General features: G+C 68.0%; 38 protein-coding genes and 2 pseudogenes. 26 read left to right on the top strand and 14 right to left on the bottom strand.

The genetic code is table 11. From position 1 onward, the window contains the following. Together A5694_RS13500 and A5694_RS13495 are read left to right on the top strand one after the other, a co-directional pair. Positions 1–222: pseudogene (locus A5694_RS13500) on the top strand (MBL fold metallo-hydrolase); the annotation flags it as partial. A 236-nt stretch (positions 223–458) separates the two neighbouring features. Further along, complete coding sequence (locus A5694_RS13495; RefSeq protein ID WP_064922341.1) at positions 459–887, top strand: CBS domain-containing protein; 429 nt, start codon at positions 459–461, stop codon at positions 885–887. Positions 888–962: 75 nt separating this feature from the next. Here the strand turns inward: A5694_RS13495 and A5694_RS13490 are convergent, their stop codons facing one another. Further along, positions 963–1,577 (bottom strand): type II toxin-antitoxin system PemK/MazF family toxin, encoded by a 615-nt coding sequence (locus A5694_RS13490; protein WP_064922347.1) that lies wholly within the window; start codon positions 1,575–1,577, stop codon positions 963–965. A 468-nt stretch (positions 1,578–2,045) separates the two neighbouring features. Between A5694_RS13490 and A5694_RS13485 the strand changes: the two genes are divergently transcribed. The 4 genes from A5694_RS13485 (at position 2,046) to A5694_RS13465 (ending at position 6,225) form a co-directional block, all read left to right on the top strand. Further along, positions 2,046–2,594, top strand: coding sequence for a hypothetical protein (locus tag A5694_RS13485; protein ID WP_064922340.1), 549 nt, complete (start codon positions 2,046–2,048; stop codon positions 2,592–2,594). Positions 2,595–2,920: 326 nt separating this feature from the next. Beyond that, positions 2,921–3,484: a hypothetical protein gene (locus tag A5694_RS13480; protein WP_064922339.1), complete on the top strand. Its 564-nt coding sequence runs from the start codon at positions 2,921–2,923 to the stop codon at positions 3,482–3,484. Between the two features lie 108 nt (positions 3,485–3,592). After that, positions 3,593–5,461, top strand: a complete 1,869-nt coding sequence (gene lepA / locus A5694_RS13470; protein ID WP_082952656.1) for a translation elongation factor 4 — start codon at positions 3,593–3,595, stop codon at positions 5,459–5,461. Further along, complete coding sequence (locus A5694_RS13465; protein WP_064922336.1) at positions 5,461–6,225, top strand: sensor domain-containing protein; 765 nt, start codon at positions 5,461–5,463, stop codon at positions 6,223–6,225. Before lepA ends, A5694_RS13465 begins: the two co-directional genes overlap by 1 nt. A gap of 84 nt (positions 6,226–6,309) precedes the next feature. Here A5694_RS13465 and A5694_RS13460 read toward each other — a convergent pair whose 3' ends face one another. After that, the gene (locus tag A5694_RS13460; protein WP_109535685.1) at positions 6,310–8,271 is read right to left on the bottom strand and encodes a glycoside hydrolase family 15 protein; all 1,962 of its coding nucleotides are present in this window, start codon (positions 8,269–8,271) and stop codon (positions 6,310–6,312) included. A gap of 267 nt (positions 8,272–8,538) precedes the next feature. Here A5694_RS13460 and A5694_RS13455 point away from each other — a divergent pair, with 267 nt between their 5' ends. The 6 genes from A5694_RS13455 to A5694_RS13435 all read left to right on the top strand — a co-directional run bounded on the left by A5694_RS13455 (position 8,539) and on the right by A5694_RS13435 (position 12,865). Next, complete coding sequence (locus A5694_RS13455) at positions 8,539–8,733, top strand: hypothetical protein (RefSeq protein ID WP_064922345.1); 195 nt, start codon at positions 8,539–8,541, stop codon at positions 8,731–8,733. Between the two features lie 212 nt (positions 8,734–8,945). Then, the gene (locus A5694_RS25280; protein ID WP_419179703.1) at positions 8,946–9,038 is read left to right on the top strand and encodes an Ms4533A family Cys-rich leader peptide; all 93 of its coding nucleotides are present in this window, start codon (positions 8,946–8,948) and stop codon (positions 9,036–9,038) included. Positions 9,039–9,151: 113 nt separating this feature from the next. Then, positions 9,152–10,168 carry an extracellular solute-binding protein gene (locus tag A5694_RS13450; RefSeq protein ID WP_064922335.1) on the top strand — a complete coding sequence of 339 codons (1,017 nt, stop codon included), beginning with the start codon at positions 9,152–9,154 and terminating at the stop codon, positions 10,166–10,168. Continuing rightward, positions 10,165–11,025, top strand: a complete 861-nt coding sequence (gene cysT / locus A5694_RS13445; RefSeq protein WP_064922334.1) for a sulfate ABC transporter permease subunit CysT — start codon at positions 10,165–10,167, stop codon at positions 11,023–11,025. The genes A5694_RS13450 and cysT overlap by 4 nt, the downstream gene beginning before the upstream one ends. Beyond that, entirely contained in the window at positions 11,022–11,837 is an 816-nt protein-coding gene (cysW, locus tag A5694_RS13440) for a sulfate ABC transporter permease subunit CysW (RefSeq protein ID WP_064922333.1), read from the top strand. The genes cysT and cysW overlap by 4 nt, the downstream gene beginning before the upstream one ends. Then, the gene (locus A5694_RS13435) at positions 11,834–12,865 is read left to right on the top strand and encodes a sulfate/molybdate ABC transporter ATP-binding protein (protein ID WP_064922332.1); all 1,032 of its coding nucleotides are present in this window, start codon (positions 11,834–11,836) and stop codon (positions 12,863–12,865) included. Before cysW ends, A5694_RS13435 begins: the two co-directional genes overlap by 4 nt. Before the next feature lie 64 nt (positions 12,866–12,929). Here A5694_RS13435 and A5694_RS13430 read toward each other — a convergent pair whose 3' ends face one another. The 4 genes from A5694_RS13430 to A5694_RS25275 form a co-directional block, all read right to left on the bottom strand. Further along, positions 12,930–13,640: a sirohydrochlorin chelatase gene (locus A5694_RS13430; protein ID WP_064922331.1), complete on the bottom strand. Its 711-nt coding sequence runs from the start codon at positions 13,638–13,640 to the stop codon at positions 12,930–12,932. Between the two features lie 82 nt (positions 13,641–13,722). Beyond that, a complete protein-coding gene (locus A5694_RS13425; protein WP_064922330.1) occupies positions 13,723–14,454 on the bottom strand; it encodes a phosphoadenylyl-sulfate reductase in 732 nt (243 codons plus the stop codon). Next, positions 14,451–16,130 (bottom strand): nitrite/sulfite reductase, encoded by a 1,680-nt coding sequence (locus tag A5694_RS13420; RefSeq protein WP_064922329.1) that lies wholly within the window; start codon positions 16,128–16,130, stop codon positions 14,451–14,453. The genes A5694_RS13425 and A5694_RS13420 overlap by 4 nt, the downstream gene beginning before the upstream one ends. Positions 16,131–16,241: 111 nt before the next feature. Then, positions 16,242–16,412, bottom strand: a complete 171-nt coding sequence (locus tag A5694_RS25275; protein ID WP_419179704.1) for an Ms4527A family Cys-rich leader peptide — start codon at positions 16,410–16,412, stop codon at positions 16,242–16,244. A 127-nt stretch (positions 16,413–16,539) separates the two neighbouring features. On the opposite strand from A5694_RS25275, the gene A5694_RS13415 reads away from it, so the two are divergent. From A5694_RS13415 to hemW, 3 genes are read left to right on the top strand one after another with little or no spacing between them, the layout of a single operon-like run. Next, the gene (locus A5694_RS13415) at positions 16,540–17,079 is read left to right on the top strand and encodes a hypothetical protein (protein ID WP_234786524.1); all 540 of its coding nucleotides are present in this window, start codon (positions 16,540–16,542) and stop codon (positions 17,077–17,079) included. Next, a complete protein-coding gene (locus A5694_RS13410; protein WP_064922328.1) occupies positions 17,076–17,483 on the top strand; it encodes a transglycosylase family protein in 408 nt (135 codons plus the stop codon). Before A5694_RS13415 ends, A5694_RS13410 begins: the two co-directional genes overlap by 4 nt. Before the next feature lie 46 nt (positions 17,484–17,529). Further along, positions 17,530–18,699 (top strand): radical SAM family heme chaperone HemW, encoded by a 1,170-nt coding sequence (gene hemW, locus A5694_RS13405; protein ID WP_064922343.1) that lies wholly within the window; start codon positions 17,530–17,532, stop codon positions 18,697–18,699. Between the two features lie 98 nt (positions 18,700–18,797). Here hemW and A5694_RS13400 read toward each other — a convergent pair whose 3' ends face one another. Then, on the bottom strand, positions 18,798–19,100 hold the full coding sequence (locus A5694_RS13400) for a hypothetical protein (protein WP_064922327.1): 303 nt from the start codon (positions 19,098–19,100) through the stop codon (positions 18,798–18,800). A 561-nt stretch (positions 19,101–19,661) separates the two neighbouring features. Here A5694_RS13400 and A5694_RS13395 point away from each other — a divergent pair. The 4 genes from A5694_RS13395 (at position 19,662) to A5694_RS13380 (ending at position 22,841) form a co-directional block, all read left to right on the top strand. Then, positions 19,662–20,600, top strand: a complete 939-nt coding sequence (locus A5694_RS13395) for a Rieske 2Fe-2S domain-containing protein (RefSeq protein ID WP_428844275.1) — start codon at positions 19,662–19,664, stop codon at positions 20,598–20,600. Then, positions 20,597–21,085, top strand: coding sequence for a hemerythrin domain-containing protein (locus A5694_RS13390; RefSeq protein ID WP_064922325.1), 489 nt, complete (start codon positions 20,597–20,599; stop codon positions 21,083–21,085). The genes A5694_RS13395 and A5694_RS13390 overlap by 4 nt, the downstream gene beginning before the upstream one ends. 68 nt (positions 21,086–21,153) lie before the next feature. Beyond that, positions 21,154–22,500, top strand: a complete 1,347-nt coding sequence (locus A5694_RS13385; protein WP_064922324.1) for a salicylate synthase — start codon at positions 21,154–21,156, stop codon at positions 22,498–22,500. 71 nt (positions 22,501–22,571) lie between these two features. Further along, positions 22,572–22,841, top strand: coding sequence for a metal-sensitive transcriptional regulator (locus A5694_RS13380; protein ID WP_064922323.1), 270 nt, complete (start codon positions 22,572–22,574; stop codon positions 22,839–22,841). An 8-nt stretch (positions 22,842–22,849) separates the two neighbouring features. Here A5694_RS13380 and A5694_RS13375 read toward each other — a convergent pair whose 3' ends face one another. The 5 genes from A5694_RS13375 to A5694_RS13355 all read right to left on the bottom strand — a co-directional run bounded on the left by A5694_RS13375 (position 22,850) and on the right by A5694_RS13355 (position 28,070). Beyond that, a complete protein-coding gene (locus tag A5694_RS13375; RefSeq protein ID WP_064922322.1) occupies positions 22,850–23,749 on the bottom strand; it encodes a MerR family transcriptional regulator in 900 nt (299 codons plus the stop codon). Then, positions 23,746–25,233, bottom strand: a complete 1,488-nt coding sequence (locus A5694_RS13370) for a flavin-containing monooxygenase (protein ID WP_109535683.1) — start codon at positions 25,231–25,233, stop codon at positions 23,746–23,748. The genes A5694_RS13375 and A5694_RS13370 overlap by 4 nt, the downstream gene beginning before the upstream one ends. Beyond that, positions 25,217–26,137 (bottom strand): hypothetical protein, encoded by a 921-nt coding sequence (locus tag A5694_RS13365; RefSeq protein WP_064922320.1) that lies wholly within the window; start codon positions 26,135–26,137, stop codon positions 25,217–25,219. Before A5694_RS13365 ends, A5694_RS13370 begins: the two co-directional genes overlap by 17 nt. An 11-nt stretch (positions 26,138–26,148) precedes the next feature. Beyond that, positions 26,149–27,006 (bottom strand): SDR family NAD(P)-dependent oxidoreductase, encoded by an 858-nt coding sequence (locus tag A5694_RS13360; RefSeq protein WP_064922319.1) that lies wholly within the window; start codon positions 27,004–27,006, stop codon positions 26,149–26,151. A gap of 119 nt (positions 27,007–27,125) precedes the next feature. Beyond that, positions 27,126–28,070 carry a hypothetical protein gene (locus tag A5694_RS13355; protein ID WP_064922318.1) on the bottom strand — a complete coding sequence of 315 codons (945 nt, stop codon included), beginning with the start codon at positions 28,068–28,070 and terminating at the stop codon, positions 27,126–27,128. 169 nt (positions 28,071–28,239) lie between these two features. Here A5694_RS13355 and A5694_RS13350 point away from each other — a divergent pair. From A5694_RS13350 to mbtN, 3 genes and pseudogenes are all read left to right on the top strand, one after another. Further along, positions 28,240–28,503: pseudogene (locus A5694_RS13350) on the top strand (acyl carrier protein); the annotation flags it as partial. After that, positions 28,500–30,086 carry a long-chain-fatty acid--ACP ligase MbtM gene (mbtM, locus tag A5694_RS13345; RefSeq protein WP_064922316.1) on the top strand — a complete coding sequence of 529 codons (1,587 nt, stop codon included), beginning with the start codon at positions 28,500–28,502 and terminating at the stop codon, positions 30,084–30,086. The pseudogene A5694_RS13350 and the gene mbtM, both read left to right, overlap by 4 nt. Next, the gene (gene mbtN / locus A5694_RS13340; RefSeq protein WP_064922315.1) at positions 30,083–31,243 is read left to right on the top strand and encodes a mycobactin biosynthesis acyl-ACP dehydrogenase MbtN; all 1,161 of its coding nucleotides are present in this window, start codon (positions 30,083–30,085) and stop codon (positions 31,241–31,243) included. The genes mbtM and mbtN overlap by 4 nt, the downstream gene beginning before the upstream one ends. Here mbtN and A5694_RS13335 read toward each other — a convergent pair. Further along, positions 31,207–31,833, bottom strand: coding sequence for a GNAT family N-acetyltransferase (locus A5694_RS13335; RefSeq protein ID WP_064922314.1), 627 nt, complete (start codon positions 31,831–31,833; stop codon positions 31,207–31,209). The two genes, mbtN and A5694_RS13335, sit on opposite strands and share 37 nt — an antisense overlap. A gap of 127 nt (positions 31,834–31,960) precedes the next feature. On the opposite strand from A5694_RS13335, the gene A5694_RS13330 reads away from it, so the two are divergent. From A5694_RS13330 to A5694_RS13320, 3 genes are read left to right on the top strand one after another with little or no spacing between them, the layout of a single operon-like run. After that, positions 31,961–34,534 (top strand): ABC transporter ATP-binding protein/permease, encoded by a 2,574-nt coding sequence (locus tag A5694_RS13330; RefSeq protein WP_064922313.1) that lies wholly within the window; start codon positions 31,961–31,963, stop codon positions 34,532–34,534. Next, positions 34,531–36,270 (top strand): ABC transporter ATP-binding protein, encoded by a 1,740-nt coding sequence (locus A5694_RS13325; RefSeq protein ID WP_064922342.1) that lies wholly within the window; start codon positions 34,531–34,533, stop codon positions 36,268–36,270. Before A5694_RS13330 ends, A5694_RS13325 begins: the two co-directional genes overlap by 4 nt. Continuing rightward, positions 36,267–36,863, top strand: coding sequence for a DUF3060 domain-containing protein (locus A5694_RS13320; RefSeq protein WP_064922312.1), 597 nt, complete (start codon positions 36,267–36,269; stop codon positions 36,861–36,863). Before A5694_RS13325 ends, A5694_RS13320 begins: the two co-directional genes overlap by 4 nt. A gap of 15 nt (positions 36,864–36,878) precedes the next feature. Here A5694_RS13320 and A5694_RS13315 read toward each other — a convergent pair whose 3' ends face one another. Then, entirely contained in the window at positions 36,879–38,417 is a 1,539-nt protein-coding gene (locus tag A5694_RS13315; protein WP_082952655.1) for a (2,3-dihydroxybenzoyl)adenylate synthase, read from the bottom strand. An 83-nt stretch (positions 38,418–38,500) separates the two neighbouring features. Between A5694_RS13315 and A5694_RS13310 the strand changes: the two genes are divergently transcribed. Further along, entirely contained in the window at positions 38,501–41,926 is a 3,426-nt protein-coding gene (locus A5694_RS13310) for a non-ribosomal peptide synthetase (protein ID WP_064922310.1), read from the top strand. The last annotated feature ends 379 nt before the right edge of the window (positions 41,927–42,305 follow it).

Raw genomic sequence — 42,305 nt, 5'->3', positions numbered from 1 at the left:
GACCCCGACCGCGCCGGACCGTCAACCCTGATCCGGGCCGGCGGTCAGGCGCTGCTGATCGACTGCGGGCGCGGGGTGTTGCAGCGCCTGGCCGCCGCCGGGGCGTCGGCCAACACGCTGTCGGCGCTGCTGCTCACCCACTTGCACAGTGACCACATCGCCGACCTCGGTGACCTGCTGATCACCCGGTGGGTCACCACGTTTACACCCGACCCCGCGCCCGCAGTCGATCAGCAGCGCCTGACCGCCGGCCCGGATCAGGGTTGACGGTCCGGCGCGGTCGGGGTCGGGGATCGGGCTTCCGGTGCCCAGCAGGGTGATCTCGATCGTCATGACGTCACATATGCCACAGATCGCCGCTCCGCGGTGGACGATCGGCCAAGTTTCAAGATCGCCTCCCCGCGTCCGGAAAATGGCCTAGCCTGGTGTGAAGCAGATCACTGCGGCGGGAGGCGTCAATGCGCATCGCGGATGTATTGCGGAACAAGGGCGCGGCGGTGGTGACCATCCATCCGGATGCCACCGTCATGGAGTTGCTGGCGGGTTTGGCCGAGCACAACATCGGCGCCATGGTGGTGATGGGACCCGACGGTCTGGAGGGGGTGGCCTCCGAGCGGGATGTGGTACGCCAGTTGCACGTCCACGGTGCCAGCCTGCTGGCGCGGCCGGTGTCGGCGATCATGACCCGATTGGTGGCGACCTGCACCAAATCCGACACCGCCGACGAGGTCAGCATGCTGATGACCGAGCACAGGGCGCGCCACATCCCGGTGCTCGAAGACGGCCGGCTGGCCGGGATCGTGAGCATCGGCGACGTGGTGAAGTCGCGGATGGAGGAGCTGCAGGCCGAGCGCGCGCAGCTGCGCTCCTACATCAGCCAGGGGTAGCGGCGAACGCCACGCCGGAGCCGCCGGTCGTGGCGGGGTGCTGCCTGGGTTAGCGGTCGCCGCCCGCGGTAGGGCTCAACTCCACGCGTAGTCGCTGCGCAGCCGGGCGGCCACCACCTCGAACACCGTGCGTTCCAGGATGGCGCCTTCGCGCCGGATCGACTCCTCGGGGACGTCGAGCACGCGGTCCAGCCGTACCCAGCTGAGCCGGCGGCCTTCATCCCAGCTGCCCGCGCCGATCCCCAGCCAGTTGGCGTCTTCGGCGTGACGCGGCTGGCTGGACAACATCAGTCCCAGCAGCATGCTGCGGTCCCGTCCGACAACCAACACCGGCCGGTCCTTGCCCTGATCCGGATCGTCCTCGTAGGCCACCCAGGTCCAGACGATCTCGCCCGGGTCGGCGCGGCCGTTGAGGTCAGGGGCGTAGACCAGGCGGCGGGCACGGTGCGCGGTGGGGACGCTGCTGTTGGTGACCGGTCGGCCCGCCGGGATCGCCGGGGAGGCAACGGACCCTGCGCTGCTGAGGACCTCCAGGCCGATCTTGATGCCCTGCTCGATGCCGCGTTGGATGCGCTGCTGCACCAGCGGCGCCTGCTCGAGTTGGCGGATGAACCGTGGGGCTTCGTTGAACACCAAGTTCTCCGCGAAACGCTGCACCGTCTGCCACGGGGTCTTCCGTGGGGAAGCCATGATCGCAGCATAGGCGAAGTGTGCTTCGACGCGGACGTGCTGCGTCGTCAGCAGCACTACGGCCGCCAAATTTTATTGACGTAAACGTCAACACTGCGCACCGGGAATCTGTACGAAAACTGATGTGCCACTTGTATTGTCCCCAGAACGGCATCGGCGTACGGTCGGAGAATATTCGTTAATACGGGGGGGGCTTCTAAACGGAGGGGCGTAGCGGCTCGCGAGAGTTAGTCCGCCGCGATCATGCCCTGACAAGGGGAGGGGCCATGGTTGTTTCATCCAGCGTGCGACGTGTCGCTCTCCTGCGTGCGCCCACGGCTTAGCAGGAGGTATATGGGTTGCGCAATTATCCCGGGTTCTGCCCGCAACGATATTGGTGAAAACGACGCGGCCCCTTGGCTTTCCGTCGCGAAGGGGTAATTCTCCGGCCGCAAGAGACAAGCAGTAGACATCTGAAAGGCATTGAGCATGAACACGCGCAAACTCGGTGTGGTCGGCGGCTTCACCGCCGGTGCGGCATTCGCATTGGCGCCCCTGGCAGCTGCCGACACCGACCCGTTGGCCCCCGTCGTGGCCAGCGAGGTGCAGTCGATGAATTTTCTGTTCGTAACCGACACCGTCCTAGGGGGTGTCCCCGGGAGCGCGCTCACCGAGGGGCCGCAGGGCTTCGCGATCATTAAGCCGGAGGCCGTATCGACGGTTCAGGACAATGGCTCGACGATGTTCGATCACCTGGTCTACGGACTCAACCCGTCGCTCGCCGGGCTCGCCTCCGACCCGGGCGCCTACAGCGTCTTCAACGGCGCGGTGGTCGCCTACGACGACGGCCTCAACTCGCTGATGTACGCGCTGGCGAACAACGGTGCTGTGCTCGATTGGGACAGCGGTGACCTGTTCGGCGGGGCCAGCGCGATGGAGATTGCCAACGGGGCCGCCAGCGGATGGGAAGAGTCCGGGTTGTACTTCCAGGCCAGCCTGGCCGACTTGTTGGGCTACCTCGGCGTCTTCGTGCCCTAGCCGTCCCTGAGAACCGAATGCCGGGGAGCGCACTTCCGGGGATTCGCCTTGCCGCCCGGCACGTCCCGGCGTTAACTTAGTGTTTTGGTGGGTGCGTCGCTCTTGCTGCGGGTTTGCAGCTGCATGTGAGCCGATCGTCCGGCCCCAAGGCGTGACCCAGGCTGCTTTTCGACGTGCCGATGATCCAACACACAGCACTTCCTGTAAGTGTCGGAGTTGCCCTTAACAAGGCGAGCTGTTAGGTTTTCATCAGCTTTCAGCGACGTGCTGGGGGACATCCGACGGCCGGCCTGGCTGGCGGAGGACATCGGGAAAGGCTATTGAGCATGAGCATTCGCAAGATCGGGGTAATCGGCAGCTTCGCGGCCGGTGCAGCCCTCGCATTGGCCCCGCTGGCGGCCGCCGACGACGACACGACCGAGTTCAACTGGAGCGGCATCGTCAACAGCCAGCACCAGTCGATGAACTGGCTCTTCAACACCGGTGCTGCCCTTACGGGCGCCAAGGAAGACGTCCTCCCGCCCACCGAAACCTACCCGTTCGCGACCATCACCCACGACAACTTGCTGGAGCAGGCGGCGTTCGGCCAGCTGATCTATGGCGTGAACTGGGAAGACGAGATGTCGTCAGGCGCCTCCGGCTCCTACAACCTGCTCAACGGCGCGCTGATGGAGTTCAACAACGGCAGCAACACCCTCCTGTGGGCGCTGATGAACGACGGCGAAAACCTCGACTGGGACAGCGGTGCGCTGTTCGGCGGGAGCGCCGCGGAGGCCATCGCCGCTGCTGCTGCCGAATCCGGCGACGGCTGGGGGCAGGCCAGTGACTACTTCGAGCTCGGTTTCAACGACATCCTGGGCTACTTCGGCATGGACTCGATCGACGCCTAAATCGTCGTAGGAACGCAAACCCCCGGAGGCTGCGCCCTCCGGGGGTTTCGTTTTGTTGCCCCGGCCTCGCTACCCTGACTAGACAGCAAGCCACCCGCTCACCAGGAGATTCCCATCAGCAGCTTCGCCGACCAGACCTTCACCGCGCCGGCGCAGATACGGAACTTCTGCATCATCGCCCACATCGACCACGGCAAGTCCACCCTGGCCGACCGGATGTTGCAGCTGACCGGCGTCGTCGACGACCGGTCGATGCGCGCCCAGTACCTGGACCGGATGGACATCGAGCGCGAGCGCGGCATCACCATCAAGGCGCAGAACGTCCGGTTGCCGTGGGAAACCAACGGCCAAAAACATGTCCTGCACCTGATCGACACCCCCGGCCACGTCGACTTCACCTACGAGGTGTCCCGGGCGCTGGAGGCCTGCGAGGGCGCCATCCTGCTGGTCGACGCCGCCCAGGGCATCGAAGCCCAGACCCTGGCCAACTTGTACCTGGCGCTGGACCGCGACCTGACCATCATCCCGGTGCTCAACAAGATCGACCTGCCCGCCGCGGATCCGGAGCGCTACGCCGCCGAGCTGGCTCACATCATCGGCTGCGAACCCGAGGATGTGCTGAAGGTCTCCGGCAAGACCGGCGAAGGCGTGGCCGAGCTGCTCGACGAAGTCGTCAGGCAGGTGCCGCCGCCCACCGGCGACGCCGACGCGCCCACCCGGGCGATGATCTTCGACTCCGTCTACGACATCTACCGCGGCGTGGTCACCTACGTCCGCGTCGTCGACGGCCGGATCACCCCGCGCGAGAAGATCGCGATGATGTCCACCGGCGCCACCCACGAGCTGCTCGAAGTCGGCATCGTCTCACCGGAGCCGAAAGCCACCCAGGGTCTCGGGGTCGGCGAGGTCGGCTACCTGATCACCGGGGTGAAGGATGTGCGCCAATCCAAGGTCGGCGACACCGTCACCACCGCGCGGGCCGGCGCCACCGAGGCGCTCACCGGCTATCGCGAACCCAAGCCCATGGTCTACTCCGGGCTGTATCCGGTGGACGGATCCGATTACCCGAATCTGCGTGATGCCCTGGACAAGCTGCAGCTCAACGACGCCGCGCTGACCTACGAACCGGAGACGTCGGTGGCGCTGGGCTTCGGCTTCCGGTGCGGCTTTTTGGGTCTGCTGCACATGGAGATCACCCGCGAACGCCTGGAACGCGAATTCGACCTGGACCTGATCTCCACCTCGCCCAACGTCGTCTACCGGGTGATCAAAGAAGGAAAAGGCGGCGAGGCCGACGAAATCATCGTCACCAACCCGTCGGACTGGCCGGAAGGCAAGGTCCGCAACGTCTTTGAACCCGTCGTCAAGACCACCATCATCGCGCCCAGCGAGTTCGTCGGCGCCATCATGGAGCTGTGCCAGTCCCGGCGCGGCGAGCTCGGTGGGATGGACTACCTCTCGCCGGAACGGGTCGAGCTGCGCTACACGATGCCGTTGGGCGAGATCATCTTCGACTTCTTCGACTCGCTGAAATCGCGCACCCGCGGCTACGCCAGCCTGGACTACGAGGAAGCCGGCGAGCAGGAGGCCGATCTGGTCAAGGTCGACATCCTGCTGCAAGGCGAGGCGGTGGACGCCTTCAGTGCGATCGTGCACAAGGACTCGGCGTCGGCCTACGGCAACAAGATGACGACCAAGCTCAAGGAGCTGATCCCGCGCCAGCAGTTCGAGGTGCCGGTGCAGGCCGCGATCGGCTCGAAAATCATTGCCCGGGAAAACATTCGGGCCATCCGCAAGGACGTGCTGTCCAAGTGCTACGGCGGTGACATCACCCGTAAGCGCAAGCTGCTGGAAAAGCAGAAGGAAGGCAAGAAGCGGATGAAGACCATTGGCCGCGTCGATGTGCCGCAGGAGGCGTTCGTTGCGGCACTGTCCACCGATAGCGGCGCTGCCGCCGGGGAGAAGGCTAAAAAGTAGTGGCCGCCCGGGCCGGAAGAACCGCTGCCGCAGCGGCGGCGCTCGTGCTGTTGGTCAGCGGGTGCACCACGGTGGTCTCCGGAACCGTCAGGCCGGCACCGGGACTGGCGCCCACCCCGGTCACCGGAATGGCAGTCCGGCAGGTGCTGCTCGACGACGCCGAGCTGTCGAAGCTGGCCGGTCAGCCCTTCCGCAGCGACCCCAACCTGCCGCCGCGGTTCGGTGGCATCGATGATCTGCCCGATGCCTGGGACGAGGCGGCCCCGGAAGACTGTGTCGGCGCCGCGGTGGGCGGACAGAAGAGCGTCTACGGCGCGGCCGGCGTACAAGATGTCGCCCACGAATTCTGGGACAGCACCTCCGCCGCCGACGACTCGCCGCTGACCGGAGTGGGTGAGGCGGTGATCGCACTGGCCACCGCTTCCGACGCCGACGCGCTGTTCGCGAAGTTCTCGCAGCAGTGGGGCCACTGCGACGGGGTCACGGTGGTCCGAAACGGTGAGGGCAGCGACGCCAGCGGCGAGATCACCGACGTCTCCATCACCGACACGGTGCTCACCGCCACCGTGCGGACCACCGTGGACGGTGAGGTGGGCTTGCGGGTGACGCGGGCGCTGGCGGCGCGGGTGAACTGCCTCGTCGACGTCGACGTGTTCTGGTTCGTCGGCGAGGACGACCACGCCGACGCCCCACCGCCGGGGGACACCACCGCCGCCGACCTGGCGCGGGCGATGCTGGACAAGATCCGCGGCCTCAGCGGTTAATTCCTGGCCGAACGTGAAGATGGCTTCACGGTGGACAGCGAACGTGAAGTCACCTTCACGCTGGGCCGCGCCGGTGATGGCCCGTCAGTTGGGGGCGTTCGCCGGCTGGAACCCCCCGGTGGAGTCGGCCTCCTCCTCGGCGCGGATCACGTGCACGACGGCGTTGATCAGCGCCAGGTGGGTGAACGCCTGCGGGAAGTTGCCCAGGTGCCGGCCGGTGCGGGGCTCGATCTCCTCGGCGTAGAGGTGCAGCGGGCTGGCGAAGGAGAGCAGCCGCTCACACAGATGCTTGGCCTGGCTGACCTCGCCGATCTCCACCAGCGCCGAGACCAACCAGAACGAGCAGATGGTGAAGGTGCCCTCGGTGCCCGACAGTCCGTCGTCGGTCTCCTCGGTGCGGTAGCGCAGCACCAGACCGTCCTCGGTGAGTTCCTCGGCGATCGCCATCACGGTGGCGCGCACCCGCGGATCGTCGGCCGGCAGGAACCGGGTGAGCACCACCAGCAGCAGCGAGGCGTCCAGCGCATCGCTGCCGTAGCTCTGGGTCAGCACGCCGCGGGAATCCACCCCATTGGCCAGCACGTCGGCCTTGATCTCCTCGGCGATCGCCCGCCACTGCCGGGCATACGACACTTCGCCCTGCAGCTCGGCCAGCTTCGAGCCGCGATCCAGCGCCACCCAACACATCACCTTCGATGAGGTGAAGTGCTGCGGTTCACCGCGGACTTCCCAGATGCCGCGATCAGGCTCGCGCCAGTGCTCGATCGCCTCTTCCACCTGACGCTTGAGCACCGGCCACAGGGTTTCGGGGATCTGCTCGCGGGACTTGGCGTGCAGGTAGACCGAGTCCAGCATGGTGCCCCAGATGTCGTGCTGACGCTGGTTGTAGGCGCCGTTGCCGATCCGCACCGGGCGGGCGTTGTCGTAGCCGGACAGGTGCTCGAGTTCCTCTTCGGCCAGTTCGTGTTCGCCGCCCACGCCGTACATCACCTGCAGTGGACGCTGCTGGCCGTTGTTGGCGCCGGACACGTCGGCGATGAACGAGAAGAAGTCGTCGGCCTCGCGGTCCAGCCCGAGCGTGTAGAGGCCCCACAGTGCGAACGTCGAATCCCGCACCCAGGCGTAGCGGTAATCCCAGTTGCGTTCGCCCTGCGGAGTTTCCGGCAGCGACGTGGTCGCTGCGGCCAGCAGCGCGCCGGTCGGCGAATAGGTCAGCCCCTTGAGCGTCAGCGCGCTGCGCTGCAGATAGACCCGCCACGGATGGTCGGGGAAGTTGCCGATGTTGATCCACTGTCGCCAACACTCGGTGGTATTCCACATTTTGTCGGCGGCTTCGGCGTAGGTCTGCGGCGCGGGGTGTTTGGACCAGCTCAACGCCACGAAGACGTCGTCGCCCTCGGTCAGCCGGGTGCGGGCTCGCGCCTCGCGGCCTTCCAGGCCCAGCCGCAGATTCGTCGTCAACCGCAGTGTCGGGTGGGCGTCCGGGTCTTGGCGGGCTCGCGCGATCGCTTCGCCGTAGGCGTTGGACGAGTATTCCCAGGTGGCGCTGGTGCGGTGATAGTCGAACGCCGGCTCGCAGCTCATGGTCAACTCGACGGTGCCGCTGACGCAGCGCACAGTGCGCAGCAGGATGTGCTCGGCGTCCCAGTCGGTGGGCGTGCGCCGGTGGGTCTGGGACCGCGCCTCGATGTCGTGCCACTTGCCCATCACCAGTGCGTCACGCACGATCAGCCAGCCGGTGTGGGTCTGCCAGGTGGTCTCCATGATCGGACTGCCGGGAAGGTAGCGCCGCGCGGCGGGCACCGAAACCCCGTACGGCCCGAGCCGAAAGTGCCCCGCGCCGCGGTCCAGGATGGAACCGAAGACGCTGGGGGAGTCGGGCCGCGGCACGCACATCCACTCCACCGAGCCGGCCGCTGAGATCAGGCAGTTGGTTTCGCAATCCGACAGGAACGCGTAGTCAGCGATCGGGGGAAACGAGTTGCGGACCTGGCCCGGCGCCGCCGAATAGGGCACCGGTGCGGTGGCCGACAGCGGCGGGGTCACCCTGGCGGCGACGCGGACGTCCGAGGCTGGTGCAGTGACTTCGGGGGCGGTCTTGTCGGGTGCATCGCCCGGCGGGGTGTGCAGGACCATTCCGACATCATCTCTGGCGGCTTGGCGCACGTCCACCTGACCCGCCGCCTCCTGGTTTCGGCTGGCGTCAGGCATCGGTCGATGGCGGCCGACCCGCTGCGCCCGGCTCCGCCGTGCTTGCGATCGCCACGGTGCCGATGGCGCCGACCCGCTGCGATCGCCGCTAAAGTGGGCGAGATGGTTGGCTTCCTGAGCTGGTGGGACGGCGTGGAGCTGTGGCTGTCGGGGCTCGGTTTCGTGGTCCAGACCGCGGTGGTGATGCCGGTGGTGCTGGCGCTGGCCTACGGCCTGGCGGTGGTGCTGGACGCTGCGCTGGGGCAGGGCATCCGGGTGCTCGAACGCGTCCGGCACGACGACGGCGGGGCACGCTAGATGCCGCGCTCGCAGGTGACGTTGATTCTGGTCGGTTTGATCGTGTTGGTGATCGTCAGCTGGCTGTTGACCCGCTGAACCGCGGGGTTTATGCCGCGGTTCCAGCTTCGGCTCTCCTCCGTCGAGCCTCGCTGAACCGCGGGGTTTATGCCGCGGTTCCAGCTTCGGCTCTCCTCCGTCGCTGAACCGCGGGTTCTGTTACGCTTCCCGGCATGCTCGCAGCGTCCGGTAATGGAGAGTGCCACGTCTTGGCCCTCATTGCCGTGGGAAATTGCGCTGTGGCCGACGTGCACTGTTGTCGCTGAACACCCGCCCGTCGCCGCCTTGATGTCGTAATGCCCGGCAGGTCATCCATGGGGCAACCATCTCCGCGAAGCGACAGGACCGAATCTGCTCAGCCTGCACTGAAAGGTCATCAATGCTTCACACCGTCAGAGGCGCCGCCCTGGCGCTGACCGCTGTTTTGATCGCCGGCTGCGGCGGGGGGCCCAGCGACGTGGTCGGTGGTGCCGAGCGGTCCGATGCACACACCACCCTGACGCTGGTGGCCTACGCGGTTCCCGAACCCGGCTGGAGCAAGGTGATCCCGGCGTTCTACGGCACCGAGGAGGGTGCCGACGTGCAGGTCGTCACTTCTTACGGCGCTTCGGGGGACCAGTCCCGCGGCGTCGCCAACGGCAAACCGGCCGACATCGTGAATTTCTCGGTGGAGCCCGACATCACCCGGCTGGTCAAGGCCGGCAAGGTGGCCGAGGACTGGAATGCCGACGTCACCAAAGGCATCCCGTTCGGTTCGGTGGTCACCCTGGTGGTGCGGCAGGGCAATCCCAAGCACATCAAGGACTGGGACGACCTGTTGGCCCCCGGCGTCGAGGTGATCACCCCCAGCCCACTGAGCTCCGGATCGGCCAAGTGGAATCTGCTGGCTCCCTACGCCGTCAAGAGCCAGGGCGGCAAGGATCCGCAGGCCGGCCTGGATTTCGTCGACAAGCTGGTCAGTGATCACGTCAAGCTGCGCCCGGGCTCCGGGCGAGAGGCCACCGACGTGTTCCTGCAGGGCAGCGGCGACGTGCTGATCAGCTACGAGAACGAGGCGATCGCCGTCGAGCGCAAGGGCAAACCGGTGGAGCATGTGAACCCGGCGCAGACCTTCAAGATCGAGAACCCGCTGGCGGTGGTGTCCTCCAGCCGGCACCTCGAGGCCGTCACCGCGTTCAAGAACTTCCAGTACACGACCGTGGCGCAACGCCTGTGGGCGCAGGCGGGCTTCCGTCCGGCCGACCCGGGCATCGCGGCCGAGTTCCGCGAGGAGTTCCCGGCGCCGGACAAGCTCTGGACGATCGCGGATCTGGGCGGGTGGGACGTCGTTGACACCGGCCTGTTCGACAAGGAAAACGGCACCATCACCAAGATCTACACCCGGGTCACCGGATGACGGCGATCGTGGTCAGCGAGGCGACCCGGCCCGGCGAGGGTGGGCCGCCGGTGCATGCCGGGTTCCGGCGCGAAGGCGTCTCACTGCGGGTCGGTGCCGCGGTGGTCTGGCTGTCGCTGATCGTGCTGGCGCCGCTGGCCGCGATCGCCTGGCAGGCCGCCGGCGGCGGTTGGCAGGCGTTCCGCCTGGCGGTCACCTCGCACGCCGCGCTGGAGTCCTTCCGCGTGACGTTGACGATCGCGGCCGGCGTCACCGTGGTCAACCTGGTGTTCGGCCTGCTGATCGCTTGGGTGCTGGTGCGTGACGATTTCGTCGGTAAGCGCTTCATCGACGTGATCATCGACCTGCCGTTCGCGTTGCCCACCATCGTCGCCAGTCTGGTGATGCTGGCGTTGTACGGTCCGGCCAGCCCGGTGCACGTGCATCTGCAGCACACCGCCGCCGGCGTCGGCCTAGCGCTGGCGTTTGTCACGCTGCCGTTCGTGGTGCGCGCCGTGCAACCGGTGCTGCTGGAGATCGATCGGGAGGTCGAGGAAGCCGCGGCGTCGCTGGGCGCCTCCGGCGCGACGATCTTTCGCACGGTGGTGCTGCCGTCGCTGACCCCGGCGCTGCTGACCGGTGCGGGCCTGGCGTTCTCCCGGGCAATCGGCGAGTTCGGTTCGGTGGTGCTGATCGGCGGGGCGGTGCCCGGCAAGACCGAGGTCTCCTCACAGTGGATCCGCACTTTGATCGAGAACGACGACCGCACCGGTGCCGCAGCGATCTCCCTGGTGCTGCTCGGAATTTCGTTCCTGGTGCTGCTGGCGCTGCGGGTGCTGGGCGCGCGGGTGACCAAGCGGCAGGAGCGGTCGGCATGACTCCGTCGCGCAAAGTCCGTTACCTCATCCGGTTCGTGGCGCTGGCTTACATCAGCCTGCTGTTGATCGTTCCGGTGTCGTTGATCCTGTGGCGCAGTTTCGCCCCCGGATTCGGGCAGTTCTTCGCCTACATCTCCACCCCGGCGGCCATCTCGGCGTTGCAGCTGTCGCTGCTGGTGGTGGCGATTGTGGTGCCGCTGAACGTCATCTTCGGTATCCCGACGGCACTGGTGCTGGCCCGCAACAAGTTCCGCGGCAAGGGCGCACTGCAGGCGATCATCGACCTGCCGTTCGCGGTGTCGCCGGTGATCGTCGGTGTCGCGCTGATCGTGCTGTGGGGCTCGGCCGGGTTGCTGGGCTTCGTGGAGAACGACTGGGGTCTCAAGATCATTTTCGGCCTGCCGGGCATCGTGCTGGCCAGCATCTTCGTGACGCTGCCGTTCGTCATCCGGGAAGTCGAACCGGTGCTGCACGAACTGGGCACCGACATGGAGGAAGCGGCAGCGACGCTGGGTTCGAGTTGGTGGCAGACGTTCTGGCGGATCACGCTGCCGTCGATCCGGTGGGGCCTGACGTACGGGATCGTGCTGACCGTGGCGCGCACCCTCGGCGAGTACGGCGCTGTGCTGATCGTCTCGTCGAACCTGCCCGGCAAGTCCCAGACGCTGACGCTGCTGGTCTCCGACCGTTACAACCGCGGCGCTGAATACGGCGCCTACGCCTTGTCCACACTGCTGATGACGGTGTCGGTACTGGTGTTGATCGTTCAGGTGGTGCTCGACATGCGGCGTGCCGGAAAGGGGAGCAGATGAGCCACGCGATCACCGTGCGCGGAGCCAACAAGCGCTACGGAGACTTCGTCGCCCTCGACAACGTCGACTTCGCGGTGCCGTCCGGTTCGCTCACCGCGCTGCTCGGCCCCAGCGGTTCGGGCAAGTCGACCCTGCTGCGGGCGATCGCCGGCCTGGATCACCCCGACAGCGGCACCGTCACCATCAACGGTGTCGACGTCACCGGGGTTCCGCCGCAGCGGCGCGGCATCGGCTTCGTGTTCCAGCATTACGCAGCGTTCAAACACATGACGGTGCGCGACAACGTGGCGTTTGGGCTCAAGATCCGCAAGCGGCCCAAGTCCGAGGTCAAGGAGAAGGTGGACAACCTGCTGGAAGTGGTGGGACTCAGCGGTTTTCAGACCCGCTACCCCAACCAGCTCTCCGGCGGGCAGCGGCAGCGGATGGCGTTGGCGCGGGCGCTGGCGGTGGATCCGCAGGTGCTGCTGCTCGACGAGCCGTTCGGCGCCCTGGATGCGAAGGTCCGCGAGGATCTGCGGGCCTGGCTGCGCCGCCTGCATGACGAGGTGAACGTCACCACGGTGCTGGTCACCCACGACCAGGCGGAGGCGCTGGACGTCGCCGACCGGATCGCCGTGCTCAATCAGGGCCGCATCGAGCAGCTCGGCACCCCGACCGAGGTCTATGACGCCCCGGCGAACGCCTTCGTGATGTCGTTTCTCGGCGCGGTGTCCTCGCTCAACGGCACCCTGGTGCGCCCGCACGACATCCGGGTCGGACGCACCCCCGAGATGGCGGTGGCCAACATCGACGGCACCGCCGAGTCCACCGGGGTGTTGCGCGCCGTGGTCGACCGGGTGGTGGCCTTGGGCTTCGAGGTGCGGGTGGAACTGACCAACGCCGCGACCAAGGTGCCGTTCACCGCGCAGATCACCCGAGGCGACGCCGAGGCGCTCGCGTTGGCCGAAGGCGACACGGTCTATGTGCGGGCGACCCGGGTGCCACCGCTGAAGGAAGTGCCCGTCACGGACGCACCGATGCCTGCTTAGCGCCGGAATTGCGCTGAGGCAGCGACAATCGCCGAATCAGCGGCGTGGCTGCGATCTCGCCGCGTCAGGCGGCGGCGTGGCCCGCGTTGAGCGCCGCTTCGACCCGGTCCAGCACGGTCGCCGCCACCAGACGGTGCGCGCCGAGCGGCTCGGCCATCGCGATTCCGGCTCGCTGGGCATAGGCGGCGATCCCGTCGGTGATCCTGCCGTGCGCTAAGAACCACGGTGCGATCATCAGCCTGGTGGCCCCGCGCGCCTTGAGGCGTTCAACGGCTTCGGGCACTGACGGTCCCTGCGTGGCGAAGGCCACTTCCACTCCAGCCCAACGGGTTCCGCGAGACAACGGTGTGGCGACGCGGGCGGTGCGCGCATTGGCGGCAGCGTGCGAGGAACCCACCGCGACCACCACCACGCCGAGCTCCGGGTCGAACCGGGATGCCCCCGCGGCCGTCAGCCGCTCACCGAGCACCTGCACCAGCCGGTCATCCTCGCCCAGGGTCGGCGCCACCTGCACCGCAGCCCCGCACTGCGCGATCACTCCCGGGATGTCGATGCGGGCGTGATAGGCGCTGGCCAGCAGGAACGGGACCACGATGGTCGGGCCGCTGGAGCTGGTGTCCAGCACATCGCGCAGGCTGGGCGTGCTGTGCTCGCAGAACGCCGCGCGCACTGTGAATTCCGGTGCGACCCGACGAAGATGCCCGGCGATCGCGTGGGTGTTGGCCGCCGAGCGCGGATCCCGGCTGCCGTGCGCCGTCAAGACCAGCGTCGTCATGCGCCGCTCCTCGCCCCCTCGCCGCTGCGCGGCTGGGGGTGCCCCCAGATCGCTGCGCTCTGCATCGTCGCGACGCGCGTGGTCACGAGGCGTGCAGCCCGCATTCGGTCTTGGCCAGGCCCGCCCAGCGTCCGCTGCGCGGATCGGCGCCTGCCGCGGGTTTGATGGTGCACGGTGCGCACCCGATCGACGGGTATCCCTCGTCGATCAGCGGGTTGACCAGCACATTGTTGGCGGCGATGTAGGCGTTCATGTCCTCGTCGGTCCACGCCGCCAGCGGGTTGACCTTCACCAGGCCGAACTGCTCGTCGAAGCTGATCAGCGGAGCATTGGCGCGGGTCGGCGCCTCCACCCGGCGCAGCCCGGTCACCCACGCCGAGTAGCCGCGCAGCGTGCGGGCCAAGGGCTCAACCTTGCGCAGCCGGCAGCACAGCGCCGGGTTGGATGCGAACAGGTCTTTGCCGTGCGCGGCGTCCTGTTCCGCCACGGTCTGATCGGGCGTGACGTTGACCAACGAGATGTCGTACATCGCCTCCACCGCATCGCGGGTGCCGATGGTTTCAGCGAAGTGATAGCCGGTGTCGAGGAACAGCACCGGAACCCCGGCGCGAACCTTGGCTGCCAGGTCCACCAGCACCGCGTCGGCCATATTGGACGCCACCACGTAGTTGCAGGTCGCGCCGCCACGGGGCCCGTTCACCCCGCCGAAGTTCGCGTCGGTCCACTCCAGCAGTTCGGTAGCAGTGGCACCGTCGAGCTCCGCGGCGCCCTTGGCGGCCAGCTCACGCAGTTCGTCCTCGGTGTGGGGCCTCATCGCAGGTCGCCCTCGTCGGCCCGCACCGCCCACTGGGCGAATCGCTCACCGGCGTTGCGGCCCTTGATGAAGTTGCGTACCACCCGGTCGATGTAGTCGCCGAGCTCGTCGCTGAACACCTTGTGCTGGCGCAGTTTACGGCCGAACCCGCTGTCGGCGCCCAGGCTGCCGCCCAGGTGCACCTGAAAGCCCGGGACCGAATTGCCGTTGCCGTCGTCGATCATCTGGCCCTTGAATCCGATGTCGGCCACTTGGATTCGGGCACACGAGTTCGGGCACCCGTTGATGTTGACGGTGATCGGCACGTCCAGCAGTGCGTTGAGATCATCGAGGCGCTTTTCGAGCTCGGGCACCAGAGACTGCGCACGCACCCGCGTCTCGACGAATGAGAGCTTGCAGAACTCCAACCCGGTGCAGGCCATCAGGTTGCGTCGCCACGGTGACGGGTTGGCCGGCAGGCCCAGCGCGTCCAGTTCGGTGAGCAGCCCGTCGAGCTTCTCGTCGGGAACGTCGAGAATGATCAGCTTCTGGTACGGGGTGAACCGTGCCCGGTCCGAACCGACCTGCTCCATCAGCTCGGCCACCTTGAGCAGCGTCGCCCCGTTCACCCGACCGGAGATCGGGGCCACCCCGACCGCGTTGCGGCCGTTGCGGGTCTTTTGCACCCCGACGTGGTCGATGGTGGCGGTGGGCTGGGCGGGAGCCGGCCCGTCGATCAGTTTGCGGCCCAGGAATTCGGTCTCGAGAACATCGCGGAACTTTTCCGGGCCCCAGTCCTTGAGCAGGAACTTCAGCCGGGCCTTGGACCGCAACCGGCGGTAGCCGTAGTCGCGGAACAACCGGGTGACGGCCTCCCAGACGTCGGGCACCTCCTCGAGCGGGACCCACGCGCCGAGGCGCTGCGCCAGCATCGGGTTGGTCGACAGGCCGCCGCCCACCCACAGGTCCAGGCCGGGGCCGTGCTCGGGGTGGTTGACGCCGATGAAAGAGATGTCGTTGATCTCGTGGGCGACGTCGGGCAGTCCCGACACCGCGGTCTTGTACTTGCGCGGCAGGTTGGCGTACTCGGCTTTGCCGATGTAGCGCCGGACGATCTCGTCCAGGGCGGGGGAGGCGTCGAGCACCTCATCGAGTGACTCCCCGGCCAGCGGTGAGCCCAGCATGCCGCGCGGGCAGTCGCCGCACGCCTCCATGGTCTGCAGCCCGACCGCGGCCAGCCGGTCCCAGATCTCGGGAACCTTCTCGATCTCGATCCAGTGGTATTGCAGGTTGTTGCGGTCGGAGATATCGGCGGTGCCGCGGGCGTACTCCACCGAGATCTCGCCGAGGGTCCGCATCGCGGCGGCCGACAAGGCCTTGCCGTCGCAGCGCACCCGCATCATGAAGTACTTGGCCTCCAGCAGGTCGGCGTTCTCGTCGCCGGTGAAGGTGCCGTCGTAGCCCTGCTCGCGCTGGGTGTAGAGCCCCATCCAGCGGAATCGGCCGCGCAGGTCGTCCTTGGTGATGGAATCGAAGCCCTGCTTGGAGTAGACCTCGAGGATTCGTTCCCGGACGTTGAGGGCCGGGTCATCCTGCTTGAACTGCTCGTTGTGGTTGACCGGTTCGGTTTCGCCGAGCGCCCACTGGGCCTCGCTGCGCTTGGCCCTGCTCGGAGGAGCGGACGAAGTGGCGGTCATGATTCTCCTTCACAAAGGAGCTGGCGGGATTGACGCGGATAACCGGCGACTGTCTCCGGCGGCGCAGATCCGGCGGCCAGCTGGAAAGTACAGGTGGGCGGTTCTACGACATCAAGGCAGACAGCGACAGCTGCAAACCCGCTTGAGATCGATGTGCCGCCGAGCCACCAAGGCAACCCCGGACGCGGTGCAGTAGGCGGCAGTCACGCGGCCGATTATGCCATGGATGCCGAAAATCTTCCTTACCGGCGCAAAGTTGTGATCAGCGTGCGCAAAACTCATTGGGGGCCCGACGGCGACGCGGTCGGGGCGGGAGGGCCGGATCGGGACAGACCGGGACCGTGCGGACCCGGATGCGGAGCCGCACGCAACAGCTGATTGGAAGCTGATTGGAAGGCGGGTGGGACAGGTGAGTGTCGTCGACTTCGGGTGGGAGTTGTGGGAACCGCCGCCGGTACCGGAACCGTCCCCGCGGGCTAACGGACGCGCCGTGCTGCGGCGCTGGCTGGCGATCGCAACGCTGCTGGCCGGCGTGGGCGGCGGCGGCTGGTTGGCCGTCCAGCACTACGAAACCCACCAGGCCGGGGAGCAGGCGCTGCAGGCCGCCCAGGCATATGTGTTGCGGCTGACGGACATTGATGCCGACGACGTCGACCGCAGCTTCGCCAACATCGCCGAAGGGTCCACCGGTGAGTTCAACCGCATGCACGTCCGGTCCGGGGCGAAGCTGCGTCAGCTGCTGATCGACAACAAGGCGACCGCGCGCGGCCACGTCGCCGAAGCGGTGGTCAAATCCGCCGATCGAAGCCACGCCGTGGTGGTGTTGATGGTCAACCAGGCGGTGCGCAACGCCGACAACCCCGAACCGGTGATGGACCGCAGCCGGATCCGGATGACCATGGACAAGGTCGACGGCCGCTGGCTGGCCAGCAAGGTGGAGTTGGTATGAGGAAATTCACAGCGCTGACCGCCGGCGTGCTGCTGGTCGGTGCCGCCGAACTGACCGGCGCCGCCAACGCCGATCCGATCAACTGGGAAGCCATCGCCAGATGCGAATCCGGCGGCAATTGGGCGGCCGACAGCGGTAACGGCGACTACGGCGGCTTGCAGATCAGTGCGGCCGCCTGGGACGCCAACGGCGGGGTCGGGTTGCCGTCGCAGGCCAGCCCGCAGCAGCAGATCGCCGTCGCCAAGCGCATCATGGCCAACCAGGGGCCCGGTGCCTGGCCGACCTGCGCGTCCCGCGGTGTTTCTGCCACCAGCGGCGCCGGGGCGGCGCCGGTGGGGTCGCTGACCCACTATCTGTCGGCGCTGTTCGACGACACCGCGGGACTGGACGCTCAGGCCGGCTGAGGCGCACTGCGCCGCCCCGCGGCCCGTGGGATGATCGGGCCCTATGATGCCCACCCCGACCGCGGCGACGCTGCCCGAGGTGCACCGCGGCCATGACGGCCCGTTCGGGGTGTATGTGCACGTGCCGTTCTGTTTCACCCGCTGCGGCTACTGCGACTTCAACACCTACACTCCGGCGGAGTTGGGCGGCGCCAACCCCGACGCCTGGGTGGCGGCGCTCGCCCGGGAACTGGAGTTGGCCGCCGTTCGCCTGGGAGGCCCGCGCGCTGACACCGTATTCGTCGGCGGCGGCACGCCGTCGCTGCTGGGCGGTGCGCGGTTGGCACTGGTGCTCGAGCACGTGCGGGAACACTTCGGACTGGCCGACGACGCCGAGGTCACCACCGAGGCGAACCCGGAGTCGACGTCGCCGGAGTTCTTCGACACCATCCGCGCCGCCGGCTATACCCGGGTGTCGTTGGGAATGCAGTCGGTGTCCCCGCGGGTGCTGGCGACCCTGGACCGCATCCACTCGCCGGGCCGCCCGGTGGCCGCCGCACGGGAAGCGTTGGCCGCGAGCTTCGAACACCTCAACATCGACCTGATATACGGCACCCCCGGCGAGACCGACGACGATCTGCTGCGTTCGGTGGATGCCGCCCTGGAAGCAGGTGTCGATCACGTCTCGGCCTACGGCCTGATCGTCGAGGACGGCACCGCGCTGGCCCGGCGGGTGCGGCGCGGGGAACTGCCCACCCCCGACAACGACGTGCTGGCGCATCGCTACGAACTGGTCGACGACACCCTGCGTGCCGCCGGGATGGACTGGTACGAAGTGTCCAACTGGAGCCGGCCGGGCGCGGCCTGCCGACATAATCTCGGCTACTGGGGCGGTGGCCGGTGGTGGGGCGCAGGCCCGGGCGCGCACGGTTACGACGGCGCCCTGCGCTATTGGAATGTCAAGCACCCCAACACCTACGCGCAACTCCTGGGGGAGATGACGTTGCCCGTCGCGGGCTTCGAGGAACTCACCGCATCCGACCGGCACACCGAAGAGGTGATGCTGCGCATGCGGATGCGCCAGGGATTGCCGCTGGCGGTTCTGGATCCGGCCGAACGCGAACGCGCCAGAATGGCTGTCGGTGACGGTCTGTTGTGCACCGAGGGGGACCGGCTGGTGCTGACCGACCGCGGCCGGCTGCTGGCCGACGCGGTGGTGCGTTCGCTGCTGGGCTAACCGGGGTCAGGCTTTCGCGGCGGGTTCGATGGGGGCGCTGTACCGAGCTCGGCCACCTGGTGTGGTGCCCGGCCTACGGGCAGCAACGGTGGGGCTGGTCAGCCGCTGAACCAGCCGCGGCCGCCGTCCCAGCTGCCGCAGATGCCCTGGATGCAGCCGTGGCCGAAGCCGCCCTGGCCGGGAATGAAGCCGCCGCAGCCCTGCCAGCCGGCGTCGTGGCCGCAGCCGCTGCCGCCGCCGTTGCCATCGGGGCCGCCGGCACCGTGCGGTTGGGCGACGACGCTGTGGTTTGCCGAACCCGCAGGTGCGGTCGCCAGTATCACGCCGGTCGGGGCGAGGGCGATCGCCGTTGCGGCTCCGGCAACGAACATCGGTGCGATGAGTTTCCGAATACTTAGCATGACTCTATATTCCACACGAATGCGGTCGCTGCCAACCGTTGTGTGGGGACCGATACCGAATCGTGAACGCCTGTAACACATCACCACTACCGCTCAGCGGTGCTCGACGTCACCGACCTCGGCGAGCCCCGGGCGGCGCCGGCTGGATCCAAATCTGCGGACAATCACGCATCGAAGTAGCGCAAGATCTGCCGTGGAATCGTCACGGACACGGGATTCACAGCAATCCTGCCTTGGCGTTCGCGGGAAAGCTTCCCGGCGGCCGTTTGCGCCTCCGTAGCACTGCCAAAGACATTGATAGCCAACATGGTTCAGGATGGTCGGAGGTGCGGGTCCGACCGGCCGGGACGGAAGATACAGCCGGTTAGCAATATCGCGACACGTTATTTGCTTGGATGCCGCAAATGCGGATACACTGCGCTTTCGAGTCCGCAAACGAGGAGTCGTGGCGCAGTCAGATGGAGGGCCGATCGGATGGCAGTTCAACGGGCGCAAGGCGCCGAGGACCGGGCCCGCGGGGCCGGCGGGCGGGTGCTGGACTTTCTCGGGCGCCAAGCGTGGATGGACCGGCCGAGCTACCGGCTGGAAAACGTGCTCAGCTTCGCGTTCAACGCGTTCGGCGGGGCGCGGAACCGGGTGACCAATTTCTTGAACGGCGTCTGGCTCGGCCACCCCGTGCATCCGCCGCTGGCGTCGCTGACCACCGGTGCCCTCGGGACGACGGTGGCCCTGGATGCGCTGGGCCTGCTGCCGGGCAGGGCGTCGACCGAGGCGCTCGACGCGTCGCGATTCGCCCAGCGCGCCCTGGGCCTGGGGATCTTGGCCAACTTCGCCTCCGCGGCCACCGGCGTGACCGACTGGCAGCACACCCACGAATCCGACCGGCGGATCGGCCTGGTGCACGGGGTGCTGAACCTCGTCGCCACGGGCCTTTACATCCAGTCCTGGCGGGACCGGCGCCGTGGCCGGCACGGGCGGGGCATCGTGACCAGTGCGGTCGGCTACGCAATCACCAGCGGCAGCGGGTTTTTGGGCGGTGCGCTGGTGTTCGGCTCCGGGATCGGTATGGACCAGTCCGGTGAACGCCTGCGTATTGACACGTGGACGCCGCTGCTGCCGGAGGCCGAACTTCCGGCCGGCAACAAGCCCACGCGGGTCGATGTCGACGGTGTCGGGGTGGTGTTGTGCCGTGACGGCGACAACGTCTCGGCGTTTGCCGCCCGGTGCCCGCACCTGGCAGCCCCGATGGAGGACGGTTGGGTCGACCGCGGCCGTCTGGTCTGCCCGTGGCATGGCTCGCAGTTCGACCTGCACACCGGTGTGGTGCTGCGCGGACCGGCCGCCGCCCCATTGCCCTGCTACCAGGCGCGGGTGAAAGACGGGATGGTCGAGCTGCGCGAGGGTGTAGCGACTCCGCTCGGCGTCGGCCGGGTGAGGTACCTGGACCCGAAACCCGGCCAGTGTCCGGAAATCGCATCGGCGGAGGAGATCGCACAGTGAGCAACGCCTACGACGTTTTACGCGATCACCACAACGTGCTGCGCGGCTTGGGCGCCAGGTTCAGGGCCGCCCCGGTCGGATCGGCCGAGCGTCAGGAGATCCTCGATGAACTGCTGCGGGAGTTCACCATCCACATGAAGATCGAGGACGACATCTACTACCCGGCCTTGGCGGCGGCCAGCAGGCTCATCGCGATCGCGCACGCCGAGCACCGGCAGATCTACGACCAGCTCGCCGTCGCGCTGCGGACGCCGGCCGGCTCGCCACGGCACGTCGAGGAGTGGGATTCCTTCCTCACCGTGTTGGAAGCCCACGCTGACGAAGAGGAGCGTGACCTGGTACCGCCGCCCGCGCCGGTGGAGCTGACCGAGGCCGAGTTGGAAGAGCTGGGCAATCGGATGGCCGCCGAGATGGAGCGGCAGCGCAACTCCAAGTTCGAGCAGCTCCGCGTGAAGGTGCGAGCCAGGCTGCTGCAGGCGTTGTAACCGGCGGCCGGGCCACGATCATGGGCCGGGCGGGCACTGGTTGATAGGTTAGGCTACATTTACTAATTGTGTCCGAGCTCGGTGTCGAAACGGTTCCCGAAACGTCGCGGTCGGTTCTGCTTCCGCCGGGCGTCGACCCGGCCGATCTGGCAGCCGAACTGGCGGCGGCGCTGCCGGAGTGCGACGGCGAGGAGTACCTGCTCTACGAGCGCGACGGTAGCTGGACGTTGGCTATCGGCGTGCGCGCCGCAGTCGAGCTGGACAGCGACGAATTGCGCACCGTCCGGGACGGGGTGATCCGTCGCGAGTCCTGGCAGGGCCGGCCCGCCGTGGTGCTCGGCGAGGCGGTGGATCGGCTGCTGCTGGAGACGGACCAGGCGTTCGGCTGGGTCGCCTTCGAGTTTGGTGCCTACCACTTCGGGCTGCAGGATCGGCTGGCCCCGAAAACCGCTCTGGCGCGAGTGTTCTGGCCGCGCACCCGCATCGTGGTCACCGCCGAGAAGGTGCAGATGTTCGGCGCCGGCGACCGAGACGCCGCGGCGCTGGAGCGGCTGCTGGCCGACGGCGTCCCGGCCCTCGCTGAGCCGACCCGGATCGAGGTGGATGCCGACGCCGCCGGCTATCGTCAGCGGGTTGCCACTGCAGTCGGCGAGATCTGCGCCGGCCGTTATCGCAAGGTGATCCTGTCGCGCTGCGTCGACGTGCCGTTCGTGCTGGACTTTCCGTCGACCTATCGGCTGGGGCGGCGGCACAACACCCCGGCCCGGTCGTTTCTGTTGCGGCTCGGTGGGATTCGCGCGCTCGGCTACAGTCCGGAACTGGTGGCCGAGGTGCGTGAGGACGGCGTGGTGGTCACTGAGCCGCTTGCCGGGACACGGGCGCGCACCGGCGATCCCGCGGTCGACGGGCCGGTTCGCGCCGAGCTGCAGTCCGACGCCAAAGAGATTGTGGAGCACGCGATCTCGGTGCGCACCTCGATGGATGAGATCGGCGAGGTCGCCGAACCCGGTAGCGCCGCGGTCACCGACTTCATGACGGTGCGGGAGCGGGGGAGCGTTCAGCATCTGGGCTCGACGGTCTCCGGTCGGCTGGACCCGTCGCGGGATCGGATGGACGCACTGGAGGCGCTGTTCCCGGCGGTCACCGCGTCGGGCATTCCCAAGCCCGCCGGGTTCGACGCCATCCTGCGCCTCGATGACTGCCCGCGGGGCCTGTATTCCGGTGCGGTCGTGATGTTTACCGCCGCCGGCGGGCTGGATGCCGCGTTGACACTGCGCGCCGCCTACGAGCGCGACGGACGGACCTGGTTGCGGGCCGGTGCAGGTGTCATCGACGTATCCCGTCCCGAGCGGGAGTTCGAGGAGACCTGCGAGAAGCTGGCGACGCTGGCGCCGTACCTGATCGCTCACCGCTGAGCCGCGCTGTGACGTTCCTGCACGCAGATACCCCGCCGGGTATCATGGTGGTTTCGCGGAGAGGAGCTCACATGGTAGGCGACGACGACAGCGTCAAGTCGGTGTTGAACCGGTTGCGCCGCGCGCACGGCCAGCTCGCCGGGGTGATCGCAATGATCGAGAGCGGCCGGGACTGCAAGGACGTGGTCACCCAGCTGGCTGCGGTCTCGCGGGCGCTGGACCGGGCGGGTTTCAAGATCGTCGCCAGCGGGCTGCGGGAATGCCTCGCCGGAGAGTCCGGCAGCGGCAACGCTCCGTTGTCCGAGGATGAACTCGAGAAGCTGTTCCTCGCGCTGGCCTGACCCGCCGGTCAGTGCAGCAGCGAATCGGCGAGCAGGCCGCTGACCATCGACTCGATGGTGGACTCGATGGACGACGCCAGGGTGGCGGTGACCGATGCGACCGCCTGGGTGCGGAACCGCACAAGCATGCCGATCAGCTCGGCGATCTCGGTGTCGGCCGGCAGCGGCGAACCGGGCTGAATGCGGGTCAGCACGTGTTCAGCGCCGGCCCGCACCAGCATCTGGCTGATGGCGTCGATGTGCGGTAGCGACTGCTCATAGAGGTCGATGAGCTTGTCGATGCCAATGCCGTAGCCGCGGACCTCATTGAAGGCATCGATCAATTTGGGGCGGGTGATGGTGGCCAGCGAGTCGTCGGCCCCACCGAGGCGGATCACTCCGAGCTCTACCAATCGCCGCATCGCCGGCGGGTCACCGATGCGTCGCTCGGCCTCGGCGCGAGACACCGTCTCAGGCCGCTCGGTGGTCCAGGTACCGGCGATCGCACTCTCCAGGCCCAGGATGTCACCCAGGTCCTTGCCCTGTTCCCAGGCGCCCACCATCTCCTTGACGTGGGCGATGGTGTAGCCGCGGTCGAGCATCGAGGTGATCAGGCGCAGCCGGGTCAAGTGGGTGTCGTTGTATAGCGCGATCCGCCCGACTCGTCGCGGCGGCGGCAGCAGATCCCGGTCCCGATACACCCGAACGTTGCGGGTGGTGGTGCCGGCCAACCGCGCCAAGTCGTCGATCCGGTACTCCCGCGACGCCGTGTTGCCGCCCGGGTGGCGCACCACGATCTCGAAGAGCTGGGTCACCGCAGCCTCGATCACCTCGCGAGACTCGCGCCGCACCCGGCGGGGGACCCGCCGCAGGTTGGCCAGCACGCCGGCGATGGAGTCGGGCTTGGCGGGACGGTCCGGTGCGCTCATGCCACCGCGTGGTAATCGGAGAGGCGAAAACTGCGCATCTGCCGAAGATACTGCGTTGCAAACCCTGGGTACATCGACGCGTTGAAACCGTCCTCGGTCAGATACCAGCTGCGACAGCCCGACATCCAGGTTGTTCTGCCCAGGCGTCGCTGGATCCGTTCGTTGTGCCGGCGCTGCACGTTGTCCCGCACGTCCAGGTAGCGCAGGTTCCGGCCGCGGATCGCGCCGACGGCGCGCACCACGTAGTCGATTTGACCTTCGACGTACACCAGCAGTGAATTATGGCCGGGCCCGGAGTTGGGGCCGGTCATGAAGAACAGATTCGGGTAGCCGTGTGCCTGAATGCTTTTGAAGGCCTTGCCACCGCCGCTCCAGTCGGTGGCCAGTGACCTGCCGCCCAGCCCCGTGACCGGAAACGGAGGTCCGGTCAGGTGCACGTCGTAGCCGGTCGCAAACACCATGGCGTCGAGGTGGTGTTCCACGCCGTCGCTGGTGCGGATGCCGGCCGGGCTGATCGTGGCGATCGGCCAGTCGATCAGCTTGCAGTTGTCGCGCTGCAGCGCCGGGTAGTAGTCACTGGAGATCAGCATGCGCTTGCAGCCGGGTGTGAAGTCCGGGGTGAGCTGGCGGCGTAGCCACGGATCCTTGACCGTCGCCCGTAGGTGGGCTTTGCCGAGTTGCGCGACCAGGCCGCTGAGCGGGGTGTTCCACACCAGTGCGGTGGCGCTGGCCTCATGCCCCCAAAACAGGGCCTGCCGGGCGAGCTGTTGGGCGGCGGGGACCTTGGCGAACAACGCCTGGACGCTCGCCGGCATCGCCATGTCCAGGCGGGGCATCACCCAGCCTGGGGTGCGCTGAAAGACTTTGACGAATCCGGCCTGCTCGACCAGCTCCGGGATGATCTGCACCGCGCTGGCGCCGGTGCCGATGACCGCGACCTTCTTGCCGGTGAAGTCGTAGTGGGGGTCCCAGCGGGCGCTGTGGATCTTGTGGCCGGTGTAGGTCTCCAGGCCGCGGATGGCCGGGAAGCTGGCGTCGGGCAGCGGGCCCGAGGCCAGCACCACGGTGCGGGCCCGAAACTTCTTACGCCCGGCCGAAACCGTCCACGTGCCCTTGCCTTCGTCGAATGCCAGTCCGGTGACCTCGGTGCCGAACCGGATGTGCCGGCGCAGGTCGAAGCGGTCGACCATGTCCTCGATATGCGCACAGATCTCGTCCGCCGATGGGTAGGCCCGCGACCAAGCCGGATTGGCGACGAACGAGAACGAATAGAGCAGCGACGGAATGTCGCACGCCGCACCGGGATAGCGGGTGTCGCGCCAGGTGCCACCGACCCGGTCGCTGCGTTCCAGGATCACGATCTCGTCATCGCCGGCAAGTCCCGACTCGGCGAGTTTGATCGCTGCGCCGATCCCGCTGAAGCCGGCGCCCACGATCAGTGTCTGGTAGACGTGCGCGCGCGCCACGTCAGGCCGCCGGCTCATGGGTGAGCTCTTTGAACCAGCTCGGGATGGGCTTGAGCAGTCGCTTGGGATAGAAGCCGGAGACCCACACCGCCGGGTTGGCCAGCAGGTGATACGGGCTGTCCGGGTTGGCCATCCAGCCCGAGTAGCGCTTGACCACCTGGTAGGCCGGTACCCGACGGGTGTGTTCGCCGCGTTCACCGAGCTGCGTGAAACGCATCAACGCCGAGTAGAGCCGCTGGGGATCCAAACCCATCCCGATCACCTCGTTGCGGATCCGGTTGAGCAGCGGAATCGAGATCAGTGCCCCGACGATCAGGGACGGGGAGGCGACGGTGCCGACGAACTCGATGGCCAGCCGGCGGGCGTCGGCGTGCCCGATCATCTCCAGCACCTCGAAATCAACGGCGATGTGGCGGGATTCGTCGTTGTTGATCTTCTCGAACACCTGGTGACAGACCGGGTCGTCGACCTCGTCGAGCAGAAACTTGAGCAGCGCCCCGTCGAGTGCGACCTCCAGCATCGGAATCACCGTGCCCAGCACCGACAGCGGCAGGTCGTCGGAGTAGTCGTCGAGCCACTGCATCGCCAGCCGGATGTTGACGTTGGGCTCGGGCATCTCGCCGTCTTCGAGCATGCCCCAGCGCTTCATCAGCGCCAGCTCGGCGTTGGCGTGACGTTGCTCCTCGGCATGGAAGTAGCGGTAAATCTCGGCCAGCGTCGCGGTGGGCGCCTTGCGCGCCATGGCCGCGAAGCCGCGGGCGCCGATGTTCTCGATCCAGCACAGGTCTGCCATGAATTTCTTGAGTTTCGGCGCCATCTCGGGGCGGATCAGCTCGGCTCCCGGTGCGTCCCAGTCGATATCGGCCAGCGCCCACTGCCGGTCCTTGATCTTGGCGAGCATGACGTCCATGTCGAGAGCCATCTGCTTCTCCTTCAGTCGGTCCGGCCCGGCAAAGCCGCGCTCGCACGGAATGCCAGCCCGATGGTTCGAGTGAATGTCTCTGGTGCGAAACGTTTGATGTTCCAACCGATCTTGGCGTCCAGCTGCGGCATGCAATAGAGGCCACCGCGGTCGTTGGTGTCCAGGCAGTCGCGGGCAACGCGCTGCGCCGACAGCCCGGTCCAGCGCATCAACAGGTTGGCGGCCTCGCTGGATTGCGCGCTGATCCGGCCGGATTCGACGATGTTGGTCTTGACGAACGTCGGGCACAGCACGGTGACACCGATTCCCGTCCCGGATAATTCGGCCGCCAGGGTCTCCGACAGGGACAGCACCCCGGCCTTGCTGACGTTGTAGGCCGCCATATCCGGGGCGGCACCGAACGACGCGGCGGAGGCGACGTTGATGATGCCGCGGGGTTGATCGAACCGCGCCTCACGCAGGAGCGGGGTGAAGACGTGACAGCCGTGGATCGGGCCCCACAGGTTGATGCCCAGGGTCCAGTCCCAGTCGTCCAGCGCCATCTCGCCGATGGGCTGCCCGCCGGCGCCGACACCGGCGTTGTTGATCACCAGGCTGGGGGGTCCGCCGAACCAGACCTGCGCAGCTTCGGCCAGCGCGGTGACGGCATCGATCTGCGAGACATCGCACTGGACGGCGGTGGCACGCCCGCCCGTGGCGGCGATGGTGTCGACGGTGCGCTGAGCGGCGTCATCGTCGATGTCGCTGCAGACCACGGCGCTGCCGCGGCGCGCGAGTTCGATGGAGAAGGCGGCGCCGATGCCGCTGCCGGCGCCGGTGACGACCGCGGAGGCTCCATGGCTGCGTTTCGGCGATCGCCCGAGAATCATGTGATCGAGTCAACTGCCAATGGTGACATTAGTCAATGGCAATGTTGTGGGCCGGGTTCGGACAGTAACGCCCAAACCCGGCCCGTTGCCCACACGCGACGGCGCAGGCGGTGGTACCGCTAGCTGAAGAGGCCGGTGAGCCAGTCCAGGTCGAACAGGTTGGCGTCCGCGAGCGCCCCGCCGGCGTCGGGGTCCACGACCTCGTCCACCGGCAGGTTCGCGGTCAACGCCTCGGCGATCTTGCTCGGCAGGTAGTCGAGGAAGTAGGAGACGGTGCCCTGCTCGGTGAGCAGGCCCCACCACTGGCCGGTGTTCTCGCCGGTTTCGGAGTCCCAGGTGATGTAGCCGTTGAGCAGTGCGTCGAACGGGTCCTGCGCCACGTGCTCGATGCCGTCGGGTACGCCGGTCAGATTCTCCGACAACGCGAATTGGAAGCCGGTGAGCGGTTCGAACAGGTACTTGAAGGAGGTCTTCCAGAAGTTGAAGTCGCCGAAGACTTCCTGCACGTTTGCCCAAACATGGGTCATGTCGGCGCCGATGCCCATGACGCCGGGCACAAATTCGCCGGTGCCACGCACGGTGTGGTCGAAGAGCGGCTGGAAGATGCCGTTCATATTGTACAGGATGTCGTTGTTGATCAGGTTCCAGGCGCTGAGGGTGTCGCCCTGCTGGAGGAACTCGGTGACCTGCGGGATCAGGTTCTCCAGGCCGATGACCCGGCCGCCACCGGACCACATGACTTCGAGGCCTTCCTGCACCCCGGCGAAGCTGTTCTGGGCGACTTCGCTGTAGTAGCTGCCGAGTTCGCCGAGGGCCGTGCTGAGCGGGTTCGGCTGGTTGAGCAGGTCCGTCAGGTACTCGAGGTTCTCCGAGGTGGTGTTCGCCAGCTGCACGGCAGCTTGGTGTGCCCCCAGCGGGATCAGCGGCGCGACCGGGTTGACGGCGATCACACCGGCACCGGCCAGCGCGACACCGACGGCCAGGAGCCGGTTGGTGCGGGGGGTAGAAAGAAAGTCGGATGCGGCACCGCGATCGAGGGATCCGTCCGCAAGAGCGAGCTTCATTGCTTCTCCTTATCGTGACCTCATCTGGCGTGAGGTTGCTGTGCATTTAGAACGCGGGCTTACCTTAGACAGATCCGTGAGCGCGAGGCAAGCCTTACCTAACCATGTGTCGACGGTCACAAACTAGGGTAAGGCTAACCTTACTTTCGATGGTCGTGTAGCGTCCCTCGACATGAGTTCTTCGCCGAACGATGCCGTCAGCGCCGCGCTGCGTGAGATCCTGCGCGACGACCTGAATGTCGACCTCAACCGGGTGACACCGCAGTCGCGGCTGGTCGACGACGTAGGCCTGGACTCGGTGGCCTTCGCGATCGGCATGGTCGCCATCGAGGACAAGCTCGGCGTGGCACTGTCCGAGGAAGACCTGCTGACCTGCGACACGGTGGGGGACCTCGAGGCCGCCATCCGGGCGAAAGCGCCCGCCGACGCGTGAGCGTGCTGGCAAGCGCCCTGACCCGGGCGATGACCACCTCGAACCAGGACCTGGTGATCTTCGATTCCGGCAGCGGTACCTGGCAGCATCACCCGTGGGCGCAGGTGCACTCCCGCGCCCAAAGCGTGGCGGCGAAGATTCTCGACTCGGATCGCACCGGCGCGGTCGGGCTGGTCGGGGAGCCGACGGTCGAGCTGGTCGCCGCGATCCAGGGCGCCTGGCTGGCCGGGCGCAGTGTGTCGATCCTGCCCGGACCGGTCCGTGGCTCGGAACCGCAGCAGTGGGCCCGCGCCACGCTGAACCGGTTCAGCGGCATCGGTGTCGACACCGTCTTCAGTCACGGCGCACCGCTGCAGTTGCTGGATGAGCCCGACGCCGGGCTCGCGGTGCACGACGTCGCCGCCGCGGCCACCGAGCGTTCGGCCGCCTTCACGCCGGTAGCCGCCGCACCGGAGGCGCCGGCGGTGCTGCAGGGCACGGCCGGGTCCACCGGAACCCCGCGCACCGCACAGCTGTCGCCGGCCGCGGTGCTGAGCAACGTCAGCGGGCTGCTGGCCCACGTCGATATCGAACCGTCCTCCGACGCCGGTTGTTCGTGGCTGCCGCTCTACCACGACATGGGCCTGACCTTCCTGCTCAGCGGTGCGCTGGCGGGATGCCCGGTGTGGCTGGCGCCCACCGCGGCATTCGCGGCCTCGCCGTTTCGCTGGCTGACGTGGCTGCACGAGAGCGCGGCGACCATGACCGCGGCGCCCAACTTCGCCTACAGCGTGTTGGGCAAATACGCGCGCCGGATCCCGGACGTCGACCTGGGCCGGGTGCGGGTGGCGATCAACGGCGGCGAACCGGTCGACTGTGCGGCGCTGCAGCGGTTCGTCACCGAGCTGGCGAAGTTCGGTCTGGACCCGGGTGCGGTCACCCCGTCGTACGGGCTTGCGGAGGCCACCTGCGCGGTGACTGCGCCACGGCCGGGCACCGGCCTGCGCTATGACGAAATCGCCGGCGCCGGAGATGATTCCGCGCCGCGTCAGCACGCGATCCTGGGGGTGCCGATCCCGGGCATGCAAGTCCGTATCGCGCCGGCCCCCGAGCACGACGTCGACCTAGGTCGCGAGGTCGGCGAGATCGAGATCCGCGGCACCTCGATGATGTCCGGCTACGTCGGCGAACCGGCCCACGACCCGGACTCCTGGTTCCCCACCGGTGACCTCGGCTACCTCACCGACGAGGGCCTGGTGGTCTGCGGTCGCGCCAAGGAGATCATCTCGGTGGCCGGACGCAACGTGTTCCCCACCGAGATCGAACGGGTCGCCGCCGAGATTCGGGGCGTGCGGGAAGGGGCGGTGGTGGCCTTTGGAACCAGTGAGGCCACCGATGACGTCCGCCCGGGCCTGATCGTCGTCGCCGAATTCCGGGGCCCCGACGAGGCCGGCGCCCGCAGCGATCTGGTCGCCCGGGTCGCCTCGGAGTGCGGGGTGGTCCCGGCCAAGGTGGTGTTCCTGGCGCCCGGATCCCTGCCCCGGACATCATCGGGCAAGTTGCGGCGGCTGGAGGTCAAACGCAACCTGGAGGTTATGACGTGACTGGCTCGGACATCGACACCTATCGCGGCCTGCTTGACGAGGTCTTCGACCAGCAGGTGGTGGATTGGACGGCAGAAGCCGAAGTCAGTGGGCGCTTTCCGCGCAAACTGATCGAGCACCTCGGCCAGGCAGGGGTTTTCACCCAGAAGTGGGCTGACGCCACGCCCACCGACGTGGCCAAACTACTGGAGCTGGCATACGCGCTGGGGAGGCTGGGGTCGGCCGGCATCGGCGTGGGGGTGAGCCTGCAGGATTCGTCGATCGCGATCCTGCACCGGTTCGCGCGATCGGAGTACCTCAAGGCCATCTGCCAGCAGGCCATCCGGGGCGAGGTGGTGCTGTGCATCGGCGCCTCGGAGGAGTCGGGGGGATCGGACCTCCAGCGGGTGCAGACCGAGGCGCGTTCGGTGCGTGACGGTTTCGAGGTGCGCGGCCGCAAGAAGTTCGTCTCGCTGTCGCCCATCTCCGATCACATCCTGGTGCTGGCGCGCAGCATGGACCACGACGAGAACAGCCGGCACGGCAACGTCATGATGATCGCGGTGCCGACCGAGCAGGTGCAGGTGCACGAGCCGTTCAGCAAAGTCGGAGCGGCGCCGCTGGACACCGCCCCGGTCGACATCGACACCTGGGTGCCCGCCGACGCTCTGATCGCCCGCCCGGGCACCGGACTGGCCGCGATCTCCTGGGGGCTGGCGCACGAACGCATGTCGATCTCCGGGCAGGTCGCCTCGTCGTGTCAGAAGGTGCTCGGCATCACCCACGCCCGCATGATGCACCGCAAGCAGTTCGGCTCGAGCCTTTTCGAGCACCAGGCGTTGCGGTTGCGGCTGGCCGACCTGCAAGCGCGGGTCGATCTACTCCGGCACGGGCTCAACGGTTTCGCCGCCGAGGGTCGGCTCGACCTGCGGACCTCCGCGGCGATGAAGGTCACCGCGGCGCGGCTGGGAGAAGAGGTGATCGCCGAGTGCATGCATATCTTCGGTGGCGCCGGCTACCTGGTCGACGAGACACCGATCGGACGCTGGTGGCGCGACATGAAACTGGCTCGGATCGGCGGCGGCACCGATGAGGTGCTCTGGGAACTGGTAGCCGCCGGGATGCGCCCCGACTACGACGGCTACGCCGAGCTGTTCGACAGCGGGTCGTCGGGGTAGCGCAGCACCGCGTACAGCGCCATCCGGCGATAACCCATGTCGTGTTCGCCGAGGAAGGTGCCGCCGACATATTCGGCCAGCCGCCGCATCGCGGTGTTGCGGTACTCGGGTTCGAACATCATCCGCCGGCACTGCGGCTCCACGTCGAAGACGTAGGACATGATTCGCGGCAACAAGATCGCCGCGAACCCCCGGTTGACCACCGTCGTATCGGCGACGGCCGCGTGAATGCCCAGGTCATGCGGATCGGCCGCGTAGTAGCGGGCGATGGAATCCTTTGCGGCCCTGTAGATTTCGATGTAGCCGCCGTCTTCTCCGTGGCGGCTGACGATCAACGGCCGGGAATAGCTGCCGGCGACCTGGGCGCCCAGATAGGCGTGCCAGCGCTCCGGCGGCCAGGCCGATTCCCAGGTCTGCGCCAGATGGGGCCGGTTCATCCATTCCGAGACCATCTCCGCATCGGCGTCCGGGTCGGCCACCCGGATCGCATAGGGCTCGGCCAGCACCGGGATCGGGGGCGCCGGGACGCGGCGAATCTCGTCGGAGATGTCTGTCAGTTCCCGGTGCAGGATCGGTGGGGCGTCAGTCATAACGAACGGTGAGCCTACCCGAGGGCCTACCCGGTTTAGTGAGGGTAGGGTAACCTAGGTCGGGCTTGGCGGCGCGAGCGCCGGGTCCCACCCCGCGGGGCGGGAAACCGTTGGCGAAAGGACCTTGATGGCGCGCGGTTTGCAGGGCGCGATACTGCGGGGCTTCGGCGCCCGCGACCACATCGCAACGGTGCTCGAGACCAGCTGGATCGCCCCGCACTGCATCAGAGTCTGGATGCATTCACCGACCCTGTTCACCGACGCCACCGTCGAACCCAGTGCGTGGCTGCGGTTCTGGTTCCCCGATCCGGACGGCTCGAACACCGAGTTCCAGCGCGCCTACACCATCGCCGAGGGAGACGCGGAAACCGGACGCTTCGCGGTGGACATGGTGCTGCACGAACCAGCCGGGCCCGCGACCCGGTGGGCGCGCACCGTTGAGCCCGGAGCGCGCATCGCGGCGATGTCGCTGATGGGCTCGGCGCGTTTCGAGGTGCCCGACGAGCCGCCCGCCGGCTACCTGTTGATGGGCGACTCGGCGTCGATCCCGGGGATCAACGCCATCATCGGAACCATCCCCTCCGACGTGCCGATCGAGCTGTACCTCGAGCAGCACGAGGACAACGACCTGTTGATCCCGCTGCGCGAGCATCCCCGCCTGCGGGTGCACTGGGTACTGCGCCGCGACGCAAACTCCCTGGCCGCCGCCCTCGAATCCCGCGACTGGTCGGACTGGTATGCCTGGGCGACCCCGGAAGCCGCGACGCTCAAGGCCTTGCGGGCGCGGCTGCGTGACGAGTTCGGCTTCCCCAAATCCGAAATCCACGCGCAGGCCTACTGGAATGCCGGACGCGCCATGGGCACCCAACGCGCCCTGGAAACTGCGATGGCCGAACCGGAACCGTCGTCACTGAACGACGAGCAGGTCGTCGCTGAAGGCGAGCCACAGCGTGGTCGCTGGCGCGCCCAGGCCGCGGGCCGGCTGCTGGGCCGGCTGAAGATCCCGCTGATCGTCTCGGGCGTGCTGCAGGCTGTCATCACGCTGCTGCAGCTGGCCCCGTTCGTGCTGCTGGTGGAGCTGGCTCGGTTGCTGGTCTCCGGCGCCGACGAGTCGCGGCTGTGGACGCTTGCCATCGCGGCGATCTCCCTGCTCGGCCTGGGTACGCTGCTGGGGGCGGGACTGACGCTGTGGCTGCACGTGATCGACGCCCGGTTCGCCAGCGGGTTACGGAACCGGCTGCTCAGCAAGCTCTCTCGGCTGCCGCTGGGCTGGTTCACCGCCCGCGGCTCCGGATCGATCAAGCAACTCATCGCCGACGACACCTTGTCCCTGCACTATCTGGTCACCCACGCCATCCCGGACGCCGTCGCCGCGGTCGTCGCACCGGTGGCGGTGCTGGTCTATCTGCTCGTGGTGGATTGGCGGGTGGCGCTGGTGCTGTTCGTCCCGGTGCTGATCTATCTGGTGCTGATGTCGGTGATGATGACCCAGTCCGGGCCCAAGATCAGCCAGGCGCAGCGCTGGGCGGAACGGATGAACGGCGAAGCCGGTACCTACCTGGAGGGCCAGCCGGTGATCCGGGTGTTCGGTGGTGCTGCCGCCTCTACCTTCCGCCGGCAGTTGGACGACTACATCACTTTCCTGGTGGATTGGCAGCGCCCATTCATCGGCAAGAAGACACTGATGGACTTGGTCACCCGCCCGTCGACCTTCCTGTGGTTGATCGTGCTGACCGGCACCCCGCTGATCGTGACCGGTCGGATGGACCCGGTGAACTTGCTGCCGTTCCTGTTGCTGGGCACCACCTTCGGCGCCCGGCTGTTGGGCATCGGGTTGGGGGTCGGCGGTATCCGCGGCGGGATGCTGGCAGCCCGGCGGTTGCAGATCGCGCTGGACGAGCCCGAGCTGGTGGTAGGTGAGCCGGAATCGGCGCCGGCGCAGACCTCGTCCGGGACGGTGCGCTTCGAGTCCGTCAGCTTCGGTTACCGCCCCGGCGTGCCGGTGATCTCCGATGTGTCGCTGACGCTGCGGCCGGGCACGGTGACCGCGCTGGTCGGCCCGTCGGGGTCCGGCAAGTCGACACTGGCCGCGCTGCTGGCCCGCTTCCACGACGTCGAGTCGGGCGTGATTTCGGTTGACGGGCAGGATATTCGGTCATTGTCCGCCGATGAGCTCTACCGCCGGGTCGGTTTCGTGTTGCAGGAGACCCAGCTGGTGCACGGCAGCGTGCGGGACAACATCGCGCTGGCCGTCCCGGACGCCACTGACGAGCAGGTGTGGGCCGCCGCCCGCGAAGCACAGATCCACGAGCGCATCCTGCGACTGCCCGACGGCTATGACACCGTGCTGGGCGCGGCCGCCGCGCTCTCCGGCGGTGAGCGCCAACGGCTCACCATCGCCCGCGCCATCCTCGCCGATACGCCCGTGCTCATTCTGGACGAGGCCACCGCATTCGCCGACCCGGAATCGGAATACCTGGTGCAGCAGGCCCTGAACCGGCTGACCAAGGACCGCACCGTGCTCGTCATCGCCCACCGTCTGCACACGATCACCGGCGCCGACCAGATCGTGGTACTCGATCACGGCGCCATCGCCGAACAGGGCACCCACGATGAGTTGCTCGCCGCGGGCGGACGCTACCTGCAGCTGTGGGAGACCGGGCGCCGGGCCGTGGCCGCCGGAGCGGAGGCGACACGGTGATCCGCACCCTGATCCGGCTGATTCCGCACGACCGCCGCGGCCGGCTGTTCAGCTACACCGGGCTGACGCTGTTATCGGTGGCGGTGCGCGCGGTAGGAACCGTACTGCTGGTCCCGTTGGTGGCGGCGCTGTTCTCCGAGAACCCGCGCGGTGCGCTAACCTGGCTGGGCTGGCTGACCGTGGCGACGGTAGCCGGCTGGGTGATCGACTTCACCTGCGCGCGAATCGGATTCGATCTCGGATTCGCCGTCCTCGATCACACCCAACATGACGTCGCCGACCGGCTGCCGGCAATCCGGTTGGACTGGTTCACGCCCGCCAACACCGCCGACGCGCGGCAGGCGATCGCCGCCACCGGACCCGAACTCGTCAGCCTGGTTGTCAACCTGCTGACCCCGCTGATCAGCGCCGTCCTGCTGCCGCCGGCGATCGCGGTGGCGCTGCTCGGGGTGTCGTGGCAGCTGGGTCTGGCCGCCCTGGGCGGCGTGCCGCTGTTGCTGGGGGCGCTGTGGGCGGCCAATCGGCTCAGCGCCCGCGCGGATGCCACCGCCGGGGAAGCCAACACCGCGCTGACCGAGCGCATCATCGAGTTCGCCCGCACCCAGCAGGCACTGCGCGCGGCACGGCGGGTCGAACCCGAACGCAGCACCGTCGGTGCAGCCCTGGCCGCCCAGCACGGCGCGGCGATGCGGCTGCTGCTCATGCAGATTCCGGGTCAGCTGCTGTTCAGCCTGGCCAGCCAGGGCGCGCTGATCCTGCTCGCCGGCGCCACCACCGTGCTGACTGTGACCGGCACTTTGAGCGTTCCCGAAGCCATCGCGCTGATCGTCGTGACCGCCCGCTACCTGGAACCCTTCACCGTCATCAGCGAACTGGCGCCGGCGCTGGAGTCGACGCGGGCGAGCCTCGAGCGGATCCGGGCCGTGCTCACCGCACCGGTGCTGACGGTGGGAGACGGCGCGCTGCCCGACGGTGCCAAGGCGCCCCGCATCGAGTTCGACAATGTCACCTTCGGCTACGACGCGGCCGGTACGCCGGTGCTCGACCGGGTCAGTTTTGTGCTGGAGCCGGGCACCACGACCGCCATCGTGGGGCCGTCCGGTTCGGGCAAGAGCACCATCCTGGCCCTGATCGCCGGCCTACACGAACCGACCAGCGGGCGGGTTCTGCTCGACGGTGTGGACGCCACCGAGCTGACTGCTGCGGCGCGGCGCACGGCGAGCAGCATGGTGTTTCAGCATCCCTACTTGTTGGACGGCACGATCCGGGACAACATCCTGGTGGGAGACCCCGGCGCCGATCCGGAGGCGTTCGGGCGGGCGGTCGAACTCGCCCGGGTAGACGAGCTGACCGGCCGGTTGCCCGATGGCGCCGAGTCGGTGGTCGGGGAGGCCGGCGCGGCGCTGTCCGGCGGGGAACGCCAACGGGTCAGCATCGCGCGAGCCCTGCTCAAGCCGGCACCGGTACTGCTGGTCGACGAGGCGACCAGCGCCCTGGACACCGAGAACGAGGCGGCGATCGTCGACGCGCTCAGCGCCGAACTGCGCCCGCGCACCCGGGTGATCGTCGCGCACCGGCTGGCGAGCATCGCCCAAGCCGATCGGGTGCTGTTCCTCGACGACGGCCAGGTCGTCGAGGACGGCACCATTGACCAATTACGGTCTGCCGGTGGGCGTTTCGACGAGTTCTGGCGGCAGCAACACGATGCCGCCGGCTGGCGGATCAGTACCGCGTGAACGCCGAGGACGATCCCGAGGTCCGGATCCGGGAACTGGAGCGCCCGCTGTCGGACTTCGCCGAGGCTGCGGAACTGACCGTTCCGTCGGTGGGCGTCGAGGGGCAGGTGTCGTCGCCGCCGGGACGGGGGATCGCTGTCGCGATCGGTGTGATTGCGGCGGCTCTCGTGATCGCCGCCGGCGGGGCGGTGTTCCTGATCATCGGCGGCTCGACGAGCACGGCACCGGGGCACCCAGGCGCTGCCCGGGATCCGGCGCCCGAACCAGCTCCGCCGTCTGCGCCTGCGCCGCCCGTAGCGGCGTCGCCGGCCATCGCGGTGCCTGATCGCGACGTCACCATCACCATCCTCGGGGCGGGCGAGAACAAGACGTTGGCCTGCTCCGGGCGTTACGTCTCGGTGAGCGGGGTCAACAACACCGTCGTACTCACCGGCCAATGCGCCGGTCTGACCGTGTCGGGAATCGGCAACGTCATCACCGTCGACTCGACGCCCAAGGTCGCGGCATCTGGCCTCAACAACCGGGTGACCTACCGCTTCGGGAAGCCGGAGGTGATTACGTCGGGGTCCGACAACGTCGTCGCGCGAGGCTGAGGCGTCGACTTCGGCTCAGCTGAGCTGGCGGGCCAGAGCCTTCTTGTCGATCTTGCCGACCGCCGTCGTCGGCAGCGTGGGCAGCGTCGCCAGCTGATCGACGCGGACGTGGGTGGCCGTGCCTTGGGCTTCGAGATGCTGGTTCAGCTCTGCCAGCGACAGCGGTGCCCCATGGAAAACAACCGCGACGCAGACCTTTTCACCCAAGTACTGATCCGGCAGGCCGATAGCGGCAGCCGATCGGATCGCCGGATGGCTCAGCAGGTGCGTCTCCAGCTCATCGGCCGCGATGTTCTCGCCGCCGCGGACGATGACGTCCTTGATCCGCCCGGTCACCTCCAGATAGCCGTTTGGCCGGCGGCGAACCCGATCCCCGCTGCGGTAGAAGCCGTCCGGGCTGAAAGATCGCTCATTGGCCTCCGGCGCGTTGTAGTAGCCGTTGATCGTGTACGGCCCGCGGACCAGCAGCTCGCCCTCGGTCGTTTCGGTGCCGTCCTCGTCGACCACCCGCAGTTCGTCGTCGGCGCAGAGCGGCCGGCCCTGGCTGGTGTCCAGCAGCTCGGCGGCGTCGCCGGGCCGGGTGTAGCAGAGCAGCCCTTCGGCCATGCCGAACACCTGTTGCAAGCCCGGGGTCAGCACCTCGCGGATCCGGCGGGCGTCGCCGGCGGCCAGCTTGGCGCCACCCACCTGCAGCAGCCGCAGCGTCGCGGGCTTCTGCGGTTCCCAATCGCAGGCCTGCGCCCACAGCGTGGCCAGTGCCGGCACCAGTGCGGTGACCGTTACCCGATGCCGGGCGATGGTGGCGAAGGCTGCCTCCGGGCTGGGATCGGCGCCGAAGACGGTGGCCGCACCCACCGACATGGCGCCCAGCAGGCCGGGACAGGCCAACGGGAAGTTGTGGGCGGCCGGCAACACCGCCAGGTAGACGTCATCGGCGGTCAGCTCGCACAACGCCGCGCTGGCGGTGGCGTTGTAGCGGTAGTCGTCGTGGGTGCGGGGAATCAGCTTGGGCAGGCCCGTGGTGCCGCCGGAGACCAGCAGCACCGCAGGCGCGGCCGGATCCGGGCTGAATCGCGGCGCCGGCGGGTCGGCGGCCGTGCCGTCGATGATGATCCGCCGCAGCCCCAGTTCGGCGGCCATCGCCGGGTAGTCGAATCCCGCTGTGGCGTCTGGGATTACGATCCCGACCGCGTCGCTGACGGCGGCCAGATGCGCGATCTCGGCGGCGCGGTGCCCGGGCAGGCACAGCACCGGGATCGCGCCTACTCGCAGCAGCCCGAACAGCGCCACCGCGAACGGACAGCCGTTGGGCAGTTGTAGCAGCACTCGATCGCCGGGGGCGATATCCAGTCGGTGCAGGCCTGCCGCTGCCTTTTCGGCCGCGGCGTCCAGTTGTGCGTACGACAGGGTCGTGTCGGCGTCGACGACCGCCACACGGTCTGGCCAGCGCGCGGCGGCATCGTCGAGCAGCGACGCCAGCGGGCGGCCCTGCCAGTAGCCGGCGGCGCGGTAGGCGGCGGCCCGCTCGGGCGGAAACGGTATGAACCCGTGCATGTGACTCCCTGGCTTGCCGACGGTGGACCGTAGATAGAGTAGCTTCGACGAAATTAGGGCAGCCTTTACTAACGAAGGGTGGGGTGAGCGCGGTGGGGCCGGACGATATTCGCGCGCAGGTCGCTGAGCTGCTTGGCGTCCCGGCCGGCACCCTCGATACCGATGCTGACCTGGTCGGACAGGGCCTGGACTCGATCCGGATGATGAGCCTGGCGGGCCAATGGCGGCGCCGGGGCCTGGACGTCGACTTCGCCGCGCTGGCCGCCGAACCCACCGTCGCCGCCTGGACCGCCCTGGTTACCGGTGCGTCGTCGTTGCCCACCCCGGGCCCCGAACCCGAGGACGACACCGCGCCGTTCCCGCTGGCGCCGATGCAGCACGCGATGTGGGTGGGCCGCGACGACGACGTGGCACTCGGCGGCGTAGCCGGACACCTCTACGTCGAATTTGACGGGCCCGGACTCGATCCCGAGCGGTTGGCTGCCGCCGCCGAGGCGCTGGCCGCCCGGCACCCGATGCTGCGGGTGGAGTTCCTGCCCGACGGCACGCAGCAGATCCGGGCCGATGCCGGCTTGCCGGTCGCGGTGCAGGATCTGCGCGGGCTCGACGCCGACGAGGTTTCAGCGCGGCTTGCTTTGACCCGCGATGCCAAATCGCACCAGCAACTCGACGGCGCCGTCTTCGAACTCACCGTGTCGCTGCTCCCCGACGGCACCGCACGGCTGCACGTCGACCTAGACATGCAGGCCGCCGACGCGATGAGCTACCGCACCCTGATGGCCGACCTGGCCGCCGCCTACCGAGGCGCGACGCTGCCCGCACTGGGCTATACCTATCGGCAATACCGGCTTTCGATGGCCGATCGGCAGCTCGACGACAGTCACCGGCAGTGGTGGACGCAGCGCATCCCCGAGCTGCCCGACCCGCCCAAGCTCCCGCCACCGGCCGGTGCCCCCGGCGATTCACACCGCAGCACCCGGCGCTGGTACTGGCTGGACCCGGCCGCGCGCGACGCACTGTTCGAACAGGCCCGCGCCCACGGTGTCACCCCGGCGATGACGCTGGCGGCCTCGTTCTCACACACCTTGGCCTGCTGGTCGGACGCACCGCGCTTCCTGTTGAACGTGCCGCTCTTCGGCCGGGAACCGCTGCACGACGACGTTGACCGGCTGGTCGGCGACTTCACCTCGTCGCTGCTACTGGAGGTGGACCTGAGCTCTGCGGCCACCGGTGCACAGCGTGCCCACGCCGTGCAGGACGCCATGCGCACCGCTGCCGCGCACGCCGACTACCCGGGCCTGGCGGTGCTGCGTGATCTGGGCCGCCACCGCGGCACCCAGGTGCTGGCGCCGGTGGTGTTCACCAGTGCGCTCGGGCTCGGCGAGTTGTTCGCCGCCGAGGTCACCCAGACCTTCGGCACCCCGGTGTGGATCATCTCCCAAGGCCCCCAGGTGCTATTGGACGCGCAGGTGACCGAGTTCGACGGCGGCGTGCTGGTGAATTGGGATGTCCGCGAAGAGATGTTCCCGCCCGGCGTGATCGACGCCATGTTCGCCCACCACATCGCCGACCTGACCCGGCTGGCCCGGGGTGACGGCTGGGACGAGCCGGCCCCGGATGCGTTGCCGCCAGCCCAGGCCCAGGCACGTGCCGCGGTCAATGCCGGCACCGCTGAACCGAGCGGGGAAACCTTGCAGGACAGGTTCTTTCGACATGCCGCGGTGGCGTCCGACGCGGTCGCGGTGCTACACGATGGCGGCGAGCTGAGCTACGGGGAGCTGCGGGCCCAGGCGCTCGCGGTGGCTTCTGCGCTCCACGAACGCGGGGTGCAGCGCGGTGACACCGTGGCGCTGCTCGGGCCCAAGGGCGTCGAGCAGATTCCGGCACTGCTGGGCATCCTGGCCGCCGGTGCGGTGTATCTTCCGATTGCTGCGGATCAGCCGCGCGAGCGGGTGGACCGCATCCTGGCCCTGGGCGGCGCGGTTATGGCGTTGGTGACCGGGGAAACGGTGCCGGCGCTGCCGATTCCGGTGGTGAGTGTGCAGGATTGCCTGCAACGGCCCGCTGCAGTGGACCCGGTTCGCACCGATCCGTCCGAGCTGGCCTACGTGGTGTTCACCTCGGGTTCCACCGGCGAACCCAAGGGCGTTGAACTCACCCACGACGCCGCGATGAACACCATCGAAACCCTCAGTGCCCGCTTCGGATTCGGCCCGGACGATCGCAGCCTGGCGCTGCTGACCTTGGATGCCGACATGTCGGTGCTCGACGTCTTCGCCATGCTGCGCGCCGGGGGAGCGATCGTGATGGTCGACGAGGCCGACCGCCGCAGCCCCGAGGTCTGGGCGCAGTTGGTGCAGCAGCACCGCGTCAGCGTGCTCAATCTGATGCCCGGCGCGCTGGAGATGCTGGCAGCAATCGGCGCCGAATTGCCTTCGGTGCGTGCGGTGTTGACCGGCGGTGACTGGGTACGCCCCGAGCTGGCGTGCCGCTTTGCCGCCGTCGCGCCTGGGGTGCGGTTCGCCGGGTTGGGTGGTGCGACTGAAACCGCCATCCACGCCACCATCTGCGAGGTCGACGGCGATCCGCCGGCCGACTGGGCCTCAGTGCCCTACGGCACCCCGCTGCCTAACATCGCCTGCCGCGTCGTCGGCGCCGACGGCACCGACCGCCCGGATTGGGTGACCGGGGAGCTGTGGGTCACCGGACGCGGCATCGCCTCCGGATACCGGGGGCGGCCCGACCTGACCGCTGAGAAGTTCGTCGAGCACGACGGCCGGATCTGGTATCGCACCGGCGATCTGGCCCGCTACCGGCCGGGCGGCATCCTGGAATTCGTCGGCCGCGCCGATCACCGGGTCAAGATCAGCGGGTACCGCATCGAACTCGGCGAGGTCGAAGCGGCGCTGCGACGGTTGGCGGGGGTCGCCGAGGCCGTGGTGGTCGCGCTGCCTGAGGCCGCGGGCCGCGAGGTGCTGGCGGCGGCGGTCCGGGTTGATGATCCGGCGGTCGACGTTGCCGGCCTGCGGGCCGGGTTGGCCGAAGCGCTGCCCGAGCACATGATCCCGCGGCAGCTGCAGGTGGTTTCGGCGATTCCTTACACGGTGGCCGGCAAGATCGACCGGCGCGCGGTGACGGCCGAGCTGGCCGCGGGATACGCCGCCGGCGACGGCTACCGGGAGCCGGAGGGTCCGTTGCAGCGCGCCCTGGCCGCGATCATCGCCGACGTGCTCGGTGCCGATCGGGTCGGTGCCGACGATGACTTCTTCGCGCTCGGCGGGGATTCGGTGCTGGCCACCGCCGCAGTGGCACGCATCCGCACCTGGCTGGATGCCCCCGGCGTGGTGGTCGCTGACATCTTCGCGACGCGGACAGTGGCGGGGCTGGCTTCGCGACTGGCCGCTGGTGAGACCGATCCGGACCGATTGGATGCGGTCGCGGAGGTTTATCTGGAAGTGGCGCAGTTGGATTCGGCGGAGGTGGCCGAGGCGCTAGCGGAGGTCGAGTGACCTCTTCGCCGCAACTCGGCTAGCAGGCACCACGGTCGTTCTGGCTAGCGATCAACCTGCGCATGGTTACTGTTCCCGGCGTTTTCACTGCACAGGGGAAAGGGGTCGTCAGTGTGACAGCGACTTGCAGATGGCAGCGAGGGATGTAACGAACCGCCCTATGCGCCAGCGAGTTCGAGCGACGATATCGTGCGGTGCTGGCTGGTCCGGGGATGACCGCTCTAGTTCGTTGACGGTGGTGGTTGGGGTTGGAAGGGTTGGTACCACCACCATTGGGCGCGTTCGCCGGTTGGTCCGGGGCGCGGTGGGACGGTGGGCGGGGGTTGTTTGGGTGGCCGGGCTAGTGATGCCGGGGTCAGTGGTCGGTTGGTGTGGTCGG

The sequence above is a fragment of the Mycolicibacter sinensis genome, assembly GCF_001667945.1.
Lineage (GTDB): Bacteria > Actinomycetota > Actinomycetes > Mycobacteriales > Mycobacteriaceae > Mycobacterium > Mycobacterium sinense_B.
The sequence above is the reverse complement of the archived record's forward strand: the minus strand, read 5'-3'. Positions and strand labels throughout refer to the sequence as shown.

Coding starts and splice junctions, on each gene's coding strand:
- A5694_RS13370 (WP_109535683.1), bottom strand. CDS start 25,233: ATGAGCCGGCGGCCTGACGTGGCGCGCGCGCACGTCTACCAGACACTG.
- A5694_RS13480 (WP_064922339.1), top strand. CDS start 2,921: ATGAGCATTCGCAAGATCGGGGTAATCGGCAGCTTCGCGGCCGGTGCA.
- A5694_RS13375 (WP_064922322.1), bottom strand. CDS start 23,749: ATGAGCGCACCGGACCGTCCCGCCAAGCCCGACTCCATCGCCGGCGTG.
- A5694_RS13315 (WP_082952655.1), bottom strand. CDS start 38,417: ATGCACGGGTTCATACCGTTTCCGCCCGAGCGGGCCGCCGCCTACCGC.
- A5694_RS13380 (WP_064922323.1), top strand. CDS start 22,572: ATGGTAGGCGACGACGACAGCGTCAAGTCGGTGTTGAACCGGTTGCGC.
- A5694_RS13455 (WP_064922345.1), top strand. CDS start 8,539: ATGGTTGGCTTCCTGAGCTGGTGGGACGGCGTGGAGCTGTGGCTGTCG.
- A5694_RS13485 (WP_064922340.1), top strand. CDS start 2,046: ATGAACACGCGCAAACTCGGTGTGGTCGGCGGCTTCACCGCCGGTGCG.
- hemW (WP_064922343.1), top strand. CDS start 17,530: ATGCCCACCCCGACCGCGGCGACGCTGCCCGAGGTGCACCGCGGCCAT.
- A5694_RS13365 (WP_064922320.1), bottom strand. CDS start 26,137: ATGGCTCTCGACATGGACGTCATGCTCGCCAAGATCAAGGACCGGCAG.
- A5694_RS25275 (WP_419179704.1), bottom strand. CDS start 16,412: ATGAGTTTTGCGCACGCTGATCACAACTTTGCGCCGGTAAGGAAGATT.
- A5694_RS13495 (WP_064922341.1), top strand. CDS start 459: ATGCGCATCGCGGATGTATTGCGGAACAAGGGCGCGGCGGTGGTGACC.
- A5694_RS13355 (WP_064922318.1), bottom strand. CDS start 28,070: ATGAAGCTCGCTCTTGCGGACGGATCCCTCGATCGCGGTGCCGCATCC.
- A5694_RS13360 (WP_064922319.1), bottom strand. CDS start 27,006: ATGATTCTCGGGCGATCGCCGAAACGCAGCCATGGAGCCTCCGCGGTC.
- A5694_RS13410 (WP_064922328.1), top strand. CDS start 17,076: ATGAGGAAATTCACAGCGCTGACCGCCGGCGTGCTGCTGGTCGGTGCC.
- A5694_RS13490 (WP_064922347.1), bottom strand. CDS start 1,577: ATGGCTTCCCCACGGAAGACCCCGTGGCAGACGGTGCAGCGTTTCGCG.
- A5694_RS13330 (WP_064922313.1), top strand. CDS start 31,961: ATGGCGCGCGGTTTGCAGGGCGCGATACTGCGGGGCTTCGGCGCCCGC.
- A5694_RS25280 (WP_419179703.1), top strand. CDS start 8,946: ATGCTCGCAGCGTCCGGTAATGGAGAGTGCCACGTCTTGGCCCTCATT.
- A5694_RS13425 (WP_064922330.1), bottom strand. CDS start 14,454: ATGAGGCCCCACACCGAGGACGAACTGCGTGAGCTGGCCGCCAAGGGC.
- A5694_RS13335 (WP_064922314.1), bottom strand. CDS start 31,833: ATGACTGACGCCCCACCGATCCTGCACCGGGAACTGACAGACATCTCC.
- A5694_RS13395 (WP_428844275.1), top strand. CDS start 19,662: ATGGACCGGCCGAGCTACCGGCTGGAAAACGTGCTCAGCTTCGCGTTC.
- A5694_RS13450 (WP_064922335.1), top strand. CDS start 9,152: ATGCTTCACACCGTCAGAGGCGCCGCCCTGGCGCTGACCGCTGTTTTG.
- A5694_RS13435 (WP_064922332.1), top strand. CDS start 11,834: ATGAGCCACGCGATCACCGTGCGCGGAGCCAACAAGCGCTACGGAGAC.
- A5694_RS13400 (WP_064922327.1), bottom strand. CDS start 19,100: ATGCTAAGTATTCGGAAACTCATCGCACCGATGTTCGTTGCCGGAGCC.
- A5694_RS13420 (WP_064922329.1), bottom strand. CDS start 16,130: ATGACCGCCACTTCGTCCGCTCCTCCGAGCAGGGCCAAGCGCAGCGAG.
- cysW (WP_064922333.1), top strand. CDS start 11,022: ATGACTCCGTCGCGCAAAGTCCGTTACCTCATCCGGTTCGTGGCGCTG.
- cysT (WP_064922334.1), top strand. CDS start 10,165: ATGACGGCGATCGTGGTCAGCGAGGCGACCCGGCCCGGCGAGGGTGGG.
- A5694_RS13430 (WP_064922331.1), bottom strand. CDS start 13,640: ATGACGACGCTGGTCTTGACGGCGCACGGCAGCCGGGATCCGCGCTCG.